The organism is Streptomyces sp. AC558_RSS880 (assembly GCF_019049255.1).
Lineage (GTDB): Bacteria > Actinomycetota > Actinomycetes > Streptomycetales > Streptomycetaceae > Streptomyces.
In genome coordinates, this window is sequence record NZ_JAGMUJ010000077.1 from 1 (window position 1) to 55,981 (window position 55,981).

Below are 55,981 nucleotides of genomic sequence, written 5' to 3' on the forward strand. Positions count from 1 at the left end.
CAGCAAAAATCAGCCCGCATCTCCAGCAGCACGAGCACCACAACCCGGCGGCCTGAAAACCGCTGGATACATGGGCAATGCAGGCGAAAACGACCTCTCAGACGCTGTTGGCGATGCGCTCGTGGTCCCGTTCGCCCTCGCGGGTCTGGATACCAGCGGCGAGCAGCTTGTGGGCGAGCTCGGTGACCTCATCGCCGAACGCCGCGAACAGGCCCTCGTTCTCAACGGCGTACGCCGCACGCGGAATCGGAGGCGCGACCGCGTCGACCGCAGCCTTGGTGATGGAGATCACCTCCGGCCGGAGGCCGGCGATCCGTCGGGCGAGGGTGTCGACGAAGGAATCGAGTTCTGCGGCGGGCAGGGCACGGTTGATCAGGCCGTACCGTTCCGCGAGCTCCGCGCCCACGAGTTCGGCGCCGAGGATGAGCTCCAGCGTGCGGGCCCTTCCCGCCAGGCGCGTCATGTTCACCGTGCCGCCGCCTCCGGGCAGGATCCCCATCAAGGACTCCGGCTGCCCCTGCCCCGACGTGCCGATCGCCGCGAATCGCATGTCCAGGTACATGAAGAACTCGTTGCCCGCGCCGCGCGCGAAGCCCGCCAGCTTGCCGATGGTGACCTGCGGCAGCGAGCGGACCTCCTCGCTCATCGCCTGGAGGATGTTCAGGCCTTCCGGGACGGTCGAGCCCGGCGCGGCCGCGATCGCAGCGCGAGTGGCTGCAGGCAGCGCGTCAGGGTCGGTGAGGTAGGCCATGTCGCCGTGCGCAATGAAGAACTCCGGGTCGGCGCTCTCGAAGACAATGACGCGGACGTCGGCGTCGTCCCGCACACGCGCGACGAATGCCCGGAGGGACGGCAGGAGGACCGCGTCCATCAGATTGAGCGGCGGGTGATCGATTGTCACCGTCGCGACCCCGTCCGAGACGTCGATCGTCAGGGCGGGAAGGTCTGCGTAGCTCATGAGGTGGCTCATTTCGCGGTAAGGGACGGCCCGCGACCGGGCCGTCGGCTGGGGACAGCGTCGCGAATCTCAGCGTCGCGGCTGACACTGAGTATCAAGTTAGAATCCTGTACCCAAAGAAGCAAACGAGTGTGTCGGAGTACACTCGTCCCATGAGCGCAGCGCCAGTCGGTACCCGTGAGATCAGCCGCCACGCGGTGCGAGCAGAGCTGGCCCGCGTCGCGTTCAACCGGTTCTGCCTCACCGGCTTCAACCAGGTCACCTTTACCGACCTCTCCGAAGCCGCCGGAGTGTCGCGGAGCACCTTCCTGCGCTACTTCGGCACCAAGGAAGACGTGGTCCTGTTCGTCTTCGACCCTGTCGGTGACGTCATCGCTGACGCGCTCGATGCCGACCGGGCCAACCAGGACGACTGGAGCAGGCTGCGCAACGCCCTGGAGTCAGCCGTGACGTTCCTCGTGCGCGACGTCCAGGAACTCGTGACGATCCTCGGCCTCATCGAGCAGACCCCGGCCCTGTGCGCACGCCTCCGCGAGAAGCAGGCTGAATGGCGACCAGGGATCGTCGCCCGACTGCAGGAGACGACCTCCTCGACCGACGGGTCATCGGTCATCGCCAACGTTCGCGTAGCGGCGGCGCTCGAATGCCTGTGGATCGTCCTCGGGCAATGGAGTGCGAGCGACGGCGAAGAGGACCTCGGCGAACTGCTGGACGCCGCGTTCGCCGCCTTCTCGACCCCGGCATACCGGCAGACGGACGCTCCGTCGTAAAGGGCCGGGGCGGCGGCTTCCTCGGCGGTGCCGAAGCGTCCGAAAGGAGTGGTCGCTCAGCCGGCGGTGATCGCGTCGTCGGAGTCCAGCCCCGGCCGCGAGTGCAGGAGTGGGGTGTCGATCCGGCCGAAGCGGACGGTGTCCACGCGCAGCCGTGCGGGGCCGACGAGACCTCCACAGCGCCTATCCGCGCAACCTCTAAGGAAGACGGATATCCAGATCATGTGATTCCACGACCGCCGCCCTGTCGGCCAGGAACTCGCGGTCCGGCTGACGGAGTGGGCAGCCGGTCGGCGACGCAGCGACCGAACTCCGGCACATCCAGCTCATGCGGCGGATCACCGCTGCCGGCGAACCCCGGCAGCCCGACCGGGTGGGCCCGGATCCACTGGCCGAACGCGCCCAGCCCGGGCGGAAGGCGGTCGGACACCGCCATGCCCTGAACCAGGACGACGTCCGGCACGCCGGGGCATGGCCGACCGACGGACCGGCTGCGCATCCGTCCCCGCACCGATCGCACTCGTCCCCGCACCTGCGGAGTCGCCGAATGCCTGCCCTGTGCCGACTGCCCGTTCGCGGCAGCCCCGGGCAACCGCCCGGCCACATCCCTCACCGGGGTCTGCGGGGCGACGGTCACCAGGTCGGTGGTCATGATCGCGCGTACCTGTTGAGCCGTGGGGTCCTTCGTGCGTGTGCGGTCCCCGATGCGACGGACGGGGATGGGTCGCGTGACGCCAGTCGCATTCTTTCCCTGCCTCCCCGCTGTACCCGACGCATCGCGGAAAGACTGTGGACGGTCACGTAATTCCCCAGGTGTCCGGTGGGGACATTGGCCGCCGGACGCCCAGGGCGTCCGGCGCCCTCGGATCGGAGCGGCTTCATGCCGTCCGGCAGCGCTTGTTCCACGGCCGAGCAACCGTAAGCGGATAGGTCATCCAGTTGTGTGTTACGGTCCCCGACAAACGGATGAGCTATCCGTATGGCTGGGTGGAGGGGCACATGACGAAGAAGGCAGCTGTGGTCACGGCGGGGACAGCCGGTATCGGGCTGGAGACGGCCCTGGGGCTGGCCGACGCCGGGCTCTCCGTCACCGTGGTCGGACGCAATGCCGACAGGGGTGCCCAGGCGGTCGACCGAATCAACGCGATGAACCCGGCCCATCCCGCACGGTTCCTGCCCGCCGACCTCGGCTCGCTCGACCAGGTGCGCGCACTCGCCGACCAGATCGCCGCCGAGCATGCCACCTCTGGCGACCCGCTGACCGTGCTGGTCAACAACGTCGGTGCGATGTTCCCGGAGCGACAGACCCTGGACGGGATCGAAGCGTCGTTCCTCGTCAACCACCTCTCGCCGTACCTGCTGACGGAACTGCTCCTGCCCACGCTGACGACCGACGCGCCCAGCAGGATCGTGAACGTGACATCGGGTGCGGTCAGGGCTGCGAAGAGGTCCTTCGACGCCGTCGAGCCGCCCGGCGGCTACTACGGCTTCCACTGGTACGGCCGCGCCAAGCTCGCCAACCTCGCCTACACGCTCGACCTTGCCACCCGGCTCCAGGGCACGGCCGTCTCTGTCTTCGCCGCCGACCCCGGAGGCGCCGCGACCGACATGACCAACGGCACCATGACCCACCCGAAGATCGTCTCACCAGCCCTGCGGCTGCTGTGGCCGCTGGTACGCCGCAAGTTCGAACGCTCTACTTCGGGTCCGGCGTCCCTGGCTGCCCGGCCCTCGATCGTCGCCGCCACCGACGCCGCCCTTACGGGCCGGACCGGCATCGTCATCGGAGCCCGGACCCACCCGGTGACACCTCCGCGCGCAGCCACAGACCCCCGCGTCGCCCAGGACGTGCGTCGGCTCAGCGAACGGTACGCACCCCTCACGGCAACCTGACCCGCCAAGCGGTACGGGTGCCGGCGGCGGCATCATCCGGATGGGTCATCCGATTAGCATGTCCCCCATGACGACGCCCCTTCGCAAGGACGCGGCCCGCAACTGGGACCGGATCGTCGCTGTCGCCCGTGCCCTCGTCGACCAGGGCACACCCCTGCAACTGAACGATGTCGCCGGCCGCGCCGGACTCGGAGTCGGCACTGTCTACCGCCACTTCGCCACCCCTGAGGCGCTGCTGGAGACCGTCGCCACTCCCTGCCTGGAAGCCCTGGCCGCCCACGGCCGGCAGGCGCTGGCCGACACCGACCCCCGGCGCGCCCTCGAAGCCTTCTTGTTCCGCACCGTCGAAGCGCAGGTCACCGATGCGTCCCTGGCCCCGGTCGCCGCCGCAGCCACCGACACCTTGCCCCGCACCACGGAACTCAAAGAGATGCTTCAGTCGGTCGGCACCGCACTCTTCGACCGGGCGCGCGCCGCCGGGGCGGTCCGACGTGACCTGGCCGCCACCGACCTCGTCCCGCTCATGTGCGGCATCGCCTACTCCGTCGACGTTCATGGCGGCACCCCCGCCGACCGGCTCGACACCGCACGCCGCTACTTGGCCGCACTCCTCGAAGGACTGCGTGCCACGCCTCAGCACCCGTGAGAACACCGCACGCGCACTGGCCGAGGTGATCCGAGTACCCTCCGCCGGTGTGGTCAGTCCGATCGCCGACAGCAGACGGCTGCCCGCCCCAACGCCTGCATGGCGCCCAGGTCCGCGACCGCCGTCCCCCTGGGGAACCGTGACCACGAGGGTGGGGAACTCCGTGACGCGGAACCGGCCGAAAGCGGGGGACTCCATGACCGTCGACAAGACCGTCAGGGAAGCGGAATCCCGCACGGATGGCCGCGGAGACCGGCAACCGGGATGGGCGCGACGCGGCGGTCCGGCGAGGTGGGGGAGTGACGCCGAGGCCGACCGGAGGGCGCTGGTGCGAGCCTCACGCGCCGCGCACCAGGGCAGTCGTCCAGCTGAGTCTGCTCCGCCTCGCTCAGCTCGAGCCCGGCCGCCTTGGCGGAGTCCTGGATCGATGCCGGGCGGCTGGCGCCCGGCACCGGGATCACCGCCGGGGAGCGGGCCAGCAGCCAAGCCAGGGCGATCTGCTGCGGGCTGACGCCGTGCACGGACGCGATGCGGTGGAAGGCGGTGCTCGCGGCGGTCGGGCCGCGGGTGCCGTCCAGGGAGCTTCGGGAGATGCCGCCCAGTGGGCTCCAGGGCAGGAAGGCCAGCCCCAACCGGGTGCTCAGCCGCAGCTCGGGCTCACTGTCGCGAACCGCCGGTGAGTACTGGTTCTGTACGGAGACGAGGCCGTCGCCGAGGATCGCGTGCGCCTCGCGGATCTGGCCGACGGTGACGTTGGAGATCCCGGCGGCGCGGATGGTGCCGGCGTCGAGCAGCTCGCGCAGCGCGCCCACGGACTCCGCCCAGGGCACGGCTGGATCCGGCTTGTGCAGCTGGTACAGGCCGATGGCCTCCACACCCAGGCGCTTCAGGGACGCCTCGGCGGCGCGCTTGAGGTGGCCGGGGGTGGCGTTGACGGTCCAGCTGCCGTCGCCGGGGCGGCCGCGGCCGCCCTTCGTGGCGACGAGCAGGTGGGAGGTGTCCCCGCCGTAGCGGGCCAGGGCGCGGGCGATGAGGAGTTCGTTGTGGCCGGCTTCGCCGGCGTGCCAGTGGTAGCTGTCGGCGGTGTCGATGAGCGTGACCCCGGCGTCCAGGGCGGCGTGGATGGTGGCGATGGCCCGCTGTTCGTCCGGGCGGTGCTCGATGGACAGGGGCATGGCGCCCAGGCCGACGGCGCTCACGGCAGTGTCTCCGACGGTGCGGTACTGCATGGTGTGTCCGTTCCTCAGGAGGTGGGGGCGGCGGCTGTGGCGAGGGCTTCGGCGACGACGCCGGGGAGCCAGTCGGTGGTGCGGGAGAAGGAGAAGCCCAGTCCCTTCGCGCGGGCGTTGCTCATGGCGTAGTGGCGGTCGAAAGAGAACGGCGAGGCCGGCTCGCCCGCGGCGACGCTGCGGTACGCGGCCTCCCTGCCGGCCTGTACGGCGATGACAGCACCGAGGCCGTAGACGTCAAGTGGGCCGTCGGAGCAGGCGTTGACCGGGCCGGTGGCATCGGTGAGCGTGGCCGCCCACCGCAGCAGCTCCGCCAGCTCCTCGTAGTGGACGAAGACCGTGGGCAGCGCCTCGGCGTGCACGGTGATCTCTGTACCGTGGGTGATGCGCTCGGTGTAGTGCCTGAGCCGGCCGGTGAACTCCGCCGCGCCGCCACCGAGGACGTGGGCGCTGCGTACGGCGGCGAAAGCGAACCCGTGGTGCTGGGCGAGGACGGCCTCCGCCTGGCGCTTGCCTTCAGCGTAATGCGCCTGAAGGTACGCCGCGTCGTGCCAGGGCAGGTCCATCCGCACCAGCCAGGTGGCCGGATCAACCGTCTCCTCAGGCACCGATGTCCCGGGCGGGACCGCAGGCAGCACGGCGGTTGCCGGATCGTAGACCTCGATCGTGGAGGTCATGACGTAGCGCCGGGTGCGGCCGCTGAAGGCACGGGCGGCGATCGCGGCCTGCACCGGGGTGTAGCAGACCTGGTCCACGACCACATCGAAGCTGCGAGACCCCAGCGCGGCGATCAGGGCAGCCTCGTCATCACGATCGGCAACGAGGTGCTCGATCCCTGTCGGCGGCGGGGTGGAGCCGCGGTTGATCACAGTGACCCGGTGTCCTGTTGCCTGCAGGCGCTGCACCAGGACCTTGCCGAAATAGCGGCTTCCGCCGATCACGCAGATCCTTTTCATGCCCCCATCCTGAACACCTACAGTCATCAGCAGAAGTGCCCAACCACTGGCTACGTATTAAGGATTACTGTTGATCGATGTGCAGCGGCTCCGTGTCCTGCGGACCGTGGCCGAACACGGCAGCTTCAACCAGGCGGCCGCGGCCCTCCACCTCACCCCTTCAGCCGTCTCCCAGCACGTCGCCGCACTCGAGCGCAGCCTCGGTGCCCAGGTCGTCGCGCGCAGTACCCGCGGAGTCACCCTGACCCCGGCCGGCCGGATCATGGTCGGGGCTGCCGAGTCGGTCGCCGCGGAGCTCGCACACGCCCAGCAGCAAGTCGATCAACTCGGCAGCGGCCGCACCCAGATCACCATCGCCACCTTCACCAGCGGAGGCAGGCTCCTTCTGCCCGGCGCACTCACCCGCCTGGCCACCGCCCACCCCGACACCGTGGTCCACGTCAGGGAAGCCGAGCCCGAAGACAGCCTGCCGCTGGTCCGCCAGGGCGCCGTAGACCTCGCACTCGCCTACCACTTCGACGGCCCGCTGCCCGGCCGGCTCGGCCCGACCCCCAGCCTGGCGTGGACGGCACTCCTTGAAGACCCCCTGCATGTCGTCCTGCCCGACGCCCACCCCCTGGCCGACCGAGAGTCACTCGACATCGCCGAGCTGGCCGCCGAGCCCTGGGTGCTCGGCTGCCTCAAGACCGAGGCTTACCTGCGCCGTTACGCCGAACGTGCCGGTTTCGACCCAGATGTGCGCAGCACGACGACCGACTACTTCTTCGCCCGCTCGCTCGTCGCCGCGGGCCTGGGAATCTCACTGATCCCCTCCATCGCGCAGACCCCTCAGGTGGCGGGAGTGCGCACCGTCCCGATCGTGCCGCCGGTTCCGACCCGGCACATCGGCGTCGCCACCATCCTCCGCCGCAGCCTCCCCCAGGTCATGGCACTGATACGAGCCCTCCAGCAACAGGCGGCAGCGCTGGACGAAACTGACCCGCGCCCCACGACGTGGCCCAACTGATCCATACGCAGCCGAGGAAGACCGTGGTTCTGGGAAGGCTCCGGGGTGGGCGACAAGGACGACGCCGTGGCGGAGAGGTGGACGCCGGCGCGTCCGGCCATCAGGCGTTTCTGCAGCTCGGCATCGGCAATGCGGCCTTCGCCTGCCCCGGGCCCGGGGCAGGCGAAGGCGTGACGGGGCCGACCCGGCCCCGGACGGAGGCCGAGTGGTGCCGGGGATACGGCCGGCCCGCGTCTCCGTCCGTACGGGTCAGCCCGCCGAGGCGGATCCAGTCGGGCCGAACATCACGCCCGCCAGCGCCTCGAAAGTCTCCTCGGGATCGCGTCCGTCCAGCAGACCGTCAAGGTTGCGGGAGAGCAGCAGCGTCGCGAAACCATGGGCCATCGACCAGGCCGCCATGAAGTTGATGACCGGATCGTCACCATGGCCCTCCACGGCCGTACGGAGCATGCTCCGCGTCCGTTCGCGCGCCGCGAGGAGTTCCGCGTCGTCCGGGCGCAGAAGCTCCGGTCGGAACATGATCTGGAAGTGTGCTGGGTGCGCAGTGGCGAAGCGCACGTACCGGACGCCCAGGTCGCGCAGGTCCTTCGCCTCGTCAAGAGTGGCGGCCAGGAGGCTGTGACCCTCGGTGGCGATGGCGGTGAGAAGCCCCGAGCGGTCCTTGAAGTGGTGTGCGGGCGCGGCGTGAGAAACGCCCGCGCGGCGGGCCAGGTCACGCAGGGACAGGGCCGCCGGCCCTTCGGTGGCGATGACGTCGAGGGCCGCGGTAAGCACGGCCCGTCGCAGGTCTCCGTGGTGGTAGGAGCGTTCGGTGGGCATGAGAGCAGCTTAGCGCGATCTAGTCATTGACAAGATTGCGCGTCGAAGGCAGTCTGGGCAATGACAAAACGTGAGGGCCGCGGAAAAGGGGAGCCGCTTTGAGCAACGACAAGGGCCGTGCAAGGCAGATGTGGCACCTCCTGGAGCCCCTGCATGCCGTCCTCTATTTCGCGCCACAGGTCCTCGAGGAGGTCGAGTCGCTCGGCTACGGCACCGGCGAGCGCTGGCCGAGCTACTTCGCCTTGCGGGCGGCACCGCTCGGGGCGCAAGGATCTCGTCAGGTGGCCTCCGCGTTCTACAGTTTCAGCCCCCGCATGGTCGCTGAGCACATCCCCGCCGCCTGGGACGTCGCCGCACCGGGCAAGGTGATCGATGCCCGGACGCGTGGCATCGACCGGGCGTACCGCGCTCTCTTCCGTGCGCGGACGGACAGCCCCGAAGTCGCCGAGGCCGCCGCACTCGCCCGCCGGGCAGCGGAGGCCGTACACACCGAGGGCCGACCGCTCGCCGCCGCCAATGCCGAGTTGCCCTGGCCCCAGGAGCCGCACCTCGTGCTTTGGCAGGCTGCGACGATCCTGCGCGAGCACCGCGGCGACGGTCATCTCGCCGCTCTCCTGACGGCGGGCCTCGACTCGGTGGAGGCGCTGGTGTCGTTCGCCGCGATCGGCGCGGCGCCGGCCGACGTCTTCGCCAGCCGCGGCTGGAACGAGCAGGAGTGGGCGGCCGCCCGCGAACGGCTCTTCGCCCGAGGATTGCTGAACGCCGACCACACCGCGACCGACGCGGGCCGCGCCCTGCGCGCAGAGGTCGAGCGGCGCACCGACGAACTCGCCGCTGCCCCCTGGCGGACTCTCGGCGACAAGGGCACCGCGAGGCTCGCCGAACTCCTCGGCCCACTCTGGCTGGAGGTCCTGGGCTCAGGCATGCTGCCTCGCGAGACCACGCTCGGCATCGGAAAAATCTGACAGCTCACACCGCACGGTCATCGCGTCATCGCGTCATCGCGTCATCGCGTCATCGCGTCATCGCGTCATCGCGTCATCGCGTCATCGCGTCATCGATGAGATCGATGAGACCGTAGGGCCGGACGGCGGCGAGGTCCGGGCCGAGCCGGGCAGGCGGTGCACTGCGGATGTCCCCGGAGGCGAGCGTGCTCCCGGAACGTACTTTCCGGTCAGCGGCCCCATCGCGAGCGGGCTGCGGTTGATGCTCGCGAGGTCGGACGCCTCACACAGGGACGAGCATTTCGGGCGCGTCCTGGAGGACGTTGCAGCGGTGCTGCACGGCCGCGCAGTGCGGGCCTGCGGCGAAGAGGGCCGCGCGCCCCGGGGCGTCAGTGCTCCATGCGTACGCGCGGATCAGCCCTTCCCGTACGAGATCCTCGCAGCCGTCCCGCAGGAGAGCGGCCCGTTCGGGGTCCGCGTCCGACAGGTGCAGCTGGTAAAGGTCCGCGTAGTCGGTGCCGAGCCTGCCGAGCGAATCCGTCAGCGCACGTCGTACGTACGCCGGTGAGTCGTCGCTGCCTGTGAGGACTTTGCTCTCCTCGTCGAAGAGGTTGCCCCACTTGGTGGCCACGACGACGTCCGCCCTGTGCCTGCCGAGGGCCCGTCCCCGTAGACGCTCGCTGTGCCCGGTCCCGTAGACGTCGGCGGTGTCGAAGAAGGTCACACCGAGGTCCAGCGCACGGCGCACGGCACGCACGGACTCCTCGTCATCGACCTTGCCCCAGCCGAGCGGGCTCCCGTCGGGGCCCTGCCATTCCCCGCCGATGGCCCAGCAGCCAAAACCGAGGGCGCTCACCTCGATTCCGCTTCGTCCAAGGGCCCTTGTGTACGACGCGTGCCTACCGGCGGCCGTCCCCTGCGTCGTCTCCATGCTGGTGAAGGCCAGGAGTTGGAGTGCGTGCGAAGGCAACCCCCTGCCGTGCCACGCCCGTAGGCGTCACATCAGGTGGGATCCTTTCCTTGCTCCCGGAAGGAGTCCCCACTGAGCTGATGGCGATCCGCACGACTTCGGCCACGGGAGCGGCGGGGGCAGTCCGTGTGCGTACGCGGTTCGCTCTCCGCGGGCTTTCATCCGGTGTCTTCGGCCTCACCGGATCCCGGCTCGGCCATCCTCCGGTGCGCCTGGGCCTTGACCGCATCGGGCAGCACCTTGTCGGCCAGCCCCTGTGCCTTGGTGCAACCTGATCTGGATCTCCTCCGCCCGGCCCGGCCGGTCCAGCGAGATCACCGCCGCCCGCCACGGCAAGATCACCGCGCATCTCCGCGAGGCCGGCCTCGGCGCCCTGGCCGACCTCGGCTTCGTCGGCCTGGACGACCAGCCCGACGACGACCCCGTGATCATCACCGGCCGCAAGGCCACCCGGAACCACCAACTCACCGATGCCGAGAAGGAAGCGAACCGGCTGATCAGCCGCGAACGCGCCGCCGTCGAACACGGGTTCGCCCACCTCAAGTCCTGGCGCATCCTGACCAAGGTCCGCACGAACGCCCGCCACGCGACCACCCTCCTGCGGGCCCTCCTCGTCATCGCGAACACCGGGTCCGGAGGTGACCGACGATCACCCCCGCAGTGATCATGATGCTGACCGGCAGGAATCCGTCACTCCCGGACCACGCCGGCCCCGCGGGCTGCGGAATCAGGATGAAACGGTCCCCCTGGTCGTTCGCGGTGTTCGCCGTACCTATCCAGTACCTGAGCGGCGAGCGTCGTCCAGGACGTCACGCAGCGCCCAGTAGGCGGGTTTCGCCTCGTACGTCGCGTCCCAGGGAAGAGCGTTTCCCGGACTCGGGGGATAGTGTCGCAGGTCAGCCGTGGAGCCGTACTTGTCGGTGAAACCCCAGGTCGAGAACGAGGTGCAGTTGGGTTCTTCGCCGCAGACTGCGAGTTTCCCCGCCAACTGGCGGGCCTGGATGTCCTCTTCGTCCTCGTCGACGAGGACGTCCGCCTCCGAGACCCGGGCCTTCAGGCCGAGCCCGGCCAAAGCCCGGACCTTGCGTCGGAAGACCTCGGGGTCGGTACGGTCGCCGACGGCGTATTCGTGGTCCTGGAAACCGACGCCATCGATCGGAACGCCCCGCTCCTTCAACCGGATCAGCAGCGCGTAGAGGGCATCCCAGCGTGGACCGTCCTCCTCCACCCCGTACTCGTTGAGGTACAGCACCGCGTGCGGGTCGGCCTCGCGGGCAGCATGGAAGGCGATGTCGATGTACTGCTCACCCATCGCTTCGAACCACAACTGTGGCCGCACGCCCCGGTTGCCGTTGGAGTAGTCCTCATCCTCGTCGGACATGGGCTCGTTCACCACGTCCCATTCCGCCACCTTCCCCCGGAAGTGGCCCGCTACCGCGCGTATGTGCTCCACCATGACGCGCCTGCGTTGCTCGTGCGTCATCTCGGCGCGCATCCATGCGGGCAGGGCTTCGAACCAGACGAGGGTGTGGCCGTGCACCTTCATCCTGTTGGCCTCGGCGAAGTCCACCAAGATATCGCCTTCCGCGAACGCGAACACGCCGCGTCGAGGCTGGACGAACTGCGGCTTGAAGTCGTTCTCCGGCGTAAGCATGGAGAACTCCTCACCCGCCGTCCGGCGGTAGACGCTGTCAGTCAACAAGGGGCCCGCGGCCAGGGCGGTTCCCATATGGATCGGGCGTGGGAGAACCGCCGCCAGATCACGCATCGCATCGCTGGACCGGGGCACTCGCAGGCCAGGCGCGTCCACGACGGACATCCGGCCCCGTCCCAGTGACCGCGCGTGGAGATCGCTGAGGGTCCAGCCCTTCCCGCGGGCTCCCGCATCCGCGCCGAACCAGATGCGGCCACTGCCGAAGACGTCCCGCGCGGGAACGGTTCCCACGACCCTGCCGTCGGCCTCCAGCACAAGCCTGTTCGCGCGGACTTCGACGGCGAGGCGGACTTCGAGCCCCAGGCCGCTCCCGAAGGTCCGGGTCATCGCAGGTCTGTCGGAGTCCCCGTCCCAGCGGTCGATCCGGAGCCTCCCGCCGACCACGCCGATGCGCACGCCGCGCCGTTCGTAGCGCCATTCGTCGTAGATGACCGGCGTCTCACCGTACAGATGCAGGTAGGCATCCGTGTCATCCGTGCGCCGCAGGCCGGCTTCGATCCGGACATCCCCTCGGAACACCAGGTGGGGACCGCGCAGGTTCACCGGTGGGTTCGGCTGTCCGCCGGTACCGTCCTGGCGTGTGATGCGCCGGTCGAGGGGTGTGATCCGTACTCCTGTGTGCGTGGGCTTCCCGCCGGCGAAGTGAGCCCAGTCCCTGCCGTTCAGGAGGTCTTCCACAGGTCCCCCCGCGGGCGCGGAGGTGCCGGCACGGTCCCCCGAGACACCAGTGACCAAGGCACACACAACCGCGATGACAGCGCTCTTTCGAAACCGCATGAAAAGCAGCACTCCGTATCCTCAGCCCGTCTTCCGACGGCATCGCCGCCCTCAGTCACACCGTCGCCGAGCACCGTCCTCCCCAGCCGCGGCAAGAACGGTGCGCAGCCGATTGCGCCGCCCCGCTGTGACTGATCGCCATTGTTTCAGGTGCGAGTGAGGGACCGTCGGCCGAGGACCGTTCGGGAACGACGGCCGGAGAGCGGTCGGTACGGTCGGCGGTAGGCCGGTACGGTCGGCAATGGGACCGTTTCATCCTGATTCCGCAGCTCGCGGGGCTGGTGTGGTCCGGGAGTGACGGATTCCTGCCGGTCAGCATCATGATCACTGCGGGGGTGATCGTCGGTTGGCCTTGCGGCCGGTGATGATCACGGGGTCGTCGTCGGGCTGGTCGTCCAGGCCGACGAAGCCGAGGTCGGCCAGGGCGCCGAGGCCGGCCTCGCGGAGATGCGCGGTGATCTTGTCGTGGCGGGCGGCGGTGATCTCGCTGGACCGGCCGGGCCGGGCGGAGGAGATACCGGCCGGCTCCGTGCGCAACAGCTCCGCACGTTCCCAGCTCAAGCCGCTGCTGCACCGTCCACGTCAGCACATCCGTCATGCCGCGGAACCTACGCGGCCAGCGGCCGGGCCCACCTCAGAACGCCCGACCTCACCCGTGACAGACGATCACGTGCTGACGATCTCGCCCCCGACCAGCCGGAGCCCACCAGCCACGACCCACACCAGGGCCCATGACCTGCGATTTTCAGGATGGAACGCGCTCAATGGGAGATGCCCGAGGGAGGAGCGTGCGGCGCCCGACTCGTACGTACGACAGGGGAGCCCCGTATCCGCCATGCCGCCGCCTCCCGGCAGTGATACTGGATGCATGGACACGACGATCACCGCCCCCCGCGCCGAGGTGCTGCGGCACCGCTACCGCAGCCGGCTGCCCGAGCGCTTGCAGGAGCTGGCTGGCCCCGTCGAGGGCGACGTGGACCTGCCGCTCCACATCGTCTGGTCCGGGCGGACGAGCTACAGCCTGGACCGTCCGAAGTCCCGCATGACGCTCTACCGGACCGTCCTGGCCGAAGGACTGAGTGAGGACCTGGTGGCCCTCCTGCACCACCGGCTGCTCGTCGAGCAGTGGCCCGTGCTGCGGCGCTTGATCAGTCCCTACATCCGCGAGGTCTGGGAGGACGCCTTCCCCGAGCTGCTCCGTACCGCTCCGGCCGACACGACCGCCGCGTGAGGCTCACTCCGCTCCACGAGCGTCTGCTCGCCGACATCATCGACCTCGGCTCCCCCTACCCTCTGGTCCTCACCGGCGGATACGCCGTGCAGGCCCACGGCCTGGTCGAACGCGTCAGCCGCGACCTCGACGTCGCCACCGAGAACCCCGCTCCGATGCAGGAGATCGTCGCCTCACTCACAGCAGGTCTCAGTGCGCGCGGATGGCGGACCACGCACGTCCAGACCGATCCGCTCAGCGGCCGGTTCCTCGTCACCGATCCGGACACCGGCGAGGAGTGCGAGGTCGACGTCCTCAAGGAGGCGTTCTGGGCTCCGCCCGCCCAGACCCCCTACGGCCCCGTTCTTTCCCTCGACGACGTGATCGGCACCAAGGTCCGTGCCCTCGCCGACCGCGGCACCGTTCGCGACCTCATCGACGTCCAGGCCGCCTCCCGCCACCGCTCCACCGCCGACCTCGAATCCCTGGGCCGCCGTCGCGCCCACGACGAGTTCAGCCTCGAAGACCTCCGGGACCGGCTCATCGGCGCGGACTGGTACGAGGACGAGGACTACACCGCGTACGGGCTCACCTCCCGGCAGATCGAAGAACTCAAGGTGTGGGCGCTGGAGTGGGCGGAGGATCTGGGTGCGCGGATCCATGACGAGAACGCCTGAGGCGAGGGCGAGGGCGCGGAAACAGGAACGGTCCGGGTCAGCGGGCGTTGCTCCAGCCGCCTGTGCCGGCGGAGTACGAGTCGAGCAGGTCCACCACGAAGACCAGGGTCGAGCCTGCCGGGATCAACGGCGAGGGCGACTGGTTGCCGTAGCCGAGACGCGGGGGAACGACGATCTCGCGCCGACCGCCGACCTTCATCCCCCTCAACCCCCGGTCCCAGCCCTTGATGACCCTGCCGCTGCCCAGGGCGAACTTGAAGGGCTGGTCACGGTCCCAGGAGGAGTCGAACTCCTTCCCGGTCTCGAAGGTCACCCCGACGTAGTGGACCCTGACCACCGTGCCCGGCTTCACCTCGGCCCCGTCCCCGACGACCAGGTCCCGGACGGTCAGTTCGGCAGGCGCAGCACCCTCCGGGACGTCGACCTCGGGCTTCGTCAGTTCACTCATCGCAGTTCCGTCACTCTCCGTCGCAGACCCTCGTGCGGGCCGACCCGGCCCATGGACACTCCATGCGGCAGAGGATCACGCTAACGCGCATGCCGGTTTCCGGAGCGCACCGGATCGGTGGCCGCGCATGGCGGTCCGTCGCACGGCCGGCGCACGAGCCCTCGCACACTCGGGCGGGACGCGGTGGCTCGGGTTGCACGGCGGCCGCCCGGGCGGGAAGCGGCGCAGAGAGCCCGGGCCGACGCGCGCCGTTCAGTCGACTGCGTCGAGTCGCGCCGCCGCCCGCAGGTCCCTGAACGACGAGATGACCTCGGCCAAGCCGTGCCGCAGGGGCATCTCCGGCTGCCCGCCGAGCCAGGGTCTTTGAGAAGTGATCGGGCCTTGTCCCCGGGGAGTGGACACCTGTTCGTAGGCGATCGGTGCCTGGTGTCCGTTCGCCGAGTGTCGTCGGCGGGCGTTGTAGCGGGTGGTCCAGCGGAAAACCGTCAGGCGGCAGGCGAGGGCTCCGTCGAAGCGGCGGGCGCCACGGAGCGTTTCGTGTTGGAGGGTCGCGTTGAACGACTCGGCGAGAGCGTCGTCCGCGCTGGTGCCGACCGCGCTCATGGACTGCCTAAGGCGTTCCGTGTCCTCATGTCCACGTTCACGGTGGCTGATGCGCGACGCGGATAAATGGAGTGCCGAGGAGCTTGTACTCACGCCTGGCACAACTTGTCGTAGATGCCAACGCCCTCGGTGCGTCGAAGAGTAAATCATCGAGGATTTCTGAGTTCACTCGGGTGTGAATGGGGAGCCTCCGTCGAATCGGTAATGACGGAGGCTCCCAGGTGTTCGACGGCAACGGTGACGGCGATGTCAGCGGACAACTGCTGTGGCGGGCGAGTCGTCAGGGCCGTCGTCGGTTGAGTTGAGGGCGATGCCGAGGGTGTCGATGGCTTGGTGTTGCAGGTGGAGTCGGACGTGGGCGTAGGCGCCGGTTGCGACGCCGATGTGGGCGTGGCCGAGTCGCTCGTTCTCCACCTCTCCTGTTCCTGATGTTCCGTCAGGTAAGTCGGCATCTGATCAGCATCAGTCCCCGAACTGTTCGAGACGGCTACCCGGACAAGCGCCTGGTCTGCGGCGTCACCACAGCCTGCCGCGCACCGAAGCCCAGGCGGGAAGCCTGCTCGGTACGGTGCACGATGTTCTGCAAGGTCTTCGACCGGGAGGCGTGCCCGTGTACAGTGAAGACCGCCCTTGACCTGCAGAAAGCAGGCAGGGAGCCGTCTTCCAGGAGTCCAAAGTGCTGCGTACTCTGTTCAAGTCCAAGATCCACCGAGCCACCGTCACCCAGGCCGACCTGCACTACGTGGGATCCGTGACGATCGACGCCGAGCTGCTCGACGCCGCCGATCTGCTGCCCGGGGAGCTGGTGCACATCGTCGACATCACCAATGGGGCCCGGCTGGAGACGTACGTCATCGAGGGCGAGCGCGGGTCCGGGGTGATCGGGATCAACGGGGCCGCCGCCCATCTCGTCCAGCCCGGTGATCTGGTGATCATCATCAGTTACGCTCAGGTGACCGACGCCGAGGCGCGGGCGCTGGAACCCCGGGTCGTGCACGTGGACGGAGACAACCGCATCGTGGCCCTGGGCGCCGACCCGTCCGAGCCGGTGCCGGGGTCGGACCAGGAGCGCAGTCCGGGGGCCGTCGCCACGGCCTGACCGGCGCAGACCGAGGCAGGAGCGTGACGTGGCCATGGGTGACATCGAGATCCGTGACGACCGGGCGGCGGGCCGGCTCGAGGCGGTGGCGGACGGCGAGGTCGTCGGGCGGATCGAGTACTTCCCGCTCGACGGTCCCGAGCGCGCGCTCGTGCCCGTGCACACCATCGTCGAGCCCGCCCACGAGGGCAAGGGCATCGCGGGCTCCCTCGCCCGCGAGCTCTACGCCGTCGCCGCCCGTGAGGACAGCGCCGTCGCCCCGCTCTGCCCGTACGTCGCCAAGTGGGCCGAGCGCCACCCCGACCAGGCCCCGGCGGCCGGGCCGGAGCTGATCCGCGCGGCGAAGGGGTGGCTGGCGGCACATCCCGAGCGGTTCTGAAGTCGACGTGCTCGCACTGCTGCACACTTCGCCCGTTCACGTGCCCGTCTTCGACGCGCTGCGCGACGAGGCCCATCCCGGGCTGGAATTGCGGCACCTCGTCGCCGAGGACCTGTTGGAGCGTGCCCGCGTCGACGGTCCCGCGGCGGTCGCCGACGACGTACGGGCGAGGGTGAGCGAGGCCGTCGGCCGTGGCGCCCGGGCCGTGCTGTGCACCTGCTCGACCATCGGCGGGGTCGCGGAGGCGGCCGCCGCCGGGGTCGGTGTGCCGGTGCTGCGTGTCGACCGGCCGATGGCGGCCGAGGCCGTGGCGGCCGGAGCCCGGGTCGTCGTCCTCGCCGCCCTGGAGAGCACGCTTCGGCCGACGGTGGCGTTGATCGAGGAGGAGGCCCGTCGCGTCGGGCGGTCCGGCGGGGTGAGGACCGTGCTGGTCCAAGACGCCTGGGAGTGTTTCGAGGCGGGCGATTCGGCCGGGTACGTCCGACGGGTCGCTCGGGCCGCGGACGCGGTCACCGGTGCCGATGTGATCGTCCTCGCCCAGGCGTCCATGGCCCCGGCCGCGACGCTCACCACCACGCCGGTGCCCGTGCTGTCCAGTCCCCGTCCGGGACTCGCGGCGGCGGCCCGCCTGTGCCGGACGGGCCCCGGTGGGGCCGCGCCGGACCGGGAGGCGCTTCGGCCGAGAGCGTGACACTTCGTCGACATGCGTCATGTGGACGGTCGCGTGCGCCGCGAACGGATCCATTGAGTGCAACCGTCGGGTTGCACACGTCGCCAGGATGTGCAATCGTTCAGTTGCATACTGATGGGCGATGGAGGTACCCCGTGAACAACGCCACCCACACCGACGCGGAGCTGGCCGAGCTCGACCGGATCGCGCGGCAGATCGACATCGACGCCCCCGCCGAGCGGGTATGGGAGCTGGTCGTACGGCCCGGCTGGTACATCAATGACGGCGAGGTCGAGGCCGAGCCGGACCTGCGCCACGAGGGCGAGGTGACCGTGGTGCGCCATCCGTCACTGGGCGAGTTCCGGTTCCGGACGGTGGAGCTGGACAAGCCGCGCTACGCGGCGTTCCGCTGGATCGGGACCCCGTACCGGGACGACTCGACGCCCTCGACCCTGGTCGAGTTCTGGATCGACGAGCGGGACGGCGGCGGGGTGACCCTGCGCGTCGTGGAGAGCGGGTTCTCCGGTCTCGCCGACGACCCGGCGGCGTGGCTGAAGGAGCGTGAGGGCAACGACAAGGGCTGGCTCACCGAGCTGGCGGCCGCGAAGACGTTCGTCGAGAAGAACGCGTCGGCCCCGGCGAGGCAGCTGTGACCGCTTCCGCTCTTCCCGTCGTGTGCGCCGCGCTCGGCGACGCGACGCGCTGGGAGATACTCACCCGGCTCGGCGAGGGCCCCATGTCGGCGTCCGCGCTGGCCAGGGTCCTGCCGGTGAGCCGGCAGGCGATCGGCAAGCACCTGGAGGTGCTGCGCGAGGTCGGGCTGGTCGAATCCGAGCAGCGCGGGCGCGAGGTCGTGTACCTCGCTGTCGGCGCCCGGCTCGGCGCGCTGGCCCGTGAACTCGACCGGATCGGCCGCTCCTGGGAGACGCGTCTGCTGCGCATCAAGGAACTGGCGGAGCGCCCCGGACCCGAAGCGGCCACGTGACGGACAACGACTCACGACGATTGGGCAAGACCGTGACCGACCACGACAACAGGCCCACGGACCGCGCTCCGGCGCTGCCCCCGACGGCCGACCGTGCCACCTTCCAGGCCGAACTGGACCGCCTGCGGATCCGGGAGAAGGCGCACACCCGGGAAGGCGACGCGATCGCCGCCGCCCGGCGGCGCCTGCCCATGGTCGAGGTGGCCGCCGACCTCGAACTGACCGGGCCCGACGGGCCGGTCACCCTGCTCGAAGCCTTCGAAGGGCGTCGGCAGCTCGTCGCCTACTACTTCATGTGGCACCACGGCCACGACGCGGCCGGGCAGTGCGAGGGCTGCACCTGGGTCACCACCCAGGTACAGGAGTTGTCGTACCTGCACTCGCGCGACATCACCTACGCGGTCTTCTGCCAGGGCCCGTACGAGGAGAGCCGCCGCTACCGCGACTTCATGGGCTGGGAGGTGCCGTGGTACTCGGCGGTCCCGTCGCAGGACGAGCTGCTGACCGGGCGGCACGTCGGCATGATGCACATCGTGTGCTACCTGCGGGACGGCGACCGCGTGTTCGAGACGTACTGGACGACCCGGCGCGGCGTGGAGGCGATGGACTACAGCTACGCGCTCATGGACCTCACCGTGTACGGACGTCAGGAGCTGTGGGAGGAGTCGCCCCCCGACTGGCCCGTTGTCCAGGGCACGCCCGTCGATCAGGTGCGGCTGCGGAGCGACGGACGCCCCATCCCCCAGTGGTCGCGCATCGAGGCCGGCCGCTCCGACGTCCTTACCCCGCGCCCCTGACCCGCCAGCCGGCCGGCGGGTGGGGCCAACCGGCCCCGCGCCGTCACGCGGGCGGGTGACTGGAGAGGCGGCCGTCGGGTAGGCGGGGGAGTAGTCCAGAGCCGACGTCGAGCGACAGGCCGGAGGACACGCGCCATGACGAACCCGTACCCGGATCCCGTCCCGCCGGGTCCCACTCCGGGCCCGGACCCCTCACACCCCGAACCCTATCCGGACCCCACCCCTCCGCCCCCGTCGCCGGGGCCCGGTCCGGAGCCGACCCCGCAGCCCCCGGGACCGCAGCCGCCCCCGCCGCATCCGGGTCCCCCCGAGCCGTCCCCGTCGCCGATCCCGCCGGGCCCCGAGCCGGTGCCGAACCCGGAACCCGGTCCGCCGCTGAGCTGATCCGAACGAGAGAGGAAACAGGGCGGTGGACGGCCGGCCGGCCGTCCACCGCCCTGTCACAGGGGCCTACGCCGAGACCTCCGACCGGTCCCCGCCCCACAGTGTGTGGAACGAGCCGTCGCGGTCCGTGCGCCGGTAGGTGTGCGCGCCGAAGTAGTCCCGCTGGCCCTGGGTGAGCGCGGCCGGCAGGCGCTCGGCGCGCAGGGCGTCGTAGTAGGCGAGGGCCGCGGCGAAACCGGGGGTCGGCACGCCCTGGCGGGTCGCGGCGATCAGCACCTCGCGCCAGTCGTCCTGGGCGTCGGCGATCTCCTGGGCGAACGTCTCGTCCGACAGCAGGCTCGGCAGGTCCGCGCGGGCGTCGTAGGCGGCGCGGATGCGGTCCAGGAAGGCCGCGCGGATGATGCAGCCGCCGCGCCAGAGGGCGGAGACCGCGCCGAGGTCGATGTCCCAGCCGTACTCCTCGCTGCCGGCCGCGATCTCGTGGAAGCCCTGCGTGTACGACACGATCTTCGACGCGTACAGCGCCTGCTCCACCCGGTCGGCGAACGCCGCCGCCTCCGACTCGCCCAGCGGCTCGGCCTTCGGGCCGGCCAGGGAGCGCGAGGCCTCGCGCAGCGCCGCGTGACCGGACAGGGAGCGCGCGAAGACGGCCTCGGCGATGCCGGACACCGGCACGCCCAGGTCGAGCGCGATCTGCACGGTCCAGCGGCCCGTGCCCTTCTGCTCCGCCTGGTCCACCACCACGTCCACGAACGGCTCGCCCGTGGCCGCGTCCACGTGCGACAGCACCTCGGCCGTGATCTCGATCAGGTAGGAGTCCAGCCGGCCGGTGTTCCAGGTGCGGAAGATTTCCGCGATCTGCGCGGGGGAGTACCCGGCGACATCGCGCAGCAGCTGGTACGCCTCGCCGATCAGCTGCATGTCGGCGTACTCGATACCGTTGTGCACCATCTTCACGAAGTGGCCGGCGCCGTCCGGGCCGACGTGCGTGACGCAGGGGGAGCCGTCCTTCGCCTTCGCGGAGATCTTCTCCAGCATCGGGCCGAGCGAGTCGTACGACTCCCTCGGTCCGCCCGGCATGATGCTCGGCCCGTGCAGCGCGCCCTCCTCGCCGCCGGAGACGCCCATGCCGACGAAGTGGATGCCCTGCTCGCGCAGCGCCTTCTCCCGGCGACGGGTGTCCGCGAAGTGCGCGTTGCCACCGTCGATGATCATGTCACCGGGCTCGAGGAGCGGGGCGAACTCCTCGATCACCGCGTCCGTCGGCTCGCCGGCCTTCACCATGACGACCAGCCGCCGCGGTCGCTCCAGCGCCGCCACGAACTCCTTGGCCGTCTCGGCCGCCACGAAGCCGCCCTCGTGCCCGAACTCCTCCACCAGTGCGTGCGTGCGGGCCGCCGTCCGGTTGTGCACCGCGACCGTGTAGCCGTTGCGGGCGAAGTTGCGTGCGAGGTTGCGGCCCATGACCGCGAGCCCCGTGACGCCGATCTGCGCTGAACTGCTCATTGGGGTGGCTCCTAGTGACCTTGGTATCGGTACTGCCGAGTCTCGGTGCTGCCGGTCGATGCGCGCCAGTCCTGCCATCGACCATCCTGACGTGCCGCACTCGCGTGTGCACACGCGGGTCGTGCGACACCGCTCAGGCACATACGCGCGGATGCCCCTCGCGCACTCAGCGGGCGCACGCACCCGCGTGCCCCCGCGGACGGAGACACCCGCCCGCGCACGCTCCCCACGGAGCGCCAACGGGGGCGCAACGGGCGAAAAATCCCGGCCACTTGGCGCATCCGTGCGGCCGATAGCCGTCTTGTCACGGCTGGTTCGCACCGCTTACTTTTGCCCCTCCTGACGCATTGTCGAGGGGGATTTCCATGGCCGTGCGCGGCCGGCACCGCCGGTATCAGCCGAACAGGATCAACCGGGCCTCGCTCACCGTCACCGCGGGCGGCGCCGGAATGGCGCTCCCGCTGCTGGGCACGGGCGCCGCCCAGGCGGCCGACGTGGAGACCTGGGACAAGGTCGCCGCCTGCGAGTCCACCAACGACTGGGACATCAACACCGGCAACGGGTACTACGGCGGGCTCCAGTTCACCCGGTCGACCTGGGAGGCGTACGGCGGTACCCGGTACGCGCCGCGTGCGGATCTGGCCACCAAGGACCAGCAGATCGCCGTCGCCGAGAAGGTGCTCGACGGACAGGGACCCGGTGCCTGGCCGGTGTGCTCGGTACGGGCCGGACTGACGCGGGGCGGCGACACCCCCGACATCCAGCCGGCCACCGACAAGCCGGACGGAAACGAAAAGAGCAGCAAGAACAACAAGAGCAACAAGAGCGGCAAGAAGACCGGTGGGTCCTCCGTCGAGGACGTCAAACCGCACACCACACCCCAGTCCCGCGCGGGCCGCGCCGAGATGTACACCGTCGTCCGCGGCGACACCCTCTCCGGCATCGCGGCGGGCGAACGGGTCGGCGGCGGCTGGCGGAAGCTGTACGACGCCAACCGCTCCACCATCGGCGGCGATCCCGACCTGATCATCCCGGGCCAGCGGCTCGCCCTGCCCGACGGGACGACGAAGGCAGCCGGGAAACCGGCCAAGTCGGCCGAGAAGAAGACCGGGAAAGCCGAAAAGACCGAGAAGAAGACCGAGAAGAGGGCCGAGAAGAAGGCACCCTCTCCGCGCACCGAGGACCGGGCGGACCGCACCACCAAAACCACCGGCGATCTGGTCGCCCCGGTCAGCGCCGCGCTCGGCACGCCGTACCACAAGGCCGGATCCGCCTGGTCGAAGGGCTACCACACGGGCGTCGACTTCCCCGTCCCCACCGGCACGTCCGTGAAGTCGGTCGGGGCCGGCACCGTCGTCAGCGCGGGCTGGGAGGGGTCGTTCGGCTACCAGGTGGTGGTCCGGCACGCCGACGGCCGCTACAGCCAGTACGCGCACCTGTCGGCGATCTCCGTGAAGAGCGGGCAGTCCGTCGGCGCGGGCCAGCGCATCGGCCGTTCCGGTTCGACCGGGAACAGTTCGGGCCCGCATCTGCACTTCGAGGTGCGGACGGGGCCCGGTTTCGGGTCGGACATCGACCCGGTCGCCTACCTGAGGGCGGGCGGCGTCAGGATCTGATCCGCGTCCTGTGCCGGTCCACCACCGCCACCGGTACGTACGGGCCGCCGTAGAAGGGCGCGTACGACACCAGCGGCACCGGGGCGGAATCCGCGTCGTCCGGCGCGCCGCCCGGTGCCGGCACGGGGGCCGGCAGCCGTACGTCCTCGGGGAGTTCCAGTGCGGCCAGCAGCCGCTCGGCCGGGTCGGCGGGCGGCTGCTCGTCGGCCCGTGCGGGAGCCGCCTCGGGCGCGGGCCCCGGTAGGGGGGCCTCCGCCGCCCGCGCCTCCTGGTGCTCGCGTGCCAGCCGCTCCGTCGTGAGCAGGATCAGACCGCCGGCCGCCACCACGCCGCAGCTCAGCGCGAGCACCGTGCCCGTCGTGCCGTAGCGGAAGGTCTCGCCGAACATCGTGATGCCGACCGCGGCCGCCACCATCGGGTTCACCACCGTCAGCGTGGCCAGCGGGGCCGCGAGGCCGGCGCCCCGGTAGGAGGCCTGGGAGAGCAGCATGCCGGCCGTGGCCAGGACGCCGATCACCGCCAGGGACGGCAGGTCCGCCGCCGAGACCCCGCCGGTCCAGTCGACCGCGACGGTCTTGGTGAAGACGGAGGACATGCCGAACGCGACCCCGGACGCGGTGGCCAGCAGGATGCTGCGCACCGCGGGATGACGGTGCACGGCGCGGGCCGCGATCATCAGCGCCGCGACCGCCCCGGCCGTGCCCAGCGCCGCCGCCACCCGCTGCACGGTGTCCAGCGACTGCGCGTCGGACGCGCCGACCAGGGAGAGCAGCCCCGCGAGGCCCACCGTCGCCATGATGGCGCCGCGCCACGCGGTCGCCCCGGCCTTCCGGTCGACGAACAGCGCGGCCATGGGCAGGGCGAAGACGATGGTCAGCGCGCCCAGGGGCTGGACGAGGCTCAACGGGCCGTAGGCGAGCGCCGCCACGTGCAGCACTCCGCCGAGCCCGTTGAGCGCGACCGCCGCCCACCAGCCCGGCCGGCGCAGCGGTGCGTACTGCTGCGCGCCGGGTGAGTCCACCGCGACCTGCTCCTGCACGATCGCTCCTCCGGCGTACGCCACGGCGGAGACGAACGACAGCAGCACGGACAACGCGAGGGCGCTCATCGGCTGCTCCTCTGCGCGAGGCCGGGGCGGTGCACCCGGCGCGGCGAACGGTCGGCTTCCATGACCAACACGATGCCGTGTCAAAGTGTTCCCGTCGTCGTCCCTGAGCACTCAATGAGTCCTACTGCCGATGGAGTACGACAACGACCCCGTCATCCCCAGGGTGGGTGTCCCCGGACGGAGGGCCCCTGGTTGTCACCCCTAAGGGCCTTGGTACTACTGCACGTCGTGGACCTCGACCCGTCTCTCACCGCCCTTCACCGCCTCGGTGGTTTCTTCGTCCTGCGCACGGCGGGAACGGCCGGCCGTTCCCTGCCCACGCTCGCCCAGGCATACGGGCCGCGGCCCCCGGACGTTCAGGGCGACCTCCTGGCCTCGCGGGTCCGCCGGGTCGCCGGTGCCCTGCGCACCCCCGAGGCGCGGGTCGCCGCGTCGGTGGCCCAGCAAGGGCTCGCCGCCCGCCTGTGGTCCGTGGCCCTGGGCTCCGCCGCCCTCTACGACGCCGTCCCCGACCTCTCCCCGCCGCTGCTGCGCTGGGACCCGGAGGGCAGCGCCCCCGACGACCTGTGGCTGACCGGAGTACGGCCGCTGCCCGGCGACGCGGCGACGATCGCGGAGCTGGTGCTGCACGGCCATCTCGACCCCCTCGCCGCGGCCCTGCGCTCCCGCCACCGCCTCGCACCGGGCCTGCTGCGGGGCAACGCAGCCTCCGCGCTCGCGGGCGCCGCCCGGGAACTGGACCGCTGGGGGCGCCGCCACGGCCGTACGGACGTCGCCGCCCGCGCCGCTTCCCTGACGGCCGAACTCCTCACGCACCCCCGGCTCGCCGGGACCGGAACCCTCACGGGCACCTCCTTCCGGCGCCGCAGCTGCTGTCTGTACTACCGGGTGCCCGGCGGGGGCGTCTGCGGCGACTGCTGCTTCGCACGGCCGCCCCGCTCTTCCCCACGCGCCCCATCTGGGTGACCATGAAGACAACGTCCGCTCAGACAGGGGGTTCACGGGTGCGAGTGGGACTGCTGACCCGGGAGTACCCCCCGGACGTGTACGGCGGCGCGGGAGTCCACGTGGAGTTCCTCGCCCGGGAGCTGCGGCCCCTGGTGGACCTGGAGGTGCACTGCTGGGGCGAGGGCAAGGCGGACGGCGTGCTGCGCCACCGCCCCTGGACCGCGCTCGACGGCGCCAACGACGCGCTGCGCACCTTCTCCGTGGACCTCGCCATGGCCGCCGCGCTCCAGGGCCGCGAGCTGGTCCACTCCCACACCTGGTACGCCAATCTCGGCGGCCACCTCGCCAAGCTGCTGTACGGCATCCCGCACGTGATGACCGCCCATTCCCTGGAGCCCCTGCGCCCCTGGAAGGCCGAGCAGCTCGGCGGCGGCTACGCCCTGTCGAGCTGGGCCGAGCGCACCGCCGTCGAGGCGGCCGACGGCGTGATCGCCGTCTCCGGTGCCATGCGCGAGGACATCCTCGCCTCCTATCCGGCGCTGGACCCCGCCCGGGTGCACGTCGTACACAACGGCATCGACACGGACCTGTACCGCCCCGACCCCGGCACCGACGCCCTGGACCGGATCGGCCTCGACCGCTCCCGCCCGTACGTGCTGTTCGTCGGCCGGATCACCCGGCAGAAGGGCGTGCCCCAGCTGCTGCGGGCGGTGCGCGGCATCGACCCGGCCGCGCAGGTCGTGCTGTGCGCCGGAGCCCCGGACACGCCCGAGATCGACCGGGAGTTCCGTGAGCTGTACGAGGAACTGAGCCGGGTCCGCGAGGGCGTGCACTGGATCCCCCGGATGCTGCCGCGGCCCGAGGTGATCCAGTTGCTGACGCACGCCGCCGTGTTCGTCTGCCCCTCGGTGTACGAGCCGCTCGGCATCGTCAACCTGGAGGCCATGGCGTGCGGCACGGCGGTGGTCGCCTCCCGGGTCGGCGGGATCCCCGAGGTCGTGGCGGACGGCTCGACGGGGGTACTGGTGGAGGCGGACGACGACTTCGAGACGGGTCTCGCGCGGGCGCTCGACTCGGTCCTCGGCGACCCGGCCACGGCACGGCGGATGGGCGCGGCGGGGAGGGAGCGGGCCGTCACCGAGTTCGGCTGGGACGCGGTGGCCCGCCGTACGGCCCTGCTGTACGAGGAGATCCTCGAACAGGCTTAGTACCGCCCCTCCGGGGCAGTCTTGGGAAAATCCGGCGTGAGGGGAGCGGCCATGCGTCGTGGAGGTCCTTCGGTCCTGGGAATCGTGCTGGCGGGCGGCGAGGGCAAGCGTCTGATGCCCCTCACGGCGGACCGCGCCAAACCGGCGGTCACCTTCGGCGGCACCTACCGCCTGGTCGACTTCGTGCTGTCCAACCTGGTCAACGGCGACATCCTGCGCATCTGCGTGCTGACGCAGTACAAGTCGCACTCGCTGGACCGGCACATCACCACCACGTGGCGGATGTCCAGCCTGCTCGGCAACTACGTCACCCCCGTCCCCGCCCAGCAGCGCCTCGGCCCGCGCTGGTACCTGGGCAGCGCCGACGCGATCCTGCAGTCGCTGAACCTGATCTACGACGAACGGCCGGAGTACGTGGCGGTGTTCGGCGCCGACCACGTGTACCGCATGGATCCGCGCCAGATGCTCGCCCAGCACATCGAGAGCGGGGCCGGTGTCACGGTGGCGGGGATCCGGGTGCCGCGCTCGGAGTCCTCCGCCTTCGGCGTGATCACCCCGGGCTCGGACGGACAGTCCGTGGACCGCTTCCTGGAGAAGCCCGCCGACCCGCCCGGTCTGGCCGACGACCCCGAGTGCGTGTTCGCCTCCATGGGCAACTACGTCTTCACCACCAAGGCGCTCATCGAGGCCCTCCACCGGGACGCCGAGGACGAGAACTCGGTGCACGACATGGGCGGTTCGATCCTGCCCCAGCTCACCGAGCGGGGCGAGGCCGCGCTGTACGACTTCAGCTCCAACCACGTGCCCGGCGAGACCAGCCGGGACCAGGGCTACTGGCGGGACGTCGGCACGCTGGACGCGTACTACGAGGCGCACATGGACCTGATCGCCGAACGTCCCGCGTTCAACCTCTACAACCGGCAGTGGCCCGTCTACACGCACTCCGGCCAGCTCTCGCCGGCCCGCTTCAACGCGGGCGGCATGGCGAGCGAGTCGATCATCAGCGCCGGCTGTCTGATCCGGGGCCAGGTCACCCGGTCCGTGCTGTCGCCGGGCGTGGTCGTCGATCCGGGGGCCGTGGTGCAGGGCTCGGTGCTGCACGACAACGTGCACATCGGGCGGGGCGCGGTGGTGCGCGGCGCCGTGCTCGACAAGAACGTGGAGGTGCCGCCGGGCGCGACGATCGGCGTCAATCCCGAGCGGGACGCGGAGCTGTACACGGTGTCCAAGGGCGGGGTGATCGCGCTCGGCAAGGGACAGCTCGTGCCGTAGGGACGAAAGTGAGGGGCCCCGGTCGGTCGCTGTGACCACCGGGGCCTTTGTCATGTCCCTGGACGGATGACAGAATTCGTGTTGTTATGCCAAGTACTGTTCTTTGACAACGTTGTACCGGCGAGTGCAGCGCACAGAACAGAACACGCACAGCACCAGATCCACGTACTGAGCAGCGAGCCGTCACCTTCCTCACCGACGGAGGATCCGTGCGCATCAGACGACTCAGAAACCGATTCGCGCTTCTGCTGGCCGCCGCCCTGGGAGTCACCGGACTCACCGCGACCGTCCCGGCCGCGACCGCGGCGGAGGACGATCCGGTGGAGATCCACGGACTGAAGGGCGAGTACTACGCCCAGTCCGCCCCGGGCGCCTTCGACTTCCACGAGCTCAAGGCCACCGCCTTCGACTCCGACCTCGACTTCGACAACCTGGAGCCGCGCCTGAACCTCACCACCGGCCGGTCGGACGACGTCAGCGTCCGCTGGACCGGGAAGATCGTGCCGGAGAAGACCGGCGCCCACACCTTCTCGGTCAGCGCCGACAACGGCTTCCGCCTGTGGATCGACGGCGAGATCGCCATCGACCACTGGATCGACGACTGGGACCGCGAACAGACCGCCGAGCCCATCGAGCTGACCGCCGGCCGGGCCCACGACATCAAGGTCGAGTACTTCGAGCACTACGGAGGCTCCAACTTCCACCTGCGCTGGACCGAGCCCGGCGGCAGCAAGGAACCCGTACCGCAGTCGGCGTTCCGCCTCCCGGACGGCTTCGACTACGACGGTGCCCTCGCCGCCACCGTCCTCGCCTCCGGCCGCACCCTGAAGCTGGACTTCCCCCGGCCGCTCGCCGCACCCCCGGCCGGATTCACCGACCACTTCGACGCGGTGATCGGCGGCGCCGACTGGCCCCTGGAGTCGGCACAACCCGACCCGGCCGACCCGAAGGCGCTGCTCGTCACGCTCGCCGAGCCCGTCGTCGGCAACAAGACCGGCACGGCCCGCGGCAGCGCCGACATCCGCTACGACGGACAGGGCGGCCTGACCGCCGCCGACGGCGACCCCGTGGACGCGTTCCTGAGCAGCGGCCCCAACCACTCCACCCACGAGCTGAGCACCGAGTGGACGGACGAGGTGGGTCCGGACAACGCCCTCCCCGAGTACCCGCGCCCGCAGCTCACCCGCGACAAGTGGCGCAACCTCAACGGCCGCTGGCAGTTCGCCGCCGCCGAGGAGGGCGAGCAGCCGCCCGTCGGCAGGACGCTGAAGGAGCGCATCCTCGTCCCGTACCCGGTGGAGTCCCGGCTCTCCGGCATCCAGCGGCACGAGGACCGCATGTGGTACCGCCGCACCTTCACCGTGCCCCGCGACTGGCACATCGGCTCCGACCGGCGGCTGCGGCTGAACTTCGGCGCCGTCGACTGGCGCTCCGAGGTGTACGTCAACGGCACGAAGGTCGCCACGCACGAGGGCGGCTACGACAAGTTCAGCGCCGACGTCACCGACGCGCTGAAGCCCGGCCGCACCCAGGAGATCGTCGTCGGCGTGTACGACCCGACCGACTCCGCCGAAGGCGAGAACCAGCCGGTCGGCAAGCAGCGCCTCGACCCCAGCGGCATCTGGTACACGCCCAGCTCGGGCATCTGGCAGACGGTCTGGATGGAGCCGGTCGCCCGCGACCACGTCGACAGCCTCAAGCTCGTCCCGGACGTGCCCGGCGAGCGGCTCACCGTGGAGGCGAGGGGCGTCCGCGACGGCGTACCGGTCAGGGCCACCGCGTACGAAGGACGGCGCGAGGTCGCCACGGCCGTCGGCCGCACCGGCGAACCGCTCACCCTGAAGATCCACGACCCGCGCCTGTGGTCGCCCGACGACCCGTTCCTGTACCGGCTGAAGGTCACCGTCGGCGCCGACCGGGTCGGCAGCTACTTCGGGATGCGCTCCATCGCCGTCGAGCAGATCGACGGGGTGCCGCGCACGGTCCTCAACGGCGAGCCCGTCTTCCTGATGGCCACCCTCGACCAGGGCTTCTGGCCCGACGGCCTGCACACCGCGCCCACCGACGAGGCCCTCGCGTACGACCTGAAGGCCCACAAGGAACTCGGCTTCAACTCGGTGCGCAAGCACATCAAGGTCGAACCGGACCGCTGGTTCTACTGGGCCGACCGGCTCGGGCTGCTGGTGTGGCAGGACATGCCCTCCATGACGGCCGGGAAGACCCCGGGCCCCGAGGCCCGCGACCGCTTCGAGCGTGAGATGAAGCAGATGATCGACGAGCACATCAGCAGCCCGTCGATCGTCATGTGGGTCACCTTCAACGAGGGCTGGGGCCAGTACGACATCGGCCGCATCGCCGAACAGGCCAAGGCCTGGGACCCGACCCGGCTGGTCAACAACCAGTCCGGACTCAACCTCGGCGCCGACGGAGGCGCCGGCGACATCATGGACGAGCACGGCTATCCCAGCCCGGCGCTCCCGCCCCGCCCGGACGGGAAACGCGCCCTGGTCAGCGGCGAGTACGGCGGCCTCGGTCTCGCCGTGCCCGGACACGCCTGGTCCGTGCAGCAGTCGTACGTCGACGTCGACCCGGCGACCTACACCGACGACTACCTCACCAAGCTGGACGAGGTGCGCGCGCTGGTGTGCCGGGGCAGCAACGGCGCCGTGTACACCCAGATCACGGACGTCGAGGGCGAGCTCAACGGTCTGCTCACCTACGACCGGCGTGTGATGAAGCCGGACGTGGCCCGGGTGAAGTCCGCGCACGAGGCCCTGATCCGGGACGCCTCCCGGGCACAGCCCGCGGGCTGCCCGTCGGCGGAGGGCGCCACGCGGTGAACCGTTCCTCCGGCGGGCCGCGCCCGTCCGGGTGGCATCCGTCACCCAGGAGGCGCTGATCACGCCGGGGTGGCCCCGTCCGTCACTCCCGTCCCGCCCCTTCCGCCGCACCGGCGGGAGGGGCGGAGACGTCACATGCTGTTCACTGGGGGTAGCCGGATCGTACTTGACCGTAATCGGCCGGGGCGATTGACTGCTGATCCGTTCCCGTCGTCGACGCGAGGCCCCGCCCATGACCGCAGACCCGCTCGCCCCTCTCGACCTGGCGTTCTGGAACATCGAGTCCACCGGTCACCCGATGCACCTCGCGGCGCTCGGGGTGTTCTCCGCCGGCTCGCCCTCCGCGGCGGCCCACGCGGTGGATCTGCTGGCCGCCCGTGCCGCCGCCGTGCCCGGGCTGCGGATGCGCATCCGTGACACCTGGCATCCGCTCGCCCTGCGACAGCCGCTGTCGGCGCTGCGCCGCACCTGGCCGGCGCCCGGCGAGCGCCTGGCCGCCGTGCTGCGGCAGCCGCTCGCCTCCGCCCTGCGCCGGTCCCTCGCCTTCGGCGGCGCCACCCGCGAACCCGACCCCGGCTTCGACCCCCTCGACCACGTCCGGCTGCACCCCCCGGCCGCCGACTTCCACACCGCGGCCGGCCGGCTCATGGGACGCCCGCTGCAACGCACCCGGCCGCCCTGGGAGGCCCATGTGCTGCCGGGGGAGGACGGCACCTCCTTCGCCGTCCTGTTCAAGTTCCACCACGCCCTCGCCGACGGGCTGCGCGCCCTCACCCTCGCCGCCGCGCTGATGGACCCGATGGACCTGCCCGCGCCCCGGCCCCGCCCCGCCGGACCGCCGCGCGGACTCCTCCCGGACGTGCGCGAGGTGCCCGGTCTCGTCCGGGACGCCCTCGCCGACGCGGGCCGGGCCCTCGACATCGGCGCCGCCGTCGCCCGCTCCACCCTCGACGTGCGCTCCTCGCCCGCGCTGACCTGCGCGCCCAGCGGCACCCGCCGCACCGCCGGCGTGGTCGTCGACCTCGACGACGTGCACCGGATCCGCAAGAGCGCCGGCGGCACCGTCAACGACGTCACGATCGCGGTCGTCGCCGGCGCCCTGCGCCGCTGGCTCGACGAGCGCGGCGACGGCAGCGAGGGCGTCGCGCCCCGCGCCCTCATCCCCGTCTCCCGGCGCCGGCCGCGCACCGCCCACCCGCAGGGCAACCGGCTCTCCGGGTACCTGCTGCAGCTCCCCGTCGACCAGCGGGACCCGCTCGTCCGCCTCGCCCTGGTGCGCACCGCCATGGACCGCAACAAGGACGCCGGTCCGCACCGGGGCGCGGGCGCCGTCGCCCTGCTCGCCGAGCACGTTCCGCCGCTCGGCCACCGGCTCGGCGGACCGCTGCTGGGCCAGGCGGCCCGGCTCTGGTTCGACGTGCTGGTCACCAGCGTGCCGCTGCCCGGCTTCGGCCTGAGGCTCGGCGGCGACCCGCTCGGCGCCGTCTTCCCGCTCGCGCCACTGGCCCCCGGCCACTCCCTCGCGGTCGCGGTCTCCACCTACCGCGGACGCGTCCATTACGGCCTGGTCGCCGACGGCGCCGCGGTGCCGGACCTCGACCGCCTGGCCCGCGCGCTGACCGAGGAGGTGACGACGCTGACCGCCGTCTGCGATCGCTGAGGGACGCGGTTTGGCGCTGTGGCCCGGCGCTGAAGTAAAATCCGCCGTTCGACAGCGTGCGCGAACGGAGCGCCGCGAGAAGCAGAGCGGGAACGACAGCGGCGATGACGGTGACACAGGACGGCCCCGAGGCCACGGACGCGGTGGCACACGGGCCCGGCATCGACCCGGAGCGGCTGGCCGTCTGCCTCGACGTGCTGCGGGAACTCGACGAACTCGACGTCGACCACCCGGACGCGATCCTGGTCCGCCGGGCCACCTCGCACATCTACCGCACGGTCAAGCAGCGCCGCCGCCAGGAGCGCCGGGCCGCCAAGACCGCCCACGACAGGGCGGTCACCGAGGCCACCGCCACCGGCTCCGCCGAGCGCATCGACGACGAGACCGAAGGCATCCTGCCGTCCTCCCGGGTCGAGTCCGGCAAGATCGCGGGGATACTCCAGCGCCCCCGCTCCTGCTACACCTGCAAGGCCCGCTACGTCGAGGTCGACTACTTCTACCACCAGCTCTGCCCGAAGTGCGCCGCCGAGAACCGCGCCCGGCGCGACGCCCGCGCGGACCTCACCGGCAAGCGGGCGCTGCTCACCGGCGGACGCGCCAAGATCGGCATGTACATCGCGCTGCGGCTGCTGCGCGACGGCGCCCACACCACGATCACCACGCGCTTCCCCAAGGACGCCATCCGCCGCTTCAAGGCCATGGACGACTCCGCGGACTGGATGCACCGCCTGGAGGTCGTCGGCATCGACCTGCGCGACCCCGCCCAGGCCGTCGCGCTGGCCGACCGGGTCGCGGAGCAGGGCCCGCTCGACATCCTGATCAACAACGCCACCCAGACCGTACGCCGTCTGCCGTCCGCGTACACCGCGCTCGTCGAGGGCGAGAGTGCCCCGCTGCCGGCCGGTGAGCTGCCCGCCCACCACGTCATCGGCGCCTTCAACTCCGGCGCGGTCGACGGACTGACCGCGCTGCCCGTCGGCGTCAGCGGACTCGACGCGCAGAAGGTGGCCGACCTCGCCCTGGTCGCGGGCAACGCCAGCGTGGTCCGGCACCGCGAGGGCACCGCCATCGACGCGGGCGGCCTGCTCCCCGACGTCGTCGACACCAACACCTGGGTGCAGACCATCGAGCAGATCTCCCCGGTGGAGCTGCTGGAGACCCAGCTGTGCAACTACACGGCGCCGTTCATCCTGATCAGCAAGTTGCGTCCGGCGATGGCCGAGGCCGCGCGCCGGGCGTCCGCCGGGCGCGCCTACGTCGTCAACGTCTCCGCGATGGAAGGCGTGTTCGACCGCGGCTACAAGGGCGCCGGCCACCCCAACACCAACGCGGCCAAGGCGGCCATGAACATGGTGACGCGGACCAGCGCGCAGGAGATGTTCGACGCCGACCGCATCCTGATGACCTCGGTCGACACCGGCTGGATCACCGACGAGCGACCCCACTTCGACAAGCTGCGCCTCGCCGACGCCGGTTTCCACGCCCCGCTCGACCTGGTCGACGGCGCCGCCCGCGTCTACGACCCGATCGTGCGCGGCGAGGCGGGCGAGGACCTGTACGGCGTCTTCCTGAAGGACTACGCGCCCGGCCGGTGGTGACGCGGGACGGCCCGAGGGGCCGTCAGTCGACCATGCCCAGCCGCGAGTTGCGCGCCGCCAGCAGCTCCAGCACGGTGCGCCAGTCCTCCAGGACACCGGCGTCGAAGCAGGCGGTGCGGGCCTCCTCGTCCGCCGCGCGCAGGGCGAGGAGATCGTCGTCGGCCGGAAGGTCGTACCGGGCGTGCCGGAGGACCAGGCCGGCCACCCGCTCGCCGAGCAGCGTCCGTATCGCGTCCGCCGCGCGGTCGGCCCGTACCGCCGGTTCGCCCGGCCACAGCAGCCGGCCGACGGGCCGTACCAGGCCCGCCACCTGGAGTTCCTTGTCCGCGGGCCGGCCGCGGCGCAGCAGCGCGGCGGTGCGCAGGGCGTGGTCGTGCGCGTCGACCGGGGCGCCGCCACGGCCCCGGACGTCCCGCGTGCCCCGGCACGCGTACAGCAGGTCCATCAGCTCCTCGACGGTGCGCAGCTCCATGCGCCGGTCCTCCCGGGAGTAGGCCGTTGCCGTGCGGCAGCAGACCATGACGAGCTTGCGTACCGGCCAACGGGACCTGAACTGCGCCCCGACCACGCGGCCCGGCCGGAAGTGCCGACGCCTGTGTACTTCGAACGAGTGACTACAGTCGGTCGCGTTCATCCGGAAATAGGAGCATATTCCGGTTGTTGGGCACCCTCCGACGCATGATTGTTACCGTCAGTTTTGAGCCCCATCGAGCGGGGGGCCGCTCATTTGGTTACTCTGATCCGGACGGACAGCAGTCAGGGTTCCACCCGCACCCACGGTCCGTCATGGGACCAGCCGGTTCACCACGGCCTGCTCTCCCTCGAGTCGCCGGCGCCACCGCGTCCGAACGGTTTTCCCTTCAGGCCCGAGCGGACGTCGGGCGCCGGGCGCAGGGCCGACGCGGTACGTCCCGAGGGTGACCGACACATAAGGAGTGCGCGGTGACACCGGAGCAGACGAAGAGCGATCAGCGCCCCGAGGAACGCGCGGAGCGCACCGCCCGCCAGCCGAAGAAGCTCGGCAGTCTCGACGTGTGGGCCCGTTCGGCCCCGATCCGCCTCGCCGGCTACGAGGACGACCTCGCCGAGCCCCACATCCTGCCCAGCGTCGACTGACGGCACGTGCGGGCGGGTCGCCCCCGTCGCTACGGCCGGACGTAGGGCCGGGTCATGATCTCCATGTTGTGGCCGTCCGGGTCGTCGAAGTAGGCGCCGCGTCCGCCGAAGAGGCCGTTGACCCTGCCGGGCTCGGTGTGGCCCGGATCCGCGTAGTAGGTGATCCCGGCCGCCTCCAGGCGCGCGATCATGGCATCGAACCGCTCCTCGGGCACCAGGAACGCGTAGTGCTGGCCCTGGACCGGCTCGTCCCGCTTCTCGTAATAGTCGAGGGTCACGCCGTTGCCCAGGTCGACCGGGAGGAACGGGCCGAACGGGGCGCCGACCTCCAGTCCCAGTATCCCGGCGAGGAACTCGGCGGAGTGCCGGCGGTCGCTGGCGTAGACGGCGGTGTGGTTCAAGTGGACGTGCTGTGCTGCGGACATGGCTGGATTCGTCTCCGGTGTCGGTTTCCATGGTGGGACGGGAACACGGAGAGGAAAGGCGGGCCACGGCCTCGCGCGAGCGGGGGCGCGCCCCGCACCGGCCTCACACCGAGGCCGGGAGCGCCTTGCGTGCATGGCCTACGGCCGACCCGGCAGTCACCCGCCCGACCCTAGACCCTCGCGGCCGGTCGCCGCAACGCCGTTCCGGTCAGGCCGAGTTGTGCTCGTCCCCGCCGTGGCGTGCGGTCGACTCGTTCTCCTGGGCGAGCCGGCGCAGGGCCATCAGCGCCGGTTCCAGGAGGAAGGTCAGCAGCACCGCCCGCTCGGCCTTCTCCATCGGGTCCGCGACCGTCTCCAGGCGGTCGAGGTCGTGCCGGGCCGTCCGTTCCGCGAGCTCGGCGTAGGGGAGGAGCGCCTCCCAGTCGTACTCGATGTCCAGTGAGCGCAGGGTCCGCAGCGTCTCGTCGATGGTCTGCCGGGCCGGGTTGTGCTCGGAGACCGTCCAGCCCATCGCGTCGACCAGGGCGGCGGCCTCGGGGTTCGCCCCGGCGGGGGCCTCGCCCTCGCCCTCGCCCTCGGCCGCGTCCGGCGTGCCGTCGTCGGACGGCCGGATGCCGAAGGCGATGCCGAGCAGTCGGTGCAGGTCGGTCCGGTGTTCGGCCATGGCGTCCAGGACGTGCTTGGCCGAGGCGACGGACAGGCCCCGCACCCCCGTCAGCGCGCGGATCAGGCGGAGTCTTCTGAGATGGGTCTCGTCGTACTCGGCCTGGGTCGCCGCGGTGGCCCGGCCGGGCGGCAGCAGCCCTTCGCGCAGGTAGTACTTGATCGTCGCGTTGGGCACCCCGCTGCGGCGGCTGAGCTCCGAGATTCTCATGTTCTTCCCCTCTCCCTCTGGAAATTGGGTAGTGGCACTGTCTAATCTGGATAGTGCCACTCACCAATTATGGAGGCGAGACTACCGTGCCTACTCTCCCCTGGGTCACGCCGCACCAGGCGGGCCCCGACACCACCCACGCCTTCGTCATGGCCTCCCGCTTCGAGGTGCGGTCGCTGAAGGACGTCCCCCGCTTCTTCTGGAAGTCCCTCTCCGCCTGGGGCCAGGTCCGCAAGGCACCCGGCGCCCTCGGCGCCTCCCTGGAGGCCAGGCCGTTCGGCAGGGTCTTCTACACGCTGTCCGCGTGGGAGAGCCGGGACACGCTCTACGCCTACGCCCGGACCGAACCGCACAAGAGCGTCATGACCGGCCTGCGCGCGACGATGCGCGACTCGACGTTCACCTTCTGGGAGGTGCCCGTCGACGGGCTGCCGGTCGACTGGGACGACGCCAAGCGCCGCCTCGAGGCCCAGGCGCGGGCCGGCGCCCCGGACGGGCACGGCACCGCCCACTGAACGGCGGCCTGGTTCGAACGGGTGCGCGCCGGGGGAGTGGTACCCCTGGTGACCACCCGTTCTCACCCATGGAGCGCCCCGCATGCATGACGACCGCACCCTGGTCGAAGCCCGCCTCGAGCGCGTCCTCGGCGAGCGCATCCGCCCCGCCGTGTACCCCGAGTCCGTGCCCCTCGAGGTCGCGGTGTGGCACGCCCCCGGCGAACCCGTCCCCGTCGCCGAGGGCCTCGCGGCCGAACCCGAACCCGTCGAGGTGGGCGCACGCTGGGGCGCGCCCTGGGGCACCAGCTGGTTCCGGGTCACCGGGACCGTGCCCGAGGCGTGGGCCGGGCGGACCGTGGAGGCGGTCCTCGACCTCGGCTTCGACGAGAACATGCCCGGCTTCCAGTGCGAGGGCCTGGTCTACCGGCCCGACGGCACTCCCGTGAAGGGCCTCAATCCCCGCAACCAGTGGGTGCGCGTCGGCGCGCCCGCCGAGGGCGGGGAGGAGGTGCGCCTGCACATCGAGGCCGCCTCCAACCCCGTCATCCTGGGCTACCGCCCCTTCGTCCCCACCCCGCTCGGCGACAAGGAGACCGCGGGCGGCGCACCGCAGTACACCCTCGCCCGCATGGATCTCGCCGTGTTCGACGAGAACGTGTGGCAGCTGGTGATCGACCTCGAGGTGCTCGGCGAGCTGATGGCCGAGCTGCCGGCCGACGCGCCCCGCCGCTTCGAGATCCTGCGGGCGGTGGACGAGGCGCTGGACGCCGTCGACCTCCAGGACGTGAACGGCACGGCGGAGTGGGCCCGTTCGCGCCTCACCGAGGTGCTGTCAGCCCCCGCCGTCCCCTCCGCGCACCGGATCAGCGCCGTCGGTCACGCGCACATCGACTCGGCGTGGCTGTGGCCGCTGCGCGAGACCGTGCGCAAGGTCGCCCGTACGACCGCCGGCATGACCGCCCTGCTCGACGACGAACCCGAGTTCGTGTTCGCCATGTCGCAGGCCCAGCAGTGGGCGTGGGTGAAGGAGCACCGGCCCGAGGTGTGGGCACGGGTGAAGGAGGCGGTGGCCGGCGGGCGGTTCGTGCCGGCCGGCGGCATGTGGGTGGAATCGGACACCAACATGCCCGGCTCGGAGGCGATGGCCCGGCAGTTCGTGCACGGCAAGCGGTTCTTCCTCGACGAGTTCGGCATCGAGAACGACGAGGCGTGGCTGCCGGACACCTTCGGCTTCGCCGCCGGACTGCCGCAGATCATCAAGGCGGCGGGCTCCCGTTACCTGCTGACGCAGAAGATCTCCTGGTCCCGGACGAACAAGTTCCCCCACCACACCTTCCGCTGGGAGGGCATCGACGGCACCCGGATCTTCACCCACTTCCCGCCCGTCGACACCTACAACTGCTCCATGAGGGGCGCCGAGATCGCCCACGCCGTCCGCAACTTCAAGGACAAGGGCGCGGCCCGCCACTCCCTCGCGCCCACCGGGTGGGGCGACGGGGGCGGCGGCACCACCCGCGAGATGGTCGCCAAGGCGGCCCGGCTGCGGGACCTGGAGGGCTCGGCGACGGTGACCTGGGAGACACCGTCCGCGTTCTTCGCGAAGGCCGAGGCCGAGTACCCCGAACCGCCCGTCTGGGTCGGCGAGCTGTACCTCGAACTGCACCGCGCCACCCTCACCAGCCAGGCCGGCACCAAACAGGGCAACCGCCGCAGCGAGCACCTGCTGCGCGAGGCCGAACTGTGGGCGGCCACGGCCGCCGTGCGCACCGGATTCCCCTACCCCCACGAGGAGTTGGACCGGATCTGGAAGACGGTGCTGCTGCACCAGTTCCACGACATCCTGCCCGGCTCCTCCATCGCCTGGGTGCACCGCGAGGCCCGCGCCACCTACGCGCGGATCGCCGCGGAACTGAACGGCGTCATCGACTCCGCCCAGCGCGCCCTGGCCGGTGAGGGCACGGTCCCGCTGGTCTTCAACGCCGCCCCGCACACCCGCGCGGGTGTCCCGGCGGGCGGCGCGCGGCCGGCGGACCTCGAGGGCCGTACGACCCTCGACGCGCGCCCAGGAGGCGGACACGTCCTCGACAACGGTCTGCTCCGGATCGGGATCGACGCCCGCGGCCTCGTGGTCTCCGTCCACGACGTCGAGGCCGACCGCGAGACCATCGCCCCCGGCCGGGCGGGCAACCTGCTCCAGCTCCACCCGGACCTGCCGAACATGTGGGACGCCTGGGACGTCGACGCGTTCTACCGCAACACGGTCACCGATCTGACCGGCGCGGACGAGGTCACCGCCGGTCCGGACGGCGCCTCGGTGCGGATCGTCCGCTCCTTCGGCGGCTCCCGGGTCGTCCAGGTGCTGACGCTGCCGCCGGGGGAGCGGCGGCTCGTGGTGGACACCGAGGTCGACTGGCACGAGACGGAGAAGTTCCTCAAGCTCGCCTTCCCGCTCGACCTGCACGCCGAACGCTACGCGTCCGAGACGCAGTTCGGGCACTTCTTCCGGCCCACCCACACCAACACCTCATGGGAGGCCGCCAAGTTCGAGGCGTGCAACCACCGCTTCGTCCACCTTCAGGAGCCGGACTGGGGCGTGGCGGTCGTCAACGACTCGACGTACGGCCACGACGTGACGCGCACGGTCCGCACCGACGGCGACGGCGGCACGACCACCACGGTCCGCGTCTCCCTGCTGCGCGCCCCGCGTTTCCCCGACCCCGAGACCGACCAGGGCGTGCACCGCTTCCGGCACGCGCTGGTGCCGGGCGCCTCCCTCGGCGACGCGGTGCGCGAGGGCTGGCGGATCAATCTGCCCGAGCGGCGGCTCACCGGGGCCGGCGAGGTCGCCCCGCTGGTGACGGCCGACCGGGACGCGGTCGTGATCACGGCGGTCAAACTGGCCGACGACGGCAGCGGCGACGTCGTCGTCCGCTTCCACGAGGCCCACGGTGCCCGTGCCCGCGCCACGCTCACCACCGGTTTCGCGACCACCGGCGTCGAGGTGACCGACCTGCTGGAACGCCCGCTCGCGGAGACTCAGGCGCCCCCGCTCGACGGCGACCGGATCACCGTACGCCTGCGCCCCTTCCAGCTGATGACGCTGCGGCTGAAGCGGGCCTGACCGGCTCAGCCCCGCAACCGGGTGCGCAGCCACTCCTCCACCGCGCCCACGTGCGCGGACGCCGCCGCCCGTGCCGCCTCCGGGTCGCGGGCGGCCAGGGCGCGGTGGATCGCGGCGTGTTCGCGCCGGGTGCGGGCGAAGGCGCCCTCCTCCTGGTAGCCGCGCCAGACCCGGGCCCGGAAGGTGCGCGAGGACAGGCCCTCCAGCATCGCGGCCATCGTCTCGTTGCCGGCGGCCGCCGCGATCTCGCGGTGGAAGGCCAGGTCGTGGGCGAGGATCTCCTCCGGATCGTCGGTGGCGTTCATCGCCGCCAGGTGCTTCTCCACCTCGGCCAGCCGGTCCGCGGTGATCCGCGCGGCGGCCAGCGCGGTCGCCGTCGACTCCAGGACGCGGCGCACCTCCAGCAGCTCGACCAGGCGCGGCCCCCGGGACAGATCGGCCACCACCCCGAACGTCTCCAGCAGGTCCCCGGCCTCCAGCCGGGTGACGTAGATGCCCGAGCCGTGCCGGGCCTCGACCACGCCCAGCACCGTGAGCGCGCGGATCGCCTCCCGCATCGAACTGCGGGAGATGCCCAGCCGGGCGGCGAGATCCCGCTCGGTGGGCAGCCGCTCACCGGGCTCCAGTTCACCTTCGCGGATCATCGCCGTGATCCGCTCGATGGCGCGCTGCGTCACCGTGCCCTTCTGCGGGGCCGTCTCCTCCACGCCACTCCTCCACTCACCCGGTCCGCCGCAGTCTAACGACGAGAGTGGTCAGACCACTAGGGGCGAAAAAGCGCAAGATCCGTGCGTGGGGCTGTTCTGGCCGCCAAGTGGTCTGATAAGTATGCGGCCGTGCCCCGGACTGACGCCCTACCGTCCCCGTCGCCCACCGAAAGGTCCTCCGTGCCTCCGCGACCCGCCCGCATCACCGCCGTCGACACCTACGACATCCGGTTCCCCACCTCGCGCGAGCTCGACGGCTCCGACGCCATGAACCCCGACCCCGACTACTCGGCGGCCTACGTCGTCCTGCGCACCGACGCCGCCGACGGACACGAGGGGCACGGGTTCGCGTTCACCATCGGGCGGGGCAACGACGTCCAGGTCGCCGCGATCGAAGCGCTCCGCGGCCACCTCGTCGGACGGTCCGCCGACGAACTCTGCGCCGACCCCTCCGTGCTGAACCGCGCTCTGACCGGCGACAGCCAGCTGCGCTGGCTCGGACCCGAGAAGGGCGTGATGCACATGGCGATCGGGGCCGTCGTCAACGCGCTGTGGGACCTGGCCGCCAAACGCGCGGACAAGCCGCTGTGGCGACTGCTCGCCGAGGCCGACCCCGCGTGGCTGGTCCGCCAGATCGACTTCCGCCACCTCACCGACGCCCTCACCCCCGAAGAGGCCCTCACCCTCCTGCGCCGCGGCCGGGAGGGCGCCGAGGAGCGCACCGCCCTGCTGCTGGAGCGCGGCTACCCCGCCTACACCACCTCGCCCGGCTGGCTCGGCTACGACGACGGGAAACTCACCCGGCTCGCCGTACAGGCGGTCGCCGACGGCTTCCGCCAGATCAAGCTCAAGGTCGGCGCCGACCTCGACGACGACCTGAGGCGCTGCCGGGCCGCCCGCGCGGCCGTCGGACCGGACGTGCGCATCGCGATCGACGCCAACCAGCGCTGGGACGTGGACGAGGCGATCCGCTGGACCAAGGCCCTCGCCGCATTCGACCCGTACTGGATCGAGGAACCCACCAGCCCCGACGACATCCTCGGCCACGCCACGATCCGCCGCGCCGTCGCCCCGGTGAAGGTGGCCACCGGCGAACACGCGCAGAACAGGATCGTCTTCAAGCAGTTCCTCCAGGCCGGCGCCCTCGACATCGTCCAGATCGACGCCGCCCGGGTCGGCGGCGTCCCCGAGAACCTCGCCGTCCTGCTGCTCGCCGCCAAGTACGGCGTCCCCGTGTGCCCGCACGCCGGCGGGGTCGGCCTGTGCGAACTCGTCCAGCACCTGTCGATGTTCGACTACGTGGCCCTGACCGGCACCACCGAGGACCGGGTCATCGAGTACGTCGACCATCTGCACGACCACTTCCTCGACCCGGTGGTGATCCGCGACGGCCACTACACGGCACCCCTCGCGCCCGGCTTCTCCGCCGCCATGCGGCCCGAGTCCCTGGCGCGCTACACCTATCCCGACGGCGGCTTCTGGGCCGCCGACCCGGACACGCAGAAGGAGAAGGAGCGGACCGCATGAGTGACTTCGAGGGCCTGACGGCCCTGGTGACCGGCGGCGCCTCCGGCATCGGCCGGGCCACGGCGGACCTCCTCGCGGAGCGCGGCGCCACCGTGGCCGTACTCGATCTCGACCCCTCGACGGTCGGCGAACCCCTCACCGGACACCGCGCCGACGTCACCGACGACGCCTCGGTGCGTGCGGCGGTGGCCGCCGCCGTCGACGGCCTGGGCGGCCTCGACGTGCTGATCAACAACGCCGGCGTCGGCGCCCAGGGCACGGTGGAGGCCAACTCCGACGAGGAATGGCACCGCGTCTTCGACGTCAACGTCCTCGGCATGGTCCGCACCGCCCGCGCCTGCCTGCCGCACCTGCGTGCCTCCGCGCACGCCGCGATCGTCAACACCTGCTCCATCGCCGCCACCGCGGGCCTGCCCCAGCGGGCCCTGTACAGCGCCACCAAGGGCGCCGTGCACTCCCTCACCCTCGCCATGGCCGCCGACCACGTCCGCGAGGGCATCCGCGTCAACTGCGTCAACCCGGGCACCGTCGACACCCCCTGGATCGGCCGGCTGCTGAACGCGGCCGACGACCCGGCCGCCGAGCGTGCCGCCCTCGAGGCCCGCCAGCCCACCGGCCGCCTGGTCTCGGCCGCCGAGGTCGCCGGTGCCATCGCCTACCTGGCGAGCCCGCTGTCCGGCGCGACCACCGGCACGGCCCTCGCGGTCGACGGCGGCATGCAGGGACTGCGGCCGCGCCCGGAGAGCCGGTGAACCGGCGCCGGCTCGGCCGCAGCCGCGTCGAGGTCACCGCCCTGGCCTTCGGGGCCTCCGGCATCGGCAACCTGTACACCGAGGTCGGCGAGGAGGAGGCGTACGAGGCGGTACGGGCCGCCTGGCAGCGCGGCATCCGCTCCTTCGACACCGCCCCGCACTACGGCCTCGGCCTCGCCGAACGCCGCCTCGGCGCCGCCCTGCGCGAGCATCCGCGCGACGAGTTCACCGTGTCCACGAAGGTGGGCCGCCGCCTCGAACCCTCCCACGCCGGCGGCGACGACCTCGCCCACGGCTTCGCCGTCCCCGCCACCCACCGACGCGTCTGGGACTTCAGCGCCGACGGCGTACGCCGCACCCTGGAGGGGAGCCTGGAACGCCTCGGCCTGGACCGGGTCGACACCGTCTACCTCCACGATCCCGACGACCACGCCGAACAGGCCTTCCGCGAGGGCTACCCGGCCCTGGAGAGGCTCCGCGCGGAGGGCGTCGTCGGGGCGATCGGCGCCGGCATGAACCAGACCGCGATGCTCACCCGCTTCGTCCGCGACACCGACGTCGACGTCGTCCTGTGCGCCGGCCGCCACACCCTGCTCGACCACAGCGCCCTGACCGACCTGCTGCCCGCCGCCCTGGAACACGGCACCTCCGTCGTCGTCGGCGGCGCCTTCAACTCCGGCCTGCTCGCGGACCCGAGGCCGGGAGCGACGTACGACTACGCCCCGGCCCCCGCCGGGTTGCTGGACCGCGCCCTGCGGTTGAAGGAGGCCGCCGAGCGGCACGGCAGCACCCTGCGCGCCGCCGCCCTGGCCTACTGCGCCGCCCACCCGGCGGTCGCGAGCGTGCTGGTCGGCGCCCGCTCGGCCGCCGAGGTCCACGACTGCGCCGACCAGTTCGCGGCCCCGGTACCCACCGCCCTCTGGCGGGAACTGCGCGCCACCGGCCTGCTGCCGCCCGAGGAGGAGCTGCCGTGACCGTCGACGCGCACCACCACGTCTGGGACCTGTCCGTCCGCGACCAGGACTGGCTCACCGGCCCCGGACTCCGGCCGCTGCGGCGGAACTTCGGCCTGTCCGACCTCGCACCCGAGGCGAGCGCGGCCGGTGTCGACCGCACCGTCCTGGTGCAGACCGTCACGGTCCCCGAGGAGACCCCCGAGCTGCTGGCGCTCGCCGCGGCCCACGAGCTGGTCGCCGGGGTCGTCGGCTGGACCGACCTCACCCGCCCCGACGTCGCCGACGAGCTGGCCCGGCTGCGGGCGCTGCCCGGCGGGCGGTATCTGAAGGGCGTCCGCCACCAGGTGCAGGGCGAACCCGACCCCGGGTGGCTGCTGCGCCCGGACGTACGGCGCGGACTCGCCGCCGTGGCCGACGCCGGTCTGGTCTACGACCTCGTGGTCCTGCCGCACCAGCTGCCGGCCTGCGCGGCGGCGGCCGGCTCGTCGCCCCGGCTCACCTTCGTCCTGGACCACCTGGGCAAGCCGCCCGTCGCCTCGGGCGCGCTCGAACCCTGGGCGTCCGACGTCCGTGCCCTGGCGGCGCTGCCCAACACGGTGTGCAAGCTCTCCGGCCTGGTCACCGAGGCCGACCGGGCCTCCTGGACCGTCGACGACCTGCGCCCGTACGCCGACGTCGTACTGGACGCCTTCGGGCCCGGCCGCCTGATGTTCGGCTCGGACTGGCCGGTGTGCACCCTCGCGGCGGCGTACGGCGACGTCCTCGCCACCGCGCGGGCGCTGACCGGGAGCCTCGACGCCACCGAACGCCGTCAGCTCTTCGAGACCACCGCCACCCGCGTCTACGGTCTCTGAGCCGACCCCGTCAGCCGGGTCGGCGGCAGGAACTCCCGCACGTACGTCCGCTCCCAGCACGCGCCCGTCTCCCGCAGCTCCCGCCACGTCGTGTAGCGGTAGCGGAAGAGGCGGGCGCGGATGTGCCGGGGCGGCGCGTCCGGAGGGAACGGGGAGCGGCGCAGCAGCCTCAGCGTGTCCCGGTCGCCCTCCAGCAGACGCTCCACCAGCGCGCCGAACCACGGCCCCGCGTACGCGGGCGACAGCGCGGCGAACCACATCAGCCAGTCGAGCCGCAGATGGTACGGCGCGAACTGCCGCGGCCAGCGCCGCGGATCACCCGGCTTGCCCTTGAACTCGTACTCCCGCCAGCCGGAGTCCTTCCGGGGCACCTCGTCCGCCGTCCCCTCCACGACCACCTCGTACCGGATCCGGCTGACGCTGCCGAACGCCCCGTAGGTGTTGACCAGGTGCAGCGGGTCGAAGGAGCGGTTCATCACCTGGCGGCGGGAGAGCATGTTGCGGACCGGCCGGTAGGAGAGGCCGAGCAGCAGCGCGGACACCGCGAGGACGACCACCACGTACCACAGCGGCGCGTCGGACACCGCCGGCGGATCGGAGGGGAACGCGACCGCCGGCAGGGCCAGCACGATCGTGATCCAGTTCAGCCACGCGAAGTTGCCGGACAGCACCAGCCACAGCTGGGTGACGATCATCAGCGAGGCGGCCACCGAGGCCACCGGCTGCGGGGCGAACAGCAGGAACGGCACGACGAGCTGGGTGACGTGGTTCGCGGCCACCTCGGCGCGGTGCAGCGGCTTCGGCAGGTGGTGGAAGAACCAGCTCAGCGGCCCCGGCATCGGCTGGGTCTCGTGGTGGTGGTCCAGACAGGTCAGCTTCCGCCAGCACTCGTCGCCGCGCATCTTGATCAGCCCCGCGCCGAACTCCACCCGGAACAGGATCCACCGCAGCAGGAACAGCACCACGACCGGCGGCGCGACCTCGTCGTTGCCGAGGAACACGGCCAGGAAACCGACCTCGAGCAGCAGCGACTCCCAGCCGAACGAGTACCAGGTCTGCCCCACGTTGACGACCGACAGGTACAGCGCCCACGGCACCAGCCACAGCAGCATCCCGCCCCACAGCGGAAGCAGCGAGTCCAGCCCCGCCAGCAGCGCCGCCGACACCGCGCAGCCCGCCCAGGCGCACCCCGCGAAGAACCGGTCCGAGTAGTGCCGGTGGAACAGACTCGGTGACCTCCTGAACGGCACCCGCTCCACGAAACGCGGCACCGGCAGCATGCCCCGCTCCCCGATCAGCGCACGGAACTGGAGCGCCGCCGTCAGGAACGCGACCAGGTACAGCCCGGCCAGCGCCCGCTGGAAGACCAGCCGGCCCGTCCAGTACTCGGATGCGGTGAACCACTCCACGGCCGCGCTCCCTCCTGCCTCGTCCCACCAGGACATCCGTGACTCTCCGTATACCACCGGGCGGGCCGCGCAACCCACGGGCGAGAAGCGCGCGGCAGGCGCCCAGCGGTCGAAGAATCGGGTGAATCCTGGCAAGGTGGGCCCATGGCTGATCGGGGAGCGAACCCCCTGTCACTCCCGGACGACTGGCCGGACCACCCGGATCCGATCCTGGCGCTCAACCGCATGGGCAGCTTCGACTGGGACCTGGACGCCGGGGTGATGCAGATGGACGCCCAGGCGCACGAGATCTTCGACCTGCGCCCCGACGAATACGACGACCGGCCCGAGTCCCTGGGGAGCCGGGTCCCCTCGAGCGAAGCCCTGCGCCTGGACACCGTGGTGTCGCAGGCGCTGAAGGCGGGCAGCGAGAACTACGGCGCCTACTTCCGCCTCCGCCGCCGCGACGGCTCCCTGCGCTGGACCCACACCCAGGGTTACATCCGCCGGGACGAGAGCGGCCGGCCCCGCCGCATCATCGGCATCGTCCGGGACGCCACCCAGGAGCTCAGCGACAGCGAGGCCAGACGCGAACAGGCCGCCCAGGAGGACGACCGCCGCCGGCAGACCAACGTCGTCCAGCTCACCACCGCCGCCCTCGCCCACGCCCGCACCGTGCAGGACGTCATCGACGTCCTCAAGGACACCCACGGCCTCACCCATCTGGGTGCGACCAGTCTCGTGATGGGGCTGGTCGAGGCGGGCCGGATCCGGCTCATCGCGGAGGGACCCGAGGGCAGCCTCATACCGGGCACCGAGGTCACCGGGATCGAGGAGCCGTACCCGATGAGCGAGGCGGTGCGCACCCTCAGCCCGCGCTTCATCGACTCCCCGGAGGAGTTCGCCGAACGCTATCCGCGGCTGTGGCAGGGCCTCACCGGCCTGGACATCACCTCGGCGGCCTACCTGCCGCTGATCGTCCAGGCCCACCCCATCGGCGCGATGGGCCTGCTCTACAGCGACCGGCGCGGCTTCTCCGCGGAGGAGCGCAACATCCTCGTCGCCCTGGGCAGCAGCATCTCCCAGAGCCTGCAGCGCGCGATGTTCTACGAGCAGGAGATGGACCTCGCCCAGGGGCTGCAGCAGGCCATGCTGCCGCGCACCATCCCCAGCGTGCCCGGCGCCGACCTCGCCGTGCGCTACCGGGCCGCCACCATCGGCGGCTCCCTCGGCCGGGATATCGGAGGCGACTGGTACGACCTGATCCCGCTGCCGGGAGACCGGGTGGGCGCCGTCATCGGCGACGTCCAGGGCCACGACACGCACGCCGCCGCCGTCATGGGCCAGCTGCGCATCGTGCTGCGCGCCTACGCGGCCGAGGGGCACCCGCCGGCCACCGTGATGGCCCGCGCCTCCGTCTTCCTGGACGAGCTCGACACCGACCGCTCCGCGACCTGCCTCTACGCCGAGGCCGACCTGTCCACCGGCGTGCTCCAGGTGGTCCGGGCCGGCCACCTCGACCCGCTGGTGCGCCGCACCGACGGCTCCTGCCGGCGCGTCCCCGTCCCCGGCGGGCTGCCGCTCGGCCTGTCCGCGGAGTTCGGGCGGCTCGACTACCCGGTCGGCACGATGGAGCTCGACCCGGGCGACACCCTGCTGCTGTGCACCGACGGCCTGGTCGAGCAGCCCGGCGCCGACCTCGACGACGGCATGGAGAACCTCTCGGCGCTGATCGCCGCCGGTCCCGACGACGTACGCGCCCTCGCCGACCGGCTCATCGACCTGGCCGGGGAACGCGGCGGCGGCGACGACGTGGCGCTGCTCCTGCTGCGCCGCCGCGCCCTGGACAGCGCGCGGCCCGGCGGGCGGCTCAGGCAGCGGGTGACGCCCGGCGAACCGGAGGCGCTCGCCGAGGCCCGGCGCCTGATCCGCACGGCGGTGGGCTCCTGGGGCGCGGAGGACCGGGCCGACGAGATAGAGCTGGTCGCCGACGAGATGATCACCAACGTGCTGATGCACACCGAGGGCTCCGCGGTCGTCACCCTGCGGGTCCTCGACGGCACCGAGCGGCGCGTGCGGGTGGAGGTCGAGGACTCCTCCAGCGCCCTGCCGCGCCGTCGGGAGGCGGGCGAGTCGGGCGTCTCCGGACGGGGCCTGCTGCTGATCGAGACGCTCACGGACGTATGGGGCGTGGAGGCACGCGGCAGCGGCAAGTGCGTATGGAGCGAGTTCGTGATGGCGAAGGACCCCACCCCGGCCTGAGCCCGCGAGGGCGCCGCGCACCGTGCTGCCCGTGGGGCCTCACCGGGGCTTCAGCGTCACCAGGTTCTCGCCCTCCGCCGTACGCACCTCGTAGCGGGCGATGTCCTCGGGACGCATGGCGGAGCCGCCGAGCACCGTGTGGGGGCGGGCGTCGTGACGGGGCGCGCTCCAGCTGGTCGCCGTCTCCTCGGAGCCGTCCCGGCCGACCACCACCAGACGGCAGGTGCGAGGACCGGCACCGTCCTTGACCTCGATCTCCATGGCGCTGCCCCAGGCCTCGTCCTGAGTGGTCACCTGCGCCCACACCCCGGACCGTTCGTCGGTCGCCGCGACGCTCACGGCGCTCCCGCCGTCGTCCCGCGCCATCATCGCGACCGCCGGCGCGGACACCGCGACCACCACCGAGGCGGCCAGCGCCAGCAGCAGCCGGCGACGCCCCGCGCGGTTGCGGGCCGCCACCTGTGACAGCAGCCGGTCCAGCATCCTCGGGCCGGGCTCGGCCAGCGGGTGCACCAGCCGCGGGGTGGAACTCCGGTACAGCATCAACTGGCGTGCCGCAGGGCCGAATTCGGTCACCTGGACAGCGCACTGAGGGCACTCCATGAGGTGGTCCTCGAAGCGGAACGCATCCGCCTCGTCCAGCACGCCGAGCGCATAGGCGCCGACGTCGCGATGCCTCTCCAGGGACCTCATGCCGAATCCTCGTGCCGTTGGGTGCGGGTGGGGTTACTCCTTGCTCCCATCGGTACGCACCAGGCAGCCGAATCACTCAAGCCACGTGCCGAATCGTAACCAAGGGATTCGGAGCCGACCGGCCCGTGGATTGGTCGGATCGGCGAGGAACCTAAAAAAGATGGATGGCGAGGTGACCGAGCGGCAGTCCGAGCTGCCACGCCGGTGTCCACACCTTGGGTCCCTCGTCCTCACCGGTCACCGCGCCACCGCCCGGCACCGCGTTCAGGTCGGGCGCGAGCAGCTCCGTCTCCCGCAGCCAGCGCCAGGCCTCCCGGGCCAGCTCCAGGTCCGGGTCCGGCGTGTCCCGGCCGTCCGCGGCGGCGTCCGCGGACAGGTCCCGCAGGCGCCCCTGCACCCACTCCTGCCACGGCTGGTCGTACGCGGTCAGCGACAGCCAGGTCTCCAACTGGGTGACCACCCGGATGCCGGACAGCTCGCCGTCGGTGTCGGACAGGAACACGGTCAGCGCCAGCGCGTCCCGCCCCGCGCGGAACTCGAAGGACGTCGGCGGCATCAGATCGCCGCTGCGCAGCAGTTCGTCGGCGATGTACTCGGCGTAGAACCAGGCCATGGGGACGGTCAGTTCACCGTCGCCGGTGCCGTCCGTGCTCTCTCGACCTCTGTGCAGCATCCCTTCCTGCCTTCCTCCGGTGCGTGCGCGTCGCCCGAACCCGGGCCCCCGGTCCGGAACACGGATGAGGACAGCCGATTACTCAACCGGGGCGGTCGGCAAGGCGCTTTGCGAAGGCTTGACTCTGCCTTCGGTTTCACCGCATGTCGGAGGCGTATCCGGGAAGCACCCGGCGCAGGGCGCGCAGCGCGTAGTACGCGCGGGACTTCACGGTACCGGGTGGAATCCCGAGGGCCGTCGCGGCTTCCGCCACACTCGCCCCCTGGAAGTACACGAGCACCAGGACTTCACGGTGCTCCGGAGTGAGTGTCTTCACAGCCTCGCGGACATCGAGCGCGGCCGCGGCCCGCTCGGCGTGGTCGGAGATCACCCGGGCGTTCTCCAGCACGGCGTCCCCGACCTCGGCCGGCCGGGCCTGCCGGGCCCGTCGCGCGTCGATGGCGAGCCGTCGTCCCACGGTGAGCAGCCAGGGCCGTACGGAGTCGAAGTTCTCGGCGCGCAGGGCCTCGGGGTGCTGCCAGGCGCGCACGAGGGTCTCCTGGACCAGGTCCTCCGCGCGCTGCCGGTCCCCGTCACAGAGCCGGAGCAGCAGCGCGAAGAGGGGCCGGCCGTGCTCGCGCTGCAGTGCGGCGAGCTCGTGCTCGGCGGTCGTCCCGTTCATGAGTGTGATTCCGGCCGTCATGGCCGTATGGCAGCGCACGGCGCGACGCGGGGACAGGGCGCGCACAGGAGCGTGCGGCGGACGGTCGATCGCGTCGACGAACGGTTCGACGAACGGTCGGGGCGGGTGTTCGCGCACGCCGGACGGCCTAAAGGGCGTGTCGGAACGACGACGGGCGCAAGGCGACTTCTTACCTGTTTATCCATAAATACGACCACAACGGGGTGGAGTGATGATCACACGCAGTCGACAGGTGGCCCTGGTTCTGACCGTCGTCCTCGCTGCGGGCGCCGCCTGCCAGGCCCGCGACCACCGACCGCCGGAACCGGGGCGTCCGGCCCCTTCCGCCGCGGGGCCCCGCGGCTTCACCCTGGTCGCCTCGGGGGACGTACTGCCCCACGACTCGATCATCGAACGCGCCCGCTACGACGCGGGCGGCACCGGGTACGACTTCCGGCCGATGCTCTCCGGCGTCCGCTCCGTCGTCGACTCCGCCGATGTGGCGCTCTGCCACATGGAGACCGTGTACGGCACTGGTGGCGACTACACCGGCTACCCCCTCTTCAAATCCCCGCCCGAGGTGGCCCGCGGCCTCGCCGCCACCGGGTACGACGGCTGCTCCACCGCCTCCAACCACTCCCTGGACGACGGCGTGGACGGCATCCGCCGCACCCTGGACGCCCTCGACCGGGCCGGTGTGCGCCACGCCGGCTCGGCGCGCACCGAGCGGGAGGCCCGCACGGCGGCCGTGCTGCGCGCGGGCTCGGCGCGGGTCGCCCACCTCGCCTACACCCACGACACCAACGGCCTCCCGCTGCCGCCGGACGAGCCCTGGGCCGTCAACCTCGTCGACGAGGCGCGGATCGTCGCCGACGCACGGGCCGCCCGCCGGGCCGGAGCCGATGTCGTCGTGGTCTCGCTGCACTGGGGCACCGAATGGCAGGAGGCCCCCGACGAGCGGCAGACCGCCCTCGCCCGCTCGCTCACCGCCTCGGCCACCGGGGGCCGCCCCGACATCGACCTGATCCTCGGCACCCACGCCCATGTCCCGCAGGCCTACGAGAAGGTCAACGGCACCTGGGTGATCTACGGCATGGGTGACCAGATCGCCGGCGAGATGACCAACCACGAGGGTGTCCAGGACCCGCGCGGCAACCAGTCCACCCTGGGCCGCTTCACCTTCGCCCCGCCGAAGCGCCCCGGCGGGCGCTGGGAGGTGACCCGGGCCGAGTTCGTCCCGCAGTTCTTCGACGTGGACGCGGGCCGGGTCGTCAACCTCAACCGGGCGCTCGCCCGGGGCGCCGAGGTGCAGTCCGTGCGCGACCGGATCCGGAACGTGGTGCTGAGCCGGGGCGCGGCGCAGGACGGGTTGGTGATGGGGGAGTGAGGACCGTCAGTCGAGGTCGACGTGGTCGAGTGCCGTCAGCAGTTCGCCCAGCACCCGCAGGCAGGCCGTCACATCGGCGTCCGTGAGGCCGCCGCCGACCTTCCGCAGGAGCAGGTGTTCGCGCTCCAGGACGGCGGAGATCGCCGCGGCGCCCTTCTCGGTCGGGCGGATGAGCGACGACCGCCGGTGGGCGGGGTTCGGAACGGCCTCCACCAGGTCCTGTGCCGCGGCGTCGTTCACCATGCGCTGCACGAACTGGCGGCTGATCGCCTGTGCCCTGCCCATCTGGGGCACGGTCATCGGCCCGTTGCGGTGCAGCAGGGTCAGCACGGCACGTACGCCCACGGACAGGTCGTCGGCGGTCAGGCCCTGCTCCACACTGCGCTGGGCGCGCCGGTAGAGGGGGCCGACCAGGTCGTACACCTCGGTGAGGCGACGGCCGAGCTCGTCCGGGGGGAGGGGTGCGTCGATGTCTGTCACCTCACCATCATGACACCTAGGTTGCCAAACTCGGGTGAAGATGACACCTTGGTTGTCATGAATGGTGCCTCGGAACTGCGCTTCTTCCCCTCCGCCGACGGCGATCTCGCCTACCTCGACACCGGAACCGGCGACCCGGTGGTCCTGCTGCACTCCGGCTTCACCGACCACCGGGTCTTCGACGCCCAGATCCCGGCCCTGGCCGCCGAGTACCGGGTGATCGCACCGGACGTCCGCGGCCACGGCGCCTCGGCCAACGCCACCGCGCCGTTCCGCTGGGCCGACGACCTCGCCGGGCTGCTGCGCCACCTGGACGCCGGTCCGGCCGTGCTCGTCGGTGTGTCGATGGGCGGCGCCATTGCCACCGACACGGTGCTGGAGTACCCGGAGCTGGTGCGCGCGGTGGTGGCCTGTGGCGCCGCCACCAGCGACTTCCAGTACACCGACCCCTGGGTCCGCCAGGTGCAGGCCGAGCAGGCCGCGGCCCTGGGCGCGGGCGACGTGGAGGGCTGGCTCACCGCGTTCCTGCGCTACGTGCCCGGCGAACACCGCACCGCCGCCGACATCGACCCGGACATCCCGACCCGGCTGCGCGAGATGGCCCTGGGCACCCTCGCCAAGCACACCCCGGACGAGGAGGACCACCACGTGCCCATGACCGACACCTGGGCCCGCGTTCCGGGGATCGACGTTCCGGTCCTCACCGTCAACGGTGCCCTCGACGCCCCCGACCTGATCGCCGAGGCGGAACGGTTCGCCGGTACCGTCCGCAACGGCCGCTCCGTGCTCATCGACGGCACCGCGCACTACCCCAACATGGAGCGGCCCGAGGAGCTGAACAAGATCCTCCTGGACTTCCTCCGCTCCCTCTAATCCGGCTGACGGCGCGCCAGCTCCGAACGCCGGTAGGAGTAACCGAAGTAGACCACCAGACCGATCGCGAACCACACGGCGAACCGCGCCCAGGTCTGCCACTGCAGGAACGTGATCAGCCAGATGGAGAAGACCACACCCACCGCCGGCACCACCGGCATCCACGGCGTGCGGAAGGTGCGCGGCAGGTCGGGCTGCCGGTAGCGCAGCACGATCACCGCCGCGCACACCACCACGAACGCCAGCAGGATCCCGATGTTGGTCAGCTCGGCCGCCTCGCCGATCGGCAGGAACCCGGCGATGGCGGCCGATCCCACCCCGACGATCCAGGTGACCCGCGTGGGCACGTGCCGCGTCGGGTGGGTCTTGGCGAACCAGCGGGGCAGCAGCCCGTCCCGCGACATGGCGAACCAGACACGCGTCACGCCCAGCATGAACGTGAACATCACCGTGAGGATGCCGATGATGGCGCCCACCGCGATCACGTCCGCGAGTCCGCTCAGCCCCACCGCCTCGAACGCCGTGGAGAAGCCGCTCTCGGGGTCGATGTCCTTGTGGTCCTGCATGCCCGTCAGCACCAGACAGGCCGCCACGTACAGGACCATCGAGATCACCAGCGAGTAGATGATCGCCTTCGGCATGTGCCGCTGGGCGTCCTTGGACTCCTCGGCCGCCGTCGACATCGCGTCGTAGCCGAACACCGCGAAGAACACCGTCGCCGCACCGGTGAACGCGCCGCCGACCCCGTACGGGAAGAACGGGTCGTAGTTCGCCGTGTCGATGTGGAACACGCCGACCGCGATCACCAGCAGCACGACCAGCACCTTCAGCACCACGACCACCGTCTCGAACCGGGCCGCGTTCTTGATGCCCTGGTTCAGCAGGAAGGCGATGAGCAGGCACAGCAGCGCCGCGAACAGGTCGACGCGGTGACCGTCGCCGGTGCCGGGCGCGCCCAGCATCCAGTTCGGCAGGTCCGCGCCCATCGAGTCCACCAGGAAGCTGAAGTAGCCGGAGATGCCGATCGCGACCACCGCCACGATCGCGGTGTACTCCAGCAGCAGGTCCCAGCCGATGAACCAGCCGGCCAGCTCGCCGAGCACCGCGTACCCGTAGGTGTAGGCCGAGCCGGCCTTCGGGATCAGGCCCGCGAACTCCGCGTACGACAGCGCGGCGGCGGCGCTGGCGACACCGGCGATGAGGAACGAGAGCAGCACCGCGGGACCGGCCGTGCCGTTGGCGACCGTTCCCGCGAGGGTGAAGATGCCGGCGCCGATGATGCCGCCCACGCCGATCGCGGTGAGCTGCCACAGGCCGAGGGTGCGCTCCAGGCGGGTTCCCTCGCCGACTTCCGTCGCCTCGATGTGTTCGATGGGTTTGCGGCGGAGAATCCCCTCACCCATCCGGAGCCGGGCCATGCGCCTCACCTCTTCGCGATCTGCAAACGGCTGACGGCGGATCATGATGCCCCCGGCACGCCCCCGACAGAAGACACCACGCACACCGCGGGCACACCCGTACGGGATTACGGCACCACCGTCACCGGCCACCGCCCGGCCTTCACCAGCCGCACCGCGACCGAGCCGATGATCCGGTGTCCCGCCTGCTCCGAGGCGCCCACCACCACGGCGTCCGCCTTGAGGTCGTCGGCCGCCTTCACCAGTCCGTTGTAGGGGTCGCCGCGGAAGGTGTGGAACTCCCAGCGGATGTCGAAGATGCCCTTGACCCGCTCCATCGCGTCCCTGACCTGCGCCACCAGGTCCTCGGCTATCTCCTTGGTCGTGTCCGCCACCGGCGCGCCGAGCGCCGCTCCCGCGGCCAGCACCGGCTGCACGTACACGAGGGCGAGCAGCGCGCCCTGACGCCGGGCCAGACCGGAGGCGTACGCCGCCGCGCGCAGCGAGGAGTCGGAGCCGTCCACGCCGGCCACGATCACCTTCGGGCCGTCCGTGCCCCGTTCGAACCGATGGGACTGCTGTTCCGTCACGGCAGCGAGGCTATCGGAGTCCGGCGTCCCGGCCCCCACGCGTCCCTCGGTGCCCGTCGCCCCGCACTGCGCCGATCGGGTGAAGTCGTGCCGCCACACCGGTGTCGCTGAGGTGCGTCGGTCCTCGGCGGGGCGACTGATGAGTCATGCAGAATGATCAGTTGCCGACCCGGCGCCGGGCACTGCTCGCCGGTGCCGTCTCCCTGTGCGCCGCCGGTGCGGCCGCGGTGTTCGCGCCGGGCGCCGGGAAGCGTGCCGCGTCCACGCCGCCGCCGGCCGCCGGCGCCCGGGCGGCCCGCCGCCCGCTCCGGCCCTCCGAGTACCGGCTGAGGCCCCTGACCGGCTACGGCCCGCCGCGCGCCCCGCACGGCAAGACGCCGGTACGGCGCGAACCGCTGCTGAGCGTGCCCGGACACGGCCGCACCATGGTGCTGAGCTTCGACGACGGACCCGACCCCCGCTACACCCCGCACATCCTCGACACCCTGGCCCGGTACGGGGTGCGGGCGATGTTCTTCGTGTGCGGGGAGATGGCGGTCGGCAACCAGGACCTGCTGGCCCGGATGGCCGACGAGGGGCACGTGGTCGGCAACCACACCTGGACCCACCCCCTGCTCACCCGGCTGCGGCGCGCCCGGATCCGCTCCGAGATGGAACGCACCAGCGACGTCATCGAGAAGGCCTGCGGCGAGCGCCCCGAGTGGTTCCGCGCGCCCTACGGCGCCTGGAACCGCGCCGCCTTCCAGCTCGGCGCCGAGCTGGGCATGGAATCGCTGGCCTGGACGGTGGACACCCTCGACTGGACCGAGCCCGGCACCCGCACCATCGTCGAGCGGGTGGAGGACGGCGCCGCCCCCGGCGTCGTGGTGCTCTCGCACGACGCCGGGGGCGACCGCTCGCAGAGCGTGCGGGCCCTGCGCGCCTATCTGCCCGGACTGCTGGACTCCGGGTACCACGTGACCGTGCCCCGCCGGCAGTACGTCTGAGCGGGTCCCGTCCGGACGCGGGGCCGCTCAGCGGACCTCGGCCAGGCGGGCGAAGGCGACCACGTTCCCGTC

General features: G+C 71.5%; 55 protein-coding genes and 1 pseudogene (1 of these 56 cut by a window edge). 32 read left to right on the forward strand and 24 right to left on the reverse strand.

Annotation, left to right across the window (positions count from 1 at the left end):
* Window positions 1-97: 97 nt before the first annotated feature.
* Window positions 98-958, reverse strand: a complete 861-nt coding sequence (locus KUM38_RS23770; protein WP_217131460.1) for an enoyl-CoA hydratase/isomerase family protein — start codon at window positions 956-958, stop codon at window positions 98-100.
* A 152-nt stretch (window positions 959-1,110) separates the two neighbouring features.
* Between KUM38_RS23770 and KUM38_RS23775 the strand changes: the two genes are divergently transcribed.
* The 3 genes from KUM38_RS23775 to KUM38_RS23785 all read left to right on the forward strand — a co-directional run bounded on the left by KUM38_RS23775 (window position 1,111) and on the right by KUM38_RS23785 (window position 4,267).
* Window positions 1,111-1,728: a TetR/AcrR family transcriptional regulator gene (locus KUM38_RS23775; RefSeq protein WP_217131461.1), complete on the forward strand. Its 618-nt coding sequence runs from the start codon at window positions 1,111-1,113 to the stop codon at window positions 1,726-1,728.
* A gap of 966 nt (window positions 1,729-2,694) precedes the next feature.
* Complete coding sequence (locus KUM38_RS23780; protein WP_254397656.1) at window positions 2,695-3,621, forward strand: SDR family NAD(P)-dependent oxidoreductase; 927 nt, start codon at window positions 2,695-2,697, stop codon at window positions 3,619-3,621.
* 67 nt (window positions 3,622-3,688) lie between these two features.
* Window positions 3,689-4,267: a TetR/AcrR family transcriptional regulator gene (locus KUM38_RS23785; protein ID WP_217131462.1), complete on the forward strand. Its 579-nt coding sequence runs from the start codon at window positions 3,689-3,691 to the stop codon at window positions 4,265-4,267.
* Between the two features lie 215 nt (window positions 4,268-4,482).
* Here the strand turns inward: KUM38_RS23785 and KUM38_RS23790 are convergent, their stop codons facing one another.
* Window positions 4,483-5,496 carry an aldo/keto reductase gene (locus tag KUM38_RS23790; protein ID WP_217131463.1) on the reverse strand — a complete coding sequence of 338 codons (1,014 nt, stop codon included), beginning with the start codon at window positions 5,494-5,496 and terminating at the stop codon, window positions 4,483-4,485.
* A 14-nt stretch (window positions 5,497-5,510) separates the two neighbouring features.
* Complete coding sequence (locus tag KUM38_RS23795) at window positions 5,511-6,452, reverse strand: NAD-dependent epimerase/dehydratase family protein (RefSeq protein WP_217131464.1); 942 nt, start codon at window positions 6,450-6,452, stop codon at window positions 5,511-5,513.
* Window positions 6,453-6,522: 70 nt separating this feature from the next.
* Between KUM38_RS23795 and KUM38_RS23800 the strand changes: the two genes are divergently transcribed.
* The gene (locus KUM38_RS23800) at window positions 6,523-7,458 is read left to right on the forward strand and encodes a LysR family transcriptional regulator (protein ID WP_217131465.1); all 936 of its coding nucleotides are present in this window, start codon (window positions 6,523-6,525) and stop codon (window positions 7,456-7,458) included.
* A 249-nt stretch (window positions 7,459-7,707) separates the two neighbouring features.
* Here KUM38_RS23800 and KUM38_RS23805 read toward each other — a convergent pair whose 3' ends face one another.
* Window positions 7,708-8,277: a TetR/AcrR family transcriptional regulator gene (locus KUM38_RS23805; RefSeq protein WP_217131466.1), complete on the reverse strand. Its 570-nt coding sequence runs from the start codon at window positions 8,275-8,277 to the stop codon at window positions 7,708-7,710.
* 128 nt (window positions 8,278-8,405) lie between these two features.
* Between KUM38_RS23805 and KUM38_RS23810 the strand changes: the two genes are divergently transcribed.
* Complete coding sequence (locus tag KUM38_RS23810; protein ID WP_374227073.1) at window positions 8,406-9,242, forward strand: hypothetical protein; 837 nt, start codon at window positions 8,406-8,408, stop codon at window positions 9,240-9,242.
* Window positions 9,243-9,390: 148 nt separating this feature from the next.
* Here the strand turns inward: KUM38_RS23810 and KUM38_RS23815 are convergent.
* A pseudogene (locus KUM38_RS23815) lies at window positions 9,391-10,152 on the reverse strand (aldo/keto reductase); the annotation flags it as partial.
* Window positions 10,153-10,447: 295 nt separating this feature from the next.
* Between KUM38_RS23815 and KUM38_RS23820 the strand changes: the two are divergent.
* Window positions 10,448-10,855: a transposase family protein gene (locus KUM38_RS23820; protein WP_308409029.1), complete on the forward strand. Its 408-nt coding sequence runs from the start codon at window positions 10,448-10,450 to the stop codon at window positions 10,853-10,855.
* A gap of 108 nt (window positions 10,856-10,963) precedes the next feature.
* Here the strand turns inward: KUM38_RS23820 and KUM38_RS23825 are convergent, their stop codons facing one another.
* Both KUM38_RS23825 and KUM38_RS23830 read right to left on the reverse strand, forming a co-directional pair.
* Window positions 10,964-12,694 carry an endo-1,4-beta-xylanase gene (locus KUM38_RS23825; RefSeq protein ID WP_217131468.1) on the reverse strand — a complete coding sequence of 577 codons (1,731 nt, stop codon included), beginning with the start codon at window positions 12,692-12,694 and terminating at the stop codon, window positions 10,964-10,966.
* Between the two features lie 312 nt (window positions 12,695-13,006).
* Window positions 13,007-13,243 (reverse strand): hypothetical protein, encoded by a 237-nt coding sequence (locus KUM38_RS23830; protein WP_254397657.1) that lies wholly within the window; start codon window positions 13,241-13,243, stop codon window positions 13,007-13,009.
* Window positions 13,244-13,550: 307 nt separating this feature from the next.
* On the opposite strand from KUM38_RS23830, the gene KUM38_RS23835 reads away from it, so the two are divergent.
* Together KUM38_RS23835 and KUM38_RS23840 are read left to right on the forward strand one after the other, a co-directional pair.
* Complete coding sequence (locus tag KUM38_RS23835) at window positions 13,551-13,913, forward strand: hypothetical protein (RefSeq protein ID WP_217131469.1); 363 nt, start codon at window positions 13,551-13,553, stop codon at window positions 13,911-13,913.
* Complete coding sequence (locus tag KUM38_RS23840) at window positions 13,910-14,569, forward strand: nucleotidyl transferase AbiEii/AbiGii toxin family protein (RefSeq protein WP_217131470.1); 660 nt, start codon at window positions 13,910-13,912, stop codon at window positions 14,567-14,569. The genes KUM38_RS23835 and KUM38_RS23840 overlap by 4 nt, the downstream gene beginning before the upstream one ends.
* Window positions 14,570-14,606: 37 nt before the next feature.
* Here the strand turns inward: KUM38_RS23840 and KUM38_RS23845 are convergent, their stop codons facing one another.
* From KUM38_RS23845 to KUM38_RS23855, 3 genes are all read right to left on the reverse strand, one after another.
* Entirely contained in the window at window positions 14,607-15,017 is a 411-nt protein-coding gene (locus KUM38_RS23845) for an FKBP-type peptidyl-prolyl cis-trans isomerase (protein WP_302181264.1), read from the reverse strand.
* Window positions 15,018-15,269: 252 nt separating this feature from the next.
* Window positions 15,270-15,770, reverse strand: a complete 501-nt coding sequence (locus KUM38_RS23850) for an integrase core domain-containing protein (protein WP_374227072.1) — start codon at window positions 15,768-15,770, stop codon at window positions 15,270-15,272.
* Window positions 15,771-15,869: 99 nt separating this feature from the next.
* Window positions 15,870-16,034, reverse strand: coding sequence for an integrase (locus tag KUM38_RS23855; RefSeq protein WP_217131472.1), 165 nt, complete (start codon window positions 16,032-16,034; stop codon window positions 15,870-15,872).
* 262 nt (window positions 16,035-16,296) lie between these two features.
* On the opposite strand from KUM38_RS23855, the gene panD reads away from it, so the two are divergent.
* From panD to KUM38_RS23885, 6 genes are all read left to right on the forward strand, one after another.
* Window positions 16,297-16,719 carry an aspartate 1-decarboxylase gene (gene panD, locus KUM38_RS23860; RefSeq protein ID WP_217131473.1) on the forward strand — a complete coding sequence of 141 codons (423 nt, stop codon included), beginning with the start codon at window positions 16,297-16,299 and terminating at the stop codon, window positions 16,717-16,719.
* Window positions 16,720-16,753: 34 nt separating this feature from the next.
* Window positions 16,754-17,098 (forward strand): GNAT family N-acetyltransferase, encoded by a 345-nt coding sequence (locus KUM38_RS23865; RefSeq protein ID WP_217131512.1) that lies wholly within the window; start codon window positions 16,754-16,756, stop codon window positions 17,096-17,098.
* A gap of 7 nt (window positions 17,099-17,105) precedes the next feature.
* Entirely contained in the window at window positions 17,106-17,789 is a 684-nt protein-coding gene (locus KUM38_RS23870; RefSeq protein WP_217131474.1) for an aspartate/glutamate racemase family protein, read from the forward strand.
* 134 nt (window positions 17,790-17,923) lie between these two features.
* Window positions 17,924-18,421 carry an SRPBCC domain-containing protein gene (locus KUM38_RS23875; protein ID WP_217131475.1) on the forward strand — a complete coding sequence of 166 codons (498 nt, stop codon included), beginning with the start codon at window positions 17,924-17,926 and terminating at the stop codon, window positions 18,419-18,421.
* Complete coding sequence (locus KUM38_RS23880) at window positions 18,418-18,753, forward strand: metalloregulator ArsR/SmtB family transcription factor (RefSeq protein ID WP_217131476.1); 336 nt, start codon at window positions 18,418-18,420, stop codon at window positions 18,751-18,753. The genes KUM38_RS23875 and KUM38_RS23880 overlap by 4 nt, the downstream gene beginning before the upstream one ends.
* A gap of 32 nt (window positions 18,754-18,785) precedes the next feature.
* Window positions 18,786-19,550: a DUF899 family protein gene (locus KUM38_RS23885; protein WP_217131513.1), complete on the forward strand. Its 765-nt coding sequence runs from the start codon at window positions 18,786-18,788 to the stop codon at window positions 19,548-19,550.
* A 450-nt stretch (window positions 19,551-20,000) separates the two neighbouring features.
* On the opposite strand, the gene gndA is transcribed toward KUM38_RS23885, so the two are convergent.
* Window positions 20,001-21,440 (reverse strand): NADP-dependent phosphogluconate dehydrogenase, encoded by a 1,440-nt coding sequence (gene gndA / locus KUM38_RS23890; protein WP_217131477.1) that lies wholly within the window; start codon window positions 21,438-21,440, stop codon window positions 20,001-20,003.
* Window positions 21,441-21,805: 365 nt separating this feature from the next.
* Here gndA and KUM38_RS23895 point away from each other — a divergent pair, with 365 nt between their 5' ends.
* Window positions 21,806-23,056, forward strand: coding sequence for a transglycosylase family protein (locus KUM38_RS23895; protein ID WP_217131478.1), 1,251 nt, complete (start codon window positions 21,806-21,808; stop codon window positions 23,054-23,056).
* Here KUM38_RS23895 and KUM38_RS23900 read toward each other — a convergent pair.
* Window positions 23,046-24,164, reverse strand: a complete 1,119-nt coding sequence (locus KUM38_RS23900) for a DMT family transporter (RefSeq protein ID WP_217131479.1) — start codon at window positions 24,162-24,164, stop codon at window positions 23,046-23,048. The two genes, KUM38_RS23895 and KUM38_RS23900, sit on opposite strands and share 11 nt — an antisense overlap.
* A gap of 210 nt (window positions 24,165-24,374) precedes the next feature.
* On the opposite strand from KUM38_RS23900, the gene KUM38_RS23905 reads away from it, so the two are divergent.
* The 6 genes from KUM38_RS23905 to KUM38_RS23930 all read left to right on the forward strand — a co-directional run bounded on the left by KUM38_RS23905 (window position 24,375) and on the right by KUM38_RS23930 (window position 33,690).
* A complete protein-coding gene (locus KUM38_RS23905) occupies window positions 24,375-25,130 on the forward strand; it encodes a (2Fe-2S)-binding protein (protein WP_254397658.1) in 756 nt (251 codons plus the stop codon).
* A 38-nt stretch (window positions 25,131-25,168) separates the two neighbouring features.
* On the forward strand, window positions 25,169-26,320 hold the full coding sequence (glgA, locus tag KUM38_RS23910; RefSeq protein ID WP_217131481.1) for a glycogen synthase: 1,152 nt from the start codon (window positions 25,169-25,171) through the stop codon (window positions 26,318-26,320).
* 51 nt (window positions 26,321-26,371) lie between these two features.
* Window positions 26,372-27,592: a glucose-1-phosphate adenylyltransferase gene (gene glgC, locus KUM38_RS23915; protein WP_217131482.1), complete on the forward strand. Its 1,221-nt coding sequence runs from the start codon at window positions 26,372-26,374 to the stop codon at window positions 27,590-27,592.
* A 209-nt stretch (window positions 27,593-27,801) separates the two neighbouring features.
* Window positions 27,802-30,432, forward strand: coding sequence for a PA14 domain-containing protein (locus tag KUM38_RS23920; RefSeq protein ID WP_217131483.1), 2,631 nt, complete (start codon window positions 27,802-27,804; stop codon window positions 30,430-30,432).
* A 232-nt stretch (window positions 30,433-30,664) separates the two neighbouring features.
* Window positions 30,665-32,092, forward strand: a complete 1,428-nt coding sequence (locus KUM38_RS23925) for a wax ester/triacylglycerol synthase family O-acyltransferase (RefSeq protein WP_217131484.1) — start codon at window positions 30,665-30,667, stop codon at window positions 32,090-32,092.
* A 104-nt stretch (window positions 32,093-32,196) separates the two neighbouring features.
* A complete protein-coding gene (locus tag KUM38_RS23930; RefSeq protein ID WP_217131485.1) occupies window positions 32,197-33,690 on the forward strand; it encodes an SDR family NAD(P)-dependent oxidoreductase in 1,494 nt (497 codons plus the stop codon).
* A 22-nt stretch (window positions 33,691-33,712) separates the two neighbouring features.
* Here the strand turns inward: KUM38_RS23930 and KUM38_RS23935 are convergent, their stop codons facing one another.
* Entirely contained in the window at window positions 33,713-34,162 is a 450-nt protein-coding gene (locus KUM38_RS23935) for a hypothetical protein (RefSeq protein WP_217131486.1), read from the reverse strand.
* A gap of 470 nt (window positions 34,163-34,632) precedes the next feature.
* Here KUM38_RS23935 and KUM38_RS23940 point away from each other — a divergent pair, with 470 nt between their 5' ends.
* Window positions 34,633-34,806 (forward strand): hypothetical protein, encoded by a 174-nt coding sequence (locus KUM38_RS23940; RefSeq protein ID WP_217131487.1) that lies wholly within the window; start codon window positions 34,633-34,635, stop codon window positions 34,804-34,806.
* Between the two features lie 29 nt (window positions 34,807-34,835).
* Here the strand turns inward: KUM38_RS23940 and KUM38_RS23945 are convergent, their stop codons facing one another.
* Window positions 34,836-35,231, reverse strand: a complete 396-nt coding sequence (locus tag KUM38_RS23945; protein ID WP_217131488.1) for a VOC family protein — start codon at window positions 35,229-35,231, stop codon at window positions 34,836-34,838.
* 208 nt (window positions 35,232-35,439) lie between these two features.
* Window positions 35,440-36,105, reverse strand: coding sequence for a MerR family transcriptional regulator (locus tag KUM38_RS23950; protein WP_217131489.1), 666 nt, complete (start codon window positions 36,103-36,105; stop codon window positions 35,440-35,442).
* An 86-nt stretch (window positions 36,106-36,191) separates the two neighbouring features.
* Between KUM38_RS23950 and KUM38_RS23955 the strand changes: the two genes are divergently transcribed.
* Together KUM38_RS23955 and KUM38_RS23960 are read left to right on the forward strand one after the other, a co-directional pair.
* The gene (locus tag KUM38_RS23955; protein WP_217131490.1) at window positions 36,192-36,620 is read left to right on the forward strand and encodes a DUF3291 domain-containing protein; all 429 of its coding nucleotides are present in this window, start codon (window positions 36,192-36,194) and stop codon (window positions 36,618-36,620) included.
* Window positions 36,621-36,702: 82 nt separating this feature from the next.
* The gene (locus tag KUM38_RS23960; RefSeq protein WP_217131491.1) at window positions 36,703-39,723 is read left to right on the forward strand and encodes a glycoside hydrolase family 38 C-terminal domain-containing protein; all 3,021 of its coding nucleotides are present in this window, start codon (window positions 36,703-36,705) and stop codon (window positions 39,721-39,723) included.
* Window positions 39,724-39,728: 5 nt separating this feature from the next.
* Here KUM38_RS23960 and KUM38_RS23965 read toward each other — a convergent pair whose 3' ends face one another.
* Window positions 39,729-40,430: a FadR/GntR family transcriptional regulator gene (locus KUM38_RS23965; protein ID WP_217131492.1), complete on the reverse strand. Its 702-nt coding sequence runs from the start codon at window positions 40,428-40,430 to the stop codon at window positions 39,729-39,731.
* Window positions 40,431-40,610: 180 nt separating this feature from the next.
* Between KUM38_RS23965 and KUM38_RS23970 the strand changes: the two genes are divergently transcribed.
* Genes KUM38_RS23970 through KUM38_RS23985 form a run of 4 tightly spaced genes read left to right on the forward strand, consistent with a single transcriptional unit; the run spans window position 40,611 to window position 44,519 of the window.
* Window positions 40,611-41,957: an enolase C-terminal domain-like protein gene (locus KUM38_RS23970; protein WP_217131493.1), complete on the forward strand. Its 1,347-nt coding sequence runs from the start codon at window positions 40,611-40,613 to the stop codon at window positions 41,955-41,957.
* Window positions 41,954-42,709 (forward strand): SDR family NAD(P)-dependent oxidoreductase, encoded by a 756-nt coding sequence (locus KUM38_RS23975; protein WP_217131494.1) that lies wholly within the window; start codon window positions 41,954-41,956, stop codon window positions 42,707-42,709. The genes KUM38_RS23970 and KUM38_RS23975 overlap by 4 nt, the downstream gene beginning before the upstream one ends.
* On the forward strand, window positions 42,706-43,683 hold the full coding sequence (locus tag KUM38_RS23980) for an aldo/keto reductase (protein WP_217131495.1): 978 nt from the start codon (window positions 42,706-42,708) through the stop codon (window positions 43,681-43,683). The genes KUM38_RS23975 and KUM38_RS23980 overlap by 4 nt, the downstream gene beginning before the upstream one ends.
* Window positions 43,680-44,519 (forward strand): amidohydrolase, encoded by an 840-nt coding sequence (locus KUM38_RS23985; protein ID WP_217131496.1) that lies wholly within the window; start codon window positions 43,680-43,682, stop codon window positions 44,517-44,519. The genes KUM38_RS23980 and KUM38_RS23985 overlap by 4 nt, the downstream gene beginning before the upstream one ends.
* On the opposite strand, the gene KUM38_RS23990 is transcribed toward KUM38_RS23985, so the two are convergent.
* Entirely contained in the window at window positions 44,507-45,928 is a 1,422-nt protein-coding gene (locus KUM38_RS23990) for a lipase maturation factor family protein (protein ID WP_217131514.1), read from the reverse strand. The genes KUM38_RS23985 and KUM38_RS23990 overlap by 13 nt on opposite strands.
* Window positions 45,929-46,072: 144 nt before the next feature.
* On the opposite strand from KUM38_RS23990, the gene KUM38_RS23995 reads away from it, so the two are divergent.
* Window positions 46,073-48,169, forward strand: coding sequence for a SpoIIE family protein phosphatase (locus KUM38_RS23995; RefSeq protein WP_217131497.1), 2,097 nt, complete (start codon window positions 46,073-46,075; stop codon window positions 48,167-48,169).
* A 39-nt stretch (window positions 48,170-48,208) separates the two neighbouring features.
* Here the strand turns inward: KUM38_RS23995 and KUM38_RS24000 are convergent, their stop codons facing one another.
* From KUM38_RS24000 to KUM38_RS24010, 3 genes are all read right to left on the reverse strand, one after another.
* Window positions 48,209-48,862, reverse strand: coding sequence for a zf-HC2 domain-containing protein (locus KUM38_RS24000; protein WP_217131498.1), 654 nt, complete (start codon window positions 48,860-48,862; stop codon window positions 48,209-48,211).
* A 151-nt stretch (window positions 48,863-49,013) separates the two neighbouring features.
* The gene (locus tag KUM38_RS24005) at window positions 49,014-49,535 is read right to left on the reverse strand and encodes a hypothetical protein (RefSeq protein WP_217131499.1); all 522 of its coding nucleotides are present in this window, start codon (window positions 49,533-49,535) and stop codon (window positions 49,014-49,016) included.
* A gap of 136 nt (window positions 49,536-49,671) precedes the next feature.
* The gene (locus tag KUM38_RS24010) at window positions 49,672-50,217 is read right to left on the reverse strand and encodes a sigma-70 family RNA polymerase sigma factor (protein ID WP_217131500.1); all 546 of its coding nucleotides are present in this window, start codon (window positions 50,215-50,217) and stop codon (window positions 49,672-49,674) included.
* 211 nt (window positions 50,218-50,428) lie between these two features.
* On the opposite strand from KUM38_RS24010, the gene KUM38_RS24015 reads away from it, so the two are divergent.
* Window positions 50,429-51,583 carry a CapA family protein gene (locus KUM38_RS24015; protein WP_217131501.1) on the forward strand — a complete coding sequence of 385 codons (1,155 nt, stop codon included), beginning with the start codon at window positions 50,429-50,431 and terminating at the stop codon, window positions 51,581-51,583.
* A gap of 6 nt (window positions 51,584-51,589) precedes the next feature.
* On the opposite strand, the gene KUM38_RS24020 is transcribed toward KUM38_RS24015, so the two are convergent.
* A complete protein-coding gene (locus tag KUM38_RS24020) occupies window positions 51,590-52,063 on the reverse strand; it encodes a MarR family winged helix-turn-helix transcriptional regulator (protein ID WP_217131502.1) in 474 nt (157 codons plus the stop codon).
* A 57-nt stretch (window positions 52,064-52,120) separates the two neighbouring features.
* Here KUM38_RS24020 and KUM38_RS24025 point away from each other — a divergent pair, with 57 nt between their 5' ends.
* The gene (locus KUM38_RS24025; RefSeq protein ID WP_217131503.1) at window positions 52,121-52,936 is read left to right on the forward strand and encodes an alpha/beta fold hydrolase; all 816 of its coding nucleotides are present in this window, start codon (window positions 52,121-52,123) and stop codon (window positions 52,934-52,936) included.
* Here the strand turns inward: KUM38_RS24025 and KUM38_RS24030 are convergent.
* The gene (locus KUM38_RS24030; protein ID WP_217131504.1) at window positions 52,933-54,354 is read right to left on the reverse strand and encodes an amino acid permease; all 1,422 of its coding nucleotides are present in this window, start codon (window positions 54,352-54,354) and stop codon (window positions 52,933-52,935) included. The genes KUM38_RS24025 and KUM38_RS24030 overlap by 4 nt on opposite strands.
* A gap of 107 nt (window positions 54,355-54,461) precedes the next feature.
* Complete coding sequence (locus tag KUM38_RS24035; protein WP_217131505.1) at window positions 54,462-54,923, reverse strand: universal stress protein; 462 nt, start codon at window positions 54,921-54,923, stop codon at window positions 54,462-54,464.
* Window positions 54,924-55,069: 146 nt separating this feature from the next.
* Here KUM38_RS24035 and KUM38_RS24040 point away from each other — a divergent pair, with 146 nt between their 5' ends.
* Window positions 55,070-55,909, forward strand: coding sequence for a polysaccharide deacetylase family protein (locus KUM38_RS24040; protein ID WP_217131506.1), 840 nt, complete (start codon window positions 55,070-55,072; stop codon window positions 55,907-55,909).
* A 27-nt stretch (window positions 55,910-55,936) separates the two neighbouring features.
* On the opposite strand, the gene KUM38_RS24045 is transcribed toward KUM38_RS24040, so the two are convergent.
* Window positions 55,937-55,981, reverse strand: the 3' end of a protein-coding gene (locus KUM38_RS24045; protein WP_217131507.1) for a class F sortase. 624 nt of this gene lie beyond the right edge of the window; 45 of the gene's 669 nt are visible here — the last part of the coding sequence; the start codon falls outside the window, past its right edge — the gene reads right to left on this strand; it ends in the stop codon at window positions 55,937-55,939.

Coding starts and splice junctions, on each gene's coding strand:
- KUM38_RS23865 (WP_217131512.1), top strand. CDS start 16,754: ATGGGTGACATCGAGATCCGTGACGACCGGGCGGCGGGCCGGCTCGAG.
- KUM38_RS23785 (WP_217131462.1), top strand. CDS start 3,689: ATGACGACGCCCCTTCGCAAGGACGCGGCCCGCAACTGGGACCGGATC.
- KUM38_RS23960 (WP_217131491.1), top strand. CDS start 36,703: ATGCATGACGACCGCACCCTGGTCGAAGCCCGCCTCGAGCGCGTCCTC.
- KUM38_RS24025 (WP_217131503.1), top strand. CDS start 52,121: ATGAATGGTGCCTCGGAACTGCGCTTCTTCCCCTCCGCCGACGGCGAT.
- KUM38_RS24040 (WP_217131506.1), top strand. CDS start 55,070: ATGCAGAATGATCAGTTGCCGACCCGGCGCCGGGCACTGCTCGCCGGT.
- KUM38_RS23780 (WP_254397656.1), top strand. CDS start 2,695: ATGAGCTATCCGTATGGCTGGGTGGAGGGGCACATGACGAAGAAGGCA.
- KUM38_RS24030 (WP_217131504.1), bottom strand. CDS start 54,354: ATGGCCCGGCTCCGGATGGGTGAGGGGATTCTCCGCCGCAAACCCATC.
- KUM38_RS23925 (WP_217131484.1), top strand. CDS start 30,665: ATGACCGCAGACCCGCTCGCCCCTCTCGACCTGGCGTTCTGGAACATC.
- KUM38_RS24010 (WP_217131500.1), bottom strand. CDS start 50,217: ATGACGGCCGGAATCACACTCATGAACGGGACGACCGCCGAGCACGAG.
- KUM38_RS23850 (WP_374227072.1), bottom strand. CDS start 15,770: ATGATTTACTCTTCGACGCACCGAGGGCGTTGGCATCTACGACAAGTT.
- KUM38_RS23775 (WP_217131461.1), top strand. CDS start 1,111: ATGAGCGCAGCGCCAGTCGGTACCCGTGAGATCAGCCGCCACGCGGTG.
- KUM38_RS23930 (WP_217131485.1), top strand. CDS start 32,197: ATGACGGTGACACAGGACGGCCCCGAGGCCACGGACGCGGTGGCACAC.
- KUM38_RS23810 (WP_374227073.1), top strand. CDS start 8,406: ATGTGGCACCTCCTGGAGCCCCTGCATGCCGTCCTCTATTTCGCGCCA.
- KUM38_RS24015 (WP_217131501.1), top strand. CDS start 50,429: ATGATCACACGCAGTCGACAGGTGGCCCTGGTTCTGACCGTCGTCCTC.
- KUM38_RS23795 (WP_217131464.1), bottom strand. CDS start 6,452: ATGAAAAGGATCTGCGTGATCGGCGGAAGCCGCTATTTCGGCAAGGTC.
- KUM38_RS23900 (WP_217131479.1), bottom strand. CDS start 24,164: ATGAGCGCCCTCGCGTTGTCCGTGCTGCTGTCGTTCGTCTCCGCCGTG.
- KUM38_RS23845 (WP_302181264.1), bottom strand. CDS start 15,017: ATGAGTGAACTGACGAAGCCCGAGGTCGACGTCCCGGAGGGTGCTGCG.
- KUM38_RS24000 (WP_217131498.1), bottom strand. CDS start 48,862: ATGAGGTCCCTGGAGAGGCATCGCGACGTCGGCGCCTATGCGCTCGGC.
- KUM38_RS23995 (WP_217131497.1), top strand. CDS start 46,073: ATGGCTGATCGGGGAGCGAACCCCCTGTCACTCCCGGACGACTGGCCG.
- KUM38_RS23935 (WP_217131486.1), bottom strand. CDS start 34,162: ATGGAGCTGCGCACCGTCGAGGAGCTGATGGACCTGCTGTACGCGTGC.
- KUM38_RS23805 (WP_217131466.1), bottom strand. CDS start 8,277: ATGCCCACCGAACGCTCCTACCACCACGGAGACCTGCGACGGGCCGTG.
- KUM38_RS24005 (WP_217131499.1), bottom strand. CDS start 49,535: ATGCTGCACAGAGGTCGAGAGAGCACGGACGGCACCGGCGACGGTGAA.
- KUM38_RS23835 (WP_217131469.1), top strand. CDS start 13,551: ATGGACACGACGATCACCGCCCCCCGCGCCGAGGTGCTGCGGCACCGC.
- glgC (WP_217131482.1), top strand. CDS start 26,372: ATGCGTCGTGGAGGTCCTTCGGTCCTGGGAATCGTGCTGGCGGGCGGC.
- KUM38_RS23950 (WP_217131489.1), bottom strand. CDS start 36,105: ATGAGAATCTCGGAGCTCAGCCGCCGCAGCGGGGTGCCCAACGCGACG.
- KUM38_RS23975 (WP_217131494.1), top strand. CDS start 41,954: ATGAGTGACTTCGAGGGCCTGACGGCCCTGGTGACCGGCGGCGCCTCC.
- KUM38_RS23895 (WP_217131478.1), top strand. CDS start 21,806: ATGGCCGTGCGCGGCCGGCACCGCCGGTATCAGCCGAACAGGATCAAC.
- gndA (WP_217131477.1), bottom strand. CDS start 21,440: ATGAGCAGTTCAGCGCAGATCGGCGTCACGGGGCTCGCGGTCATGGGC.
- KUM38_RS23945 (WP_217131488.1), bottom strand. CDS start 35,231: ATGTCCGCAGCACAGCACGTCCACTTGAACCACACCGCCGTCTACGCC.
- KUM38_RS23790 (WP_217131463.1), bottom strand. CDS start 5,496: ATGCAGTACCGCACCGTCGGAGACACTGCCGTGAGCGCCGTCGGCCTG.
- KUM38_RS23770 (WP_217131460.1), bottom strand. CDS start 958: ATGAGCTACGCAGACCTTCCCGCCCTGACGATCGACGTCTCGGACGGG.